Genomic DNA, 57,051 nt, shown 5'->3' with positions numbered 1-57,051 from the left:
GGTGCGCATGGGCCAGCTCGGCATGAGCAACCAACCGTCGCACCACATCCCGTACATGTACGACTCCACAGGCGCGCCGGCCAAGACGCAGGCGATCGTGCGGGAAATCCTGCAGCGCCTCTACGTCGGCAGTGAGATCGGCCAGGGCTACCCGGGCGACGAGGACAACGGCGAGATGTCGGCGTGGCACATCCTCAGCTCGTTGGGCATCTACCCACTGCAGGCCGGCTCGTCCAACTGGGCCATCGGTTCGCCGCAGTTCACCAGGATGACCGTCCACCGGCGTAGTGGTGACCTCGTCGTCAACGCGCCGAACAACAGCACCAAGAACGTCTACGTGCAGAGCGTGGAGGTCAACGGGAAGGCGCAGCGCGGGGTGTCCATCGACTCGACGGTCCTCGCCGGCGGCGGCACGATCGACTTTCAGATGGGCCCGGACCCGTCATCCTGGGGCACCGGCGAGAACGATGCGCCGCCGTCACTGACCAAGGGCAGCTCCGTGGCCAAGCCGTTGCAGGACGCCACCGGCCCCGGTCTCGGCGCCGCCACCGCGAGCGGCGGGCAGGACGCCGCCAAGCTGTTCGACGACTCGTCGACCACCCAGCTGACCTTCGCCGGCGGCACGCCGCAGATAACCTGGGTGTTCCGCGGCGGCAAGCAGACGCCGAGCTACTACACCCTCACCTCCGGGGCGAGCGCGGGCGACCCGACGGATTGGCGGTTGCAGGGCTCCAACGATGGGATCACCTGGACCACCGTCGATTCCCGCAGCGGCGAGGCGTTCCCCTGGCGCAACCAGACCCGGCCGTTCAGGATCAGCCATCCGGGGCAGTTCGCGCAGTTCCGCCTGGCCGTGACGAAGACGGTCGGTGCGGCGCAGACCAACCTCGCCGAGATCGAGTTGCTCGCCGGCGGCGACGTCCTGCTTGGCGGCGGCGCCGTCGCGGTCACCGCCGCGAGCGGCGTGCACGCCACGTCCGGCGCCGCGGTGTCGGTGCCGCTGGCCGCCGTCACCGGGGGTACCCCCTCCGGCTATCAGGCCACGATCGACTGGGGTGACGGCTCGCCGGCCACCGCAGGCACCCTGTCCCTGAGCTCGCGCGCCGTATACAGCGTCAGCGGCTCACACACCTACGCCAAGCCGGGCTACTACCAGGCCGGCGTCACGGTGACTGACGGCACCAGCCAGAGCGAGGCAACGGTCGGCGTCGACGTGGCCTACGCGCCGAGTTCGAGCCTCGCCGCGGCCTACGACACCGTCTGCATCGGCGACGAAGGCGTCCTCGCCGCGAACTGCGACGCCAAGTCGTGGGCGTACTCGCGTGCCGCCCTCGCGGCAGCCGGTGTGACCCAGGGCCAGCAGCACCAGGTACCCGGAACGGCACTGCACTTCACGCTGCCGGCGATCCCGGCGGGGCAGCCGGACGACGCGACCGGCAACGGTAGGACGGTCGTTCTCAACCTTCCGGCCGACGCCAAGAGCATCTCGTTCATCGGCGCCGGCACGCAGGGCGACCAGAGCACCACCGGCACGGCGACGTTCAGCGACGGCAGCACCGCCAGCATCCCGATCCAGATGAGTGACTGGACGCTGGGTGGCAACGCCAACGGCATTCCGTCCTACGGCAACATCGTCGTCGCCAAGGCCGCGTACCGGCTGAGCGGCACGAGCCGGGACGGCGCACAGCCGTTCCTGTTCGCCACCACGCCGTACCAGATCCCGGCGGGCAAGACGCTCGTCTCGGTGGCCCTGCCGACGCAGACGGGCGACCCCGGATCGGCGGGCAGGATCCATGTGTTCGCCATCGCCGACGACGGCACGCCGGCCGCCGCGGTGGCGACCACCGCCCCGAAGGACCAGACGGCCACCGCCGGGCAGGTCCTCTCGGCGAACCTCGGCTCGGTGACCGGCGGCGTTCCCGACACGACGGGCTACCACGCGCGCGTGCAATGGGGTGACGGCACGGTTCCGGACGACGTCACGGTCGGCCCGTCCGGTGTGATGACCGGAGAGCACACCTACGCGCAGGAGGGCACGTACACGGTGCACGTCACCGCATGGGACACCCTGTCGAGCAGCACTGAAACCTTCACCGTGACCGTGGCGCGTGGCGGACTCCAGCCGACGATCGCGGTGTCGGCGTCCGCCACCGTCGCCGCCGGTGACGCGATCAGCGTCAACGGCAGCGGGTTCGCCGCCGGCGAGCAGGTGACCGTGACTCTCGGCACCAGTCCCTCGCGGAGCATGACGGTCGCGGCGTCCGCCGCGGGAGCGGTACATGCGTCAATCGCGACGTCCCGTGACGCGGAGGCTGGCCGGTACTCCGTCACCGCCGCCGGCGCGTCCTCGCGGACACCGGCGACGGCGACCGTCCAGGTGACCGGGCAGCCGGAAGTGCCGACATACCAACCGCAGGTGGCGCTGTCGACGGCGTCGGGACCGCGCGGTACGTCGATCACGGTCGACGGTTCCGGATTCGCGCCGAATGAGGCGCTCACGATCAGCTTTGGTGACGGCCTCGCACTCAGCACCGTGCGCGCGAACGGTGACGGCGTCATCTCTGGCGTGACCGTCAGCGTTCCTGGGACTGCGAGGGCGGGCTCGACCAGCATCACGCTGACGGGCGCCAATTCGGTGACGCGGGTTGCCCTGCCCTTCACCGTCACCGGCCCGAACTGAGTCGGGGGTAGCAGACCCGCCGTGGGCGGGGCCGTGATCACGGCCCCGCCCACGGCGGGGTGGATCTGCGTGAGTAAGAGATCGCGCGGGTATGGCGTCGGGATTCATGGTCGGCGGGTCGGGTTGTAGCCGGGGTGCACCGAGTCCTTGCCGTCGGCGAACTCCGGCAGGTCCGGCCAGACCTTGCTCAACGCCTCGTAACTGGCCCGCCCGAGCAGCATCGTCGTGCTCGTGCTGCTCGCGACCGTTGAGCTCGTAGGCCTCCTCGACGAACTCGATGTCCTTGAGCGTGGAGCAGACCGGGGCAGAGCCGGCGCGGAGTGGGGTGGGACGCCAGCGGCGCTGGGCAAACGCCGGTGCGACGTGGCACGATCGCGCAGGTGACCAGCAGACCCGCCGCGGCGCAGCACCTGAGCGACCTCGCACGGCTGCGCCGCGTTCGCGACCGGATCGACCGGGAGTACGCCCAGCCGCTGGACGTCGAGGCGCTCGCCCGCGGCGCGCACATGTCGGCCGGGCACCTCAGCCGCCAGTTTCGGCGCGCGTACGGCGAGTCGCCGTACGCCTATCTGATGACGCGGCGCATCGAGCGCGCGATGGCGCTGCTGCGTCGTGGCGACCTCAGCGTCACGCAGGTCTGTTTCGCGGTCGGGTGCGCGTCGCTGGGCACCTTCAGCACTCGCTTCACCGAGTTGGTCGGTGTGCCGCCCAGCGTCTATCGGGACCAGGCGGCGCGCGCGACGGCGGGGATGCCGCCGTGCGTCGCGAAGCAGGTGACCAGACCGATCAGGAATCGAGAAGCGCCGGCCCCCGGGCCGCACCTAGCCTGACTGCCATGGACATCACCATTCACACGAGCTTCCTCCCGCACGACGACCCGGACGCCTCCCTGGCCTTCTACCGCGACACCCTCGGCTTCGAGGTCCGCAACGACGTCGGATACGGCAAGATGCGCTGGATCACGGTCGGCCCCGCCGACCAGCCCGGCACGTCCATCCTCCTGGCGCCGCCGGCCGCCGACCCCGGCGTCACCGACGACGAGCGCCGCACCATCGTCGAGATGATGGCCAAGGGCACCTACGGCTGGATCCTGCTGGCCACCCGGGACCTCGACGGCACCTTCGAGAAGCTGCAGGCCGGCGACGCCGAGGTCGTCCAGGAGCCGATCGAGCAGCCGTACGGGGTTCGCGACTGCGCCTTCCGCGATCCCGCGGGCAACCTGATCCGCATCCAGGAGCTGCGTTAGCCGTCCGGCGATCGCGGTCATGACCTGCACAGACGGCACCGTGAAGGAGCCCGCGCACGACGTCGGTGGCGGCCGCTTGGTGGCCACCGTCCTGGGAGCCGCCAGCGGGTGTGCGGGCGGCACCAGCGCACGACTACCGCGAGATCGCGCGAAGCGTGTCAACGACGAAGCGGTGGTCTTCCAGTTGCGGAAGCCCGGAAACGCCGAACCATCCCACCACGCCGGTGGCGCGAACGCGCAGTGGCACTGCGCCCCCGGCGGCCGCATACCTTGAGGCCGGCAGTCCGAACTTCTCCAGCAGCGTCACCTGCTTGTCCTGGCAGAGCCGTGCCATGTACAGAGACGAGTGCTCGAACCGCATCACGACCCGTCCCTTGCGACGCAGCCACTCGTCGTTGTCCCGAGTCGAACCCGGCAGGCCGCAGTGGAACAACTGGCGTCCGGCCCGCCACACACCCACCGCGATCGGTAGCCGCTGCTCCTTCGCGGCGGCAACGGCCAGCATCCCCAACTCGTACGCGTCCGACTCCGACAGGGCCGGAAGCTCCAGCTCGCCCTCCTCCCGCAGCAACTCATCCAGCGTCGGCCACGGGTCATGGTCGAGTGGCATACGCACCTCCTCCTCGTCGAGTGGGGGACTGCCCCGGGTTTGGTTGTCGCGGTGTTGAGTGGTTCAGGCCGCGTGTGCGTGCCTGTTGATTGTCTCAAACCCGATGGGGAGGCGTCGTTAGCGTCGCCGTAGCCGGGGCGGCCGGCGGCGGGGTGGGCGCGCTCATCACCAGGCGCAGGGGGCGTAGTCCTTCAGGAAGCAGCCGTACAGGTCTTCGCCCTGTTCGCCGCGGACGATCGGGTCGTACACCCGGGCTGCGCCGTCGACCAGGTCCAGCGGGGCGTGGAAGCCGGCGTCCGCCAGCCGCATCTTCGTCGGGTGGGGCCGCTCGTCGGTGATCCAGCCGGTGTCGACGCTGGTCATGAGGATGCCGTCGGCCAGCATCTCCTGGGCGCTGGTCCGGGTCAGCATGTTCAGCGCGGCCTTGGCCATGTTGGTGTGCGGATGCCCCGGCCCCTTGTAGCCGCGGGCGAACTGGCCCTCCATCGCCGACACGTTCACCACGTACTTGCGGCGGGCGGTCGCTGCGGCCATCGCCGGTCGCAGCCGGCTGACCAGCACGAACGGTGCGGTCACGTTGCACAGCTGCACTTCGAGCAGCTCGACCGGGTTCACCTCGTGCACCCGTTGCACCCAGCTGTTGACCGGGTCGAGGTCCGGCACCAGACCGCCGGCGTCGATGGCGGTGGCTGCCGCGATCCGTTCCGGCGACGCGGAGCCCCCGGTCAGCGCCAGCGCGGTGAGCGCGTGCGGGGGGATCGCGGCCGACTGCGGCGCGGCGGTCAGGCTGCCCGCCGGGTCACCCCGGCCGGCCGGTTTGGCGAACGTGATCATCTCCGGCAGCGGCCCGTCCGGCAGGGCCGCCGCCTCCGCGGCGACGAGCTGCGCGTACGCCCCGGGCGTGCGGCGGACGGTCTGCGCCGCGTTGTTGATCAGGATGTCGAGTGGTCCCTGGTCGCTGACCGAGTCAGCGAGGGCGATCACCTGGGCGGGGTCGCGCAGGTCGATCCCGACGATCCGCAGGCGGTGCAGCCAGTCCCCGCTGTCCGGCATCGCGGCGAATCGGCGGACCGCGTCGTGCGGAAACCGCGTGGTCACCGTGGTGTGCGCGCCGTCGCGCAGCAGTCGCAGCGCGATGTACATGCCGATCTTCGCCCGGCCGCCGGTGAGCAACGCGCGCCGGCCGGTCAGGTCGGTGCGGGCGTCCCGGCGCTCCCGGTTGAGCGCGGCGCAGGGCGGGCAGAGCTGATGGTAGAAGGCGTCCACCTCGCGGTAGCGGTTCTTGCAGACGTAGCAGCCGCGCGGATTGTGCAGGAAGCCGGCCGTCGTCGCACCCACGGTGGGGGAGGCGAGCGGGATGCCCTGGGTCTCGTCGTCGATCCGGCCCGGGGCGCCGGTGGCGGTGGCCGCCGTCACCGCGCGGTCGGCCGCCGCGATGGCATCCCGCCGTTCCTCGCGTCGCCGCTGCTTGATCACCTTGTAGAGCTTCGCGGTGGCCCGTTGCACCCGCACCACGTCGGGGTGATCGGGAGGCAGGTCCTCCAACGCCTCAAAGACGCTGAGACAGGTCTCCAGCCGGCCGGGGTCAATGCCGTATTGACCGGTTTCGGTAACGTTGTCCGTCGTCATGCCGTCGCTGTCTCATCCCGTTCCCTGCGCCGAATCTATCCGGCCCACCCCAAGTCCGACCCGGAACTGTACGCACCGCACCGCCTCCGACGCATCCCGCGGCGCCGCGGATCTCGCCCTGTCGGAGAGCGGTGCGGCTGAACCGGTAGGTTTGGTGCGGCTTGTCGCGTCGGTGCCTTGGGGTAAGGGTGTTCGCGGTCGGGTCAACAACGCCACACGCGCGGCCCAAGGTTCTGGTCGTCGTCGCGGGCTTTGGTCAGCGCCTGCCCCACGACCAGCCCCGTGTCGGACACGCCCGCCGCGCGGCTGGTCTGCCCGCTGGGCACCGCAAGCTCGACAACGGCACCGTCACGCAGTACGGCGCCGCTGGCGACGACCCACCCGGAGGCGTTGACCGCCTCTCCCGGTCCGTGCGTCCCCAGCTTGGTCACCTCGCCGGTCTGGAGGTTCCACAGCGCCCCGGCCCCGGACGGCCACATACCGCCCGTCGCCCAGTCGCCCTGTGCCGCGTAGGCGGCGGCCCTCTGGCCAGCCGGCAACTTCAGCTTCCGGCCGTTGCCCTGCTGGTCCCAGGCGTACGCCACGGTGGCAAGGCCGTCTTTGTACATCGCGCCGACGATCGTGCCGTCGTCGTTGATGTCCTGGGCGTTGGCCCCGGCGGGAAGCGGCAGCTTGACCGCGGTCGTCGACCCTGCCTTCCAGAGCAGGACAATGCTGTCCTTGCCGCCCGAGTTGCCGCGCGGCTCCACGTTGATGATGACGTCACTGGAGCCGTTGATCGCCGGGGTCGGGTAGGGGTGCCAGTTCCCCGGCGGGGTGAGCAGCCTCGTGTACGCGCCATTCTCGTAGCGGAAGACGTACTCCTGCTGCCCGTCCTGCACGAGGCCGACCACTACCCCGTTGGCGTTGACGGCGGTCACCTGGACCGACTGTCCGAGCATCGGCAATGCCTGCGGCTGCCCGTCGGCCCACAGGATCGGCCGGAAGTCCTGCCCGACGACGCCGTTCCCGACGACGTACTTGCCGGTCGGATCCACCGCGACGGCGGTGACATCCTTCAACCCGGACGGGACGGGCAGTTCCGTCATCCGGCAGAGGCTGGCCGGGCGAGTCGAGGCAGTCGCCTCCGCCGAGGCGGAGGCTGGGCCCGGACCTGCCGGCACCGTCGGCTGCGCTCCCGCCCTGGTCAGGATCGGCGGCACTGCGAGCAGCACGGCTGTGGCCAGCGCCACGCCCCCGGCCGCTTGTACCGAGCGGCGGCGAAAGGCGCGCCGGCGTCCGGCGCGGACCAGCGCGTCCATCTCGATGCGGCTGCGCGGCACGTCGACCGCTTCCAGCCGGTCCCGCAGTTCCTGTTCCTCGTTCATGAGTGGTCCCCCGCTCCTTGTGAGGTCGTGATCGGATGCCGTGCGTCGAGCGCCTGACGCAGGGTGGCAAGACCCCGCGAGCACTGGCTCTTGACGTTGCCCACCGAGCACCCGAGGGCCTCCGAGGTCGCCTCGACCGACAGGTCACCGAAGTAGCGCAGCACCACGACCGCCCGCTGGCCCTTGGGCAGCGACCGCAATGCCGTCAGCAGCGCGTCTCGCTCCTCGACACCGTGGTCGGCGGGTGCGGACAGTTCCGGTACGCGGTCGCCGAGCAGCACCTTCGACCACCCGCGCCGCCGTTCGTCGAGGTAGCGCCGCACCATGATCCGGTGCACGTACCCGTCGAGGTTGTCCGCCCCGGCGGCTCGCTTCCAGTTCACGTAGAGCGCCGTGAGTGTCGCCTGGACAATGTCGTCCGCCTGAAACGCGTCGGCGCAGAGCAAGTACGCCATGCGGTGCAGGCGGGGCAACCGCGCCGTCACGTACTCGACGTACTCCCGTTCGAGGTCGGGCGGCATCCTGCTCCCTTTTCAACCCGTGTCGAAGTTGTTCTCTGGTCGTCTACTTGTCGCAGCCGGGTTGGGAAAGGTTGCATGGCGATCTGGGGCTGGGCGGGCGTCGGGCCGACAACCGAGAACCTGGTTGGCCGCGCACCATGCGGTGACGGTGGGGTGTGCGTGGCGGGGAACGCTATCCAAGATCAGGTGCAGCCTCCGACATGGCCAGCTTGTGCCGGACCCCGTCGGGCAGCCGCCACGCCGGTCACCTGAGAGCCACCCTGACCGGCTGCCCGTCGGCTGACCGGATGGTGACGGTGACCTGGTTGCCGTCGACCGTCACGTGTCCGTCCTCGGCCGACACCTGGCGGTCGGTGGAGAACACGGCGACGTCCTCGGCCTGGGTGGGCCGCAGCAGCACCTCGTCCGCCGACCGGGACACCAGCTCGCAGCTCGTCTCCACCAGCGTGGCGGCCCCCACCCGCAGACCGGCGGGGAGCATCAGTCCGGCCCGCGCCGGAATCCGCAGCCGTCGTCCGGACAGGACGGGTCGGTCCCGGTGGCGCAGGGTGAACTCGACGGCCGACGGGGCGACGTTGAGCAGGTGCAGCAGGCGTTGACCGGCGCGGTCGACGGTGGAGGTGAGTACCAGGCCGGGCTCGTCGGCGTCGTGTCGCAGGCGAGGCCGTACGCCCAGCCGTTCCAGGGCCGCTCGCCAGAAGTCGAGGTGGCAGGGGTGGTCCGCCGCGATGATCAGGGCCCTACCGGCGCCGACGGCGACCTCCATCGCGCACGGTCGGCCGGAGCCGACCTCGACGAGTACCGGCTCACCGGCGCCGGCGAGCAGTTGGGCGTAGCCGACGCGCACCTCCGCCGGCCCGGTTGCCCAGCCGCGTCCGACCACGGACGGGAAGTAGTGCGGGCCGCCCTCCATCCACCCGTCGGCGGTCAGGCCGAGTGCGTCGGCGAGCAGGGTGCAGGGCGTGCCGTCGTGACCCCGCTCGGGCAGCGGTCCGTGCAGGAGCAGCCGCCCACCGGCCCGGAGGTGGTCCACGAGCCGCCGCTGCACGTCCGCGCCGAGCGTGGGCGCGGTGGCCAGGGCGATCACCCGCGGGCTGTCGACCGGTGGCGGCGCCTGCAGGTTGACCGCGGGGAAGGAGAACCCGCCCAGCAGCAGGGCCCGGGCCAGCACGTCCCGCGAGCCCATACCCCGGAACCGCTCCAGTTCGCCCACCTGATCGGTCCGGGCGGTCGAGCCGGAATGGCGGTACTCGGTGAGGTAGTGGTCGGGTACGAAGCCCAACGCCAGCCCGTCGTGCTCCTCGTCGCCGTCGGCCAGCAGGTCGGCCACCCCCCGGACGGTGTGCAGCGCGCGTCGCGCGGCGTCGTACGTGGGGTTGAGCCGTCCTTCCGGGTCGACCGGGGCGGCGAAGCCGTGCCGCTCACCGGTGAAGGCGAGCCGGTCGTTGCCGTCGCCGACCGGCTCGGCCAGCGGCGGATTGTGGCCGCCGGCGAACAGGTAGAGGTTGAGCAGCCGGTTGCCCTGGGCCACGCAGAGCCGGGTCTTCAGCTCGATCGCCTCGGGTGGGTGGCGGACGGACAGGTCCTCACCGTAGTCGCCGTTGCCGGCCTCGAACTCCAGGCAGGTCAGCGGCTGGTCGGGCCCGTGGGTCGCGGCCAGGAAGGCGTTGGAGGTGTACAGGTCGGCGACGTTGGTGACGGTCAGGTCGCCGAGGTAGTGGTCCGAGCCGGAGGTCAGCTGCGGCTGGCCGCGGTAGGCCTCGAAGAGCTGGCTGATTCCGATGGGGAAGGTTCGCCCCCGGCCGCCGGCGGTGCCGTGCACGTTCACCAGCAACGGCACCCCACGGACGCCGTGCCGTTCGGCGCTGTCGCGCAGCGCGGCCACGTAGCGGCGGTAGCGGTCCCGCATGTAGCGGCCCAGGTCGTCGTGGAGCGTGAGGGACTGTCGTTCCGCCGGGGTGCGCAGGGCGGTCGCCCAGGCCCGCGGGTCGGTCGGGTCGGCGCCGATCCGGGCGGCCGCGCCCTCCTTGCCGTACCGGTCGACCGCCCAGCGGGCCAGGTCGGCGCAGAGCCCGGCGGTGAGGTCGGGGGAGTTGGTCACCCAGGACAGCATCCCGATCTCGTTGTCCAGTTGCACCGCCACCACCGGCCCGCCGCGGCCGGCGAGCCGGTCGGCGATCACCGGCATCACCTGGGCGTACCAGGCGTCGGTGGCGGCGAGGAACTCCGGCGCGAGGTAGTCGATCGTGCGGGTGCTGGTCGGCGCGCCGTCCCAGGTGGTGGGGAGCAGGTGCGGGTGCTCCTCGTACACCCGGTACGGGATGCCCTCGTTCTTGACCTCGGCCATGATGAACGGCCCGGGCCGGACCACCGCCCGTAGCCCGCGCTGGTGGGCGAGGTCCAGGAAGCCGGCGAGGTCGCGTTGTTCGTGTGTTCGACCGGTCAGGTCGACGGAGCCGTCGGGCAGTTCGTGCCACAGCCACGGCACGTACGTCGCGACGGTGTCCCCGCCGCACTCGCGCAGCCGGTCGAGCCGGTCGGCCCAGTCGGTGCGGGCCAGCCGGAAGTAGTGCACCTCCCCGCTGAGCAGCAGGTGCGGCCGGCCGTCGATGACGATCCTGCGGTCCTCGAGTAGCACCGTGGACATGTGGGGCAGCGCTCCCTCATCGGAGATTGTGGACCCGACCCTTGTGAACTTCGACGCGTCTGCATATGGTCGCCTGAAACCGGTTTCTGTTAACCGCACGTTACGGATCGAGGGAGTCATGGGCAACAGCCGGCTCACCGTCCGCGAGATCGCCCGACTGGCCGGTGTCTCGGTCGCGACCGTCTCGCGGGTCTCCAACGGCACCGGTCAGGTGTCCGAGGAGATGCGCCGTCGGGTGCTCGAGGCGATCGAGAAGCACGGCTACCGCCCCGACCACCTCGGTCGCGCGCTCGCCGCCGGTCGGCACGGCGCGCTGGGCCTGGTCTTCCCGGGCCTGTCCGGTCCGTACTTCACCGAGTTGATCCAGGGCTTCGAGTCCGAGGCCGTTCCGTCGCGGGCCAGCGTGCACATCCTCTGCACACATCTGCGTTCGGACTCCGACGCGCAGGTGCTGGAGATGGCCCGGCGGGTGGACGGGCTGGCGGTCATCGGCGGCACCATCTCCGACCCGACCCTGCTCCGGCTGGCAGAGATGGTGCCCGTCGTGGTCGTCGCGGGCGAGGGTCCCGGCGCCGTGCCCTCGGTACGGGCCGAGAACGCCGCCACCATGGCCGAGCTGACCCGGCACCTGCTACTCGATCATCACCTGACCGACCTGGTGTTCGTGGGCAACCCCGAGGGGTCGCCCGACGTCAGCGAGCGCTGGGCCGGTTTCCTCGCCGCCCACCGGGCGGCGGGGCGCACCCCGCCGGCCTCGCCGGTCGCGGTGAGCATGCAGCAGGCCGACGGCGTCCTCGCCGCCGAACAGCTGCTGCGCCCCGACAGCCGACCCGGCGGCGTGGTCTGCGCCAACGACGAGACCGCCCTCGGTGTCCTCGTCGGAGCGCTCGGTCGGGGCCTGCGGGTGCCGCAGGACGTCGTCATCACCGGCTTCGACGACGCCCCGATCGCCGCCCTGGTCAACCCGGCGCTGACCACCATCCGCCAGCCGGTCCGCGAGCTGGCCGCCGAGGCGGCCCGGCTGATCCTCACCGCGGTGAACGAGCCCGAGCGCGCCCCCTGCGGCGACATCGTGCTGCCCACGGAACTCGTCCTGCGCCGCAGCTGCGGCTGTCCGGCTAACCCCACGACCGGAGGTACCGGCACATGAGGAGAGCCCCGGTTCGTCCGCCCCGGCGACATACCTGTTCGACAGTTGAGCCGCATCGGTCGATCCACTGTAAGCGCTTTCGGTAGGTGTAACCGCATTTCATCCCGCTTTGGGGGCCATGGTGAACCCGCAGGATCGACGGCAGGTGACGATCTACGAGGTCGCCCAGCGGGTGGGCGTCTCGATCGCCACGGTGTCCCGAGCCCTGCGGAGCAGCGGCGAGGTGGCCCGGGAGACCCGTCGGCGGGTCCTCGAGGCGGTGGAGGAGCTGCAGTTCCGACCCAGTCGCCTGGGGCAGTCGCTGGCCGAGGGCCGGCACGCGGCCAACGGCATCGTCTTTCCGGACCTGTCCGGTCCGTACTACGCCGAGGTGATCCTCGGGTACGAGGAAGTCGCCGCGGAACTCGGCAGCAGCGTCCTGATCCTGGCCACGCACGGGCGGACGGATCCGGGCCGAAAGGTGCTCGACCTGGCCCGTCGCGTCGACGGCATGGCGATCATGGGCCGGACCGTGTCCGACGGCGTGGTCGCCCAGGTCGCCGCGACCGGCATGCCCACCGTCCTGCTGGCCCGGCCCCCGGTCGGCGAGCTGGACACCGTCACGACGGACAGCGACGCCAGCGCACGCGAGCTGGTCGCCCATCTGCTCGCGCACGGCCACCGGCGGTTCGCCTACCTGGGCGACCCCGACGAGTCGTCCGACGTGACCGCCCGCTACGGCGCCTTTCGTGCGGCGCTCGTCGACCGCGGAGTTCGGCCTCCGCGTGCGCCGCTGCGCTGCGCCTTCGACGTACCGGCGGGGCAGGAAGCGGCGCGGCGAGCGCTCGCGGGATCGCCCCGTCCCCAGGCGTTGGTCTGCGCGAACGACGAGGTCGCGTTGGGGGCGCTGGCGGCGGCGAAGCAGCTGGGCCTGTCCGTCCCCGACGACGTCGCGATCGTCGGCTGGGACGACGTGATGGCCGCCCGGTACGCGGGGCTCACCACGGTGCGCCAGCCGATGCGCGAGTTGGGCGCGACGGCGGCCCGGTGGCTGCAGGACCGGGTGGCGAGCAGTCGTCTCCCGGTGCGGCGAGAGGTGCTGCGAACACAGCTCGTCATCCGCACGAGCTGCGGACAACATCCGAACGAAATGGAGGTTCCGTGATGAGAACAGGGACCCGTAGAGGCGTCGCCGTGGCCCTCGCGGCGGTACTCGCGCTGAGCGGCTGCGGCCGCGACAGCGGCGGAGGCAACCAGGGGGCCGCCAAGCCCGTCGGCGAGGGCAAGGCGAAGGGCGACATCACGGTCTGGGCGATGGGCACCGAGGGCGAGAAGCTCTCGGTGATCGCCGATGACTTCATGAAGGAGAATCCGGACGCGAAGGTCACGGTGACCGCCGTCCCCTGGGACGGGGCACACGACAAGCTCGCCACCGCCATCGCCGGTAAGCAGACGCCCGACGTCAGCCTCATCGGCACCACGTGGATGGGCGAGTTCGCCAAGACCGGCGGGCTCGACGTGACCCCGTCCGATCTGATCAAGAAGGACGACTTCTACGAGGGCGCGTGGAACACCACGGTCGTGGACGGCACCTCCTACGGAGTGCCGTGGTACGTGGAGACGCGGCTGCTCTATGTGAACAAGGCGGTCGCCACCAAGGCCGGGGTCACCACCCCACCGAAGGGCTGGGACGAGTTCAAGTCAGCGATCAAGGCGCTCAAGGACAAGGGCGGCGCCAAGTGGGGCGTCAACCTCCAGCCCGGCCAGACCGGCTCCTGGCAGACCGTCATGCCGTTCGTCTGGCAGAACGGCGGCGACGTGGCCAAGGACGGGAAGTTCACCCTCGACAGCCCGGAGGCGGTCGAGGCCCTCGCCTTCTACAAGTCCTTCTTCGACGAGGGACTCGCACCCAAGGACCTGCCGCAGGGCGCCCTTGAGCCGGCGTTCGTCAAGGGCCAGATCGGGGCGTTCGTCTCCGGTCCCTGGCACATCAGCGTGCTGAAGGACCAGGGCGGCGCCGGCAAGTACGACCTGTGGCCGATGCCCACCAAGCAGTCGGGCACGTCGTTCGTCGGCGGTGGAGACCTGGCGGTGTTCAAGGACGCGAAGAACCGCGACGGCGCCTGGAAGTTCGTCTCCTACCTCTCCCGCCCCGAGGTGCAGGCCAAGTGGTACAAGACGGTCAACGACCTGCCCGCGGTCAAGAAGGGCTGGGACGACCCGGCACTGAGCGGCGACCCCCAGCTGTCGGCGTTTGGCAAGCAACTCGAGGACGCCAAGTCGCCGCCCACCATCGCCACCTGGGAGCAGGTGGCCGCAGCGATCGACGGCGAGGTCGAGAAGATGTGCAAGACGGGACAGAAGGCGGAGGACGCCGCCAAGGCGATGCAGCAGCAGGCCACCTCGATCGGCACCGGGACCTGACATGACCGCGGTCGCGTCCGACGCGTCCAACCGACGGGGGCGCAGTGGCCTGCGCCTCCGTCGGGCCGCCGTCGGCTGGGGCTTCGCCCTTCCCTTCACCGCGCTGTTCGTGGTCTTCATGGCCGGGCCCGTGCTCGCCTCGCTGCTGATGAGCTTCACCGACATCCGCAGCGCCGACCTGCGCAACCCGCTCGGCGTCAACGTCGTCGGGATGCACAACTACAGCCGGCTGCTGCATGACGAGCTGTTCGTCAAGGCCGCGGTGAACACCGCCATCTTCGTGTTCGCCGGCGTGCCGCTGACGATGGTGGCCGGACTGGCGGCGGCGCTCGGGCTGAATTCGGGCCTGACCCGGTTCCGGTCCCTGTTCCGGGTCGGCTACTACCTGCCCGTCGTGACCAGCATCGTGGCGATCTCCGTGGTCTGGCGCTTCCTGCTCCAACCGGACTCGGGTCTGCTCAACAGCCTGCTGGGACTGGTCGGAGTGGACGGGCCGAACTGGCTCTTCGACACGCGGTTCGCCCTGCCGTCGCTGATCGTGATGGCTGCCTGGCGCAACCTCGGCTACCAAATGGTGATCTTCCTTGCCGGTCTGCAGGCCATCCCGCAGGAGCTGTACGAGGCCGCGCGCATCGACGGGGCGACCACCTGGCAACAGCTGCGGTACGTGACGCTGCCCGCGCTGCGCCCGACCCTGCTCTTCGTCGGGGTCATCGCCACCATCGGCTACCTGCAGTTCTTCGAGGAGCCGCTGGTGATGACCCAGGGCGGCCCGCTCAACTCGACGTTGTCGGTCTCGTTCCACATCTACAACCAGTTCGGCTTCGGCAACTACGGCTACGCCGCGGCGATGAGCTACGTCCTGTTTCTGGTGATCGTGCTGATGTCGATCCTGTGGTTCCGGCTGCTGCGCTCCGAAGAGGGTAGGTGATCCGATGTCGACACCGGTGACCGCAACCGGCCGGCGGGAACGTTCGCCCGAGGCCCCTGAGGCAGCCGGACGGCGTACGACGCGGCGCCCTCGGGACCGGGCCGCCACCATCGTCCTGCACGTTCTGCTGGTGATCGGGCTCCTCGCCATGGTCGGCCCGTTCGTCTGGATGCTGCTGTCGTCGTTGAAGCCGGAGAGCGAGATCCGGCTCGTCCCACCGACCTGGTGGCCGCACGACCCGACGCTCGGCAACTTCCGTGACCTGTTCGCCAGGCTGAACTTCCCGACGTACTTCCTGAACTCGGCGATCGTCGCCGGCCTGATCACCCTCGGCAATCTGATGTTCTGCTCGGCGGTCGGCTATGCCCTGGCCAAGCTGCGCTTTCCGGGCCGCCGCGCGCTGTTCGGTCTGGTCCTGGGGTCGGTGATGGTCCCCGGCATGGTGACCTTCGTCCCGTTGTTCGTGCTGGTCGCCAACATGGGCCTGACCAACACCTACGCCGGCCTGGTGCTGCCCTTCCTGGCCTGGGCGCTGGGTGCGTTTCTCATGCGCCAGTTCATGCTGTCCATCCCGGACGAGCTGATCGAGTCCGCAAGGGTGGACGGCGCCGGCGAGTTCCGTATCTTCCTCCGCGTCGTCCTGCCGCTGTGCCGCCCGGCGCTCGCCGCACTGGGCATCCTCAGCTTCCTCACCTTCTGGAACAGCTTCCTGTGGCCCCTCGTGGTGGCTACGACCGAGGACAAGTACACCCTTCCGGTCGCCCTCGCCCTGTTCAGCGTGGGCCAGAACCAGACCAAGTTCGGGCTGCTGCTCGCCGGTTCCGTGGTGGTGGTGCTGCCCGTGCTGATCATCTTCCTCCTGCTGCAGCGGCACTTCGTCCGCGGCATCGCCACCACCGGCCTGAAATAGCCGCCGACGGTGGCGTGACGACCCGGAACATCCACCTCCGGAGGTAGCCAATGATCCGTCCCTGCCGTGTCGCCCTGGCGGCGGCACTCTCACTCACCCTCGCCGCGTCCGGCGCGGCCAGCGCCGCCGCGGCGGCGCCGACCGGCTCCCTGGCGTCGGCCGTCAGCCCGTCCGCAGTCACCGCGTGGTTCACCGACACGTGGCGGTCGATGGCCGCGATGACCGACCCGCAGACCGGGCTGCCCGCCGACAACATCGGTGGCACCCTGGCGCCGGCAAGCCGTGCCCGTTACACCTCGCCCACCAACATCGGCGCGTACATCTGGTCGGCGGTCGCCGCCCGCAAGCTGCACGTCATCGGAGAGCAGGAGCAGGTGCAGCGCATCTCGCGCGCCCTCGACTCGCTCGCCAGGCTGGAGCGGCACCCCGACTCCGGCATGTTCTACAACTGGTACGACCCAGCCACCCTGCAACTGCTCCGGACCTGGCCGGAGAACGGCTCGACCGTCTATCCCTTCGTGTCCAGCGTCGACAACGCCTGGCTCGCCGCCGCCCTGATGATCGTGCACAACGGGGTGCCGCAACTGCGCCACAAGTCCGACCCACTGCTCGACGCCATGGACTTCGGCTTCTACTACGACTCGCAGGCGCGCGGGCCGGACGTGCCGGTCGGGCTGATGCGCGGCGGCTTCTGGGTCGAACCGCCCCCCGGCTGTTCGACCAAGGGCAACTACGAGCACCGCGGTCCGGACGTCTACTACACCTGCCACACCTACGGGGCGTTCAACAGTGAGACCCGGATGATCAGCTACGTGGCGATCGCGCTCGGCCAGGTGCCGCCCGCGCACTACTTCGCACCGTGGCGTACCTTCCCCGACACCTGCGACTGGTCCTGGCAGGAGATGCGCCCGGTCGGCGAGTGGCGGGAGTACCTGGACGTGCCGGTCTTCGAGGGCGCCTACCGCTACCGGGGCCTGCAGTTCGTGCCCACCTGGGGCGGTGACATGTTCGAGGCTCTCATGCCGGACATGTTCGTGCCCGAGGAGCAGTGGGGCCCGGACAGCTGGGCCCGGAACCACCCGGTCTACGTGCGCGGCCAGATCGAGCACGGGATGAACGACGCGAGGTACGGCCACTGGGGCTTCTCGCCGGCCTCGGATCCCCAGGGCGGCTACCGCGAGTACGGAGTGGACGCCATGGGGCTCGACACCAACGGCTACGCGAGCGATGAAGAGCGCACCAGCGTCGACTACGGCTTCGCGGGCTGTCCCGGGCGGCCCGCTCAGCCGCCGCCCGCCGCGTACGGCGACGGTGTGGTGACCCCGCACGCGGTGTTCCTCGCCATGCGCTACGCGCCGGCCGACGCGCAGGCCGAGCTGACGCGGCTGCGCAACCAGTTCGACAGCTACGGGCCCGGCGGCTTCTACGACTCGGTGGCCGTACGCAGCGGCACGGTGGCGAAGCGGTACCTGGCGCTCGACCAGGGCATGATCATGGCCGCGCTCGGCAACCTGTACGGCGGCGACATCCTGCGGAAGGAGTTCACCCGCGGCGGTGCCGAGCGGTACCTGCACCCGGTGATGCGGATCGAGGAGTTCTCCGTACCAGCCGAGCAGTAGCGGGGTTCGCGGCCGGAGCCTCGCCGGCTCCGGCCGCGCTCCAGCTCACGGCGACGTGGGCCCGGCGGCGTGGCCCGAGGGGTGGCGCTTTCCCGGTCAGGCGCCGGGGAGCTCGACCAGGACCACGCCGGGTTGCGGTAGCGCCAGGTCGATCACGCAGGCGCCGCCGTCGCTGGCCGGCTGAACCTTTTCCGCCGGCAGGGTGTCGACGGCACGCAGCGCCTCCCACTGCTCGTCGGTGGGCCAGTCGCCGACCCCGAGCCGCTGCGCCAGGGTGGTGACGTCGCCGTGCTCACGGTCGAGCCGGGTGACCGTCGCCGGCCAGCCGGCGGCCCCGTCGACGGTCAACCGGACCCGCCGGGCCAGCGACGCGTCGCCGTCGCGCTTGGACTGGTCGAGGGTGCTGTTCCACACCAGGATCGCCAGGCCGCCGTCGTCGCGCCGGCTGGCCCAGGTCTGCACCAGGCCCGCCGCGCCGTCCCCGTCGGCGGTGACCGGCAGTTCGGTGTCGCCGAGCTGGGCGAGCATCCACAGCGCGTGGTAGCGCGGCTTGGCGATTCCCCCGACGGTGATCAGCCCGAAGCCGCCGTGCAGCAGGCGGGGCGGCCGGCCGAGTTCCTCGAAGTGGTCGCTGGCCACCCAGTAGGACAGCGCGTCGACCCGACCGGCCGCCGACCGCATCCCGGTGAGCAGGAACGCCGCGGCGGAGGCGCCGTCGTTGACCGGGTGGAAGTGGGTGGGGGTCACCCCCCATTCGGTCCACAGGATCCGCGCGTCCGGCACGCCCAGCCGGGCCAGAGTGGGCCGCAGGTCCAGCGGGGGACTGCCGTAGGTGTGCGTGGAGACGAAGTCCACCGGAGCGCCGGAGGCGGCGGTGTGTTCCAGCAGCGCGTCCACCCAGCCGGCCGCCGCCGAGGACGGCCCGCCGACCGGGATGCGCGGGTCGACGTCCTTGACGGCGCGGGCCGTGACGTCGTACAGCCGCATCCATTCTTCCCGGGTGCCCGACCAGAACACCTCCAGGTTCGCCTCGTTCCACACCTCGAAGTCCCAGCCGAGCACCTGCTCGCCGTAGCGGTCGAGCAGGTGGGCGACCAGGGCGCGGACCAGGTCGGCCCAGCGGTCCCAGTCCCGGGGCGGGGAGATGACACCCCGGTAGCCGAACACCGTGCGCTCGGGGTCGCTGGCCAGCTGACCGGGCATGAATCCGATCTCGACCACCGGTCGCAGCCCCACGGACAGGAGCAGGTCGTAGACCTCGTCGACGCGGCTGAAGTCGTACACCGGCTGACCGTCCACCTCGCGGTAGACACCGAGGTCGTCGTGCAGGATCGCGTGCGCGCGAACGGCGTCGACACCGATCTCGTCATGCACCCGGCGCAGCGCGGCCAGCAGCTCGATGCCGATCTCCCGGCCGCCCGAGGTGTCCCGGCACAGTAGCTGGGACAGCCGCTCACTGCCGATCATCGGCCGCCACGGCCGGTGCAGGGCCGACCCGTCGGCCGCGGCGTCCAGCCGCAGCGACACCGTGGGTGGGTCGTCGCCGGCCGGCTGCGCCGTGGCCGGCACCGGCTCGCTCAGCGGCCCGGTGAGGGTCACCTCCGGCACGGAGGCGACCGCGTAGGCGTATCGCCGGCCAGGCTCGCCGGTGGTGTCGACGTACCAGGTGTCGGGCATGGCGAGGACGTCGCCACCGAGGTGGTCGACCGGGGTGAACCCGCCGTCGGGTGTCCCGTCGCCCGATGGGGCACGGTGCACCAGGTAGCCCACGGCGCCGTCCACCGGCTGCCAGGAGACGCGGACGTGGCCGACGCCGTCGCGGGCGGTCAGCCCGGCCGGCGGCGGCAGCTCCGATGCTGGTCGTACGCCGCTGTCGTCGCTGCGCCGGGCGATCCGGGCCTCCCAATCGGATCGAGCGCCGGACGGCTGCTGGTCGTTGACGTTCGTCACCGGGCACCTCCAGGCCTCACGGTTGGTCCGGTCCGAGCACTGTAACCGGTTACCGCGCCGACTTCGAGCGGTGCTGGTAGTCGATGTCCTCGGGCCGATCACGGCCGCGCGCCGGAGACAACCGCTCGGCAGCCGGTACGCCTGTCTGCCACCGTCCAGGATGGGCAGACCGACGGGTACGCCGCCGGGCCCGGCGAATGCTCCTCGCGGGCGGGTGCACCGAGTCGGCGGAGCCCACCCAGGCCAGGCCGACGGTCCGGGCGCGCGCCGCCGCGCCGTCTCCGACGCTCGACACGGCTCGTGCCGAGTTGGTCGAGGCGTTGCAGCGGTCGCAGGGCGTCGCCCACCGGTATGCGGTGCGCGGCAACCTGCCCGAGGGGCAGAACGTCAAGGGCAGCGGCGCCTTCGACCCGCAGGCGCGCCGTTTCCAGGCGACGATCGCGGTCACCGGCGGGAAGTACCTGACGTCAAGTCGTTCCTCCCCGTGGGCGCGCCGAGCGTCGTCTCGCTCGGCATGCCCCTGTCGCCGTTCTCGATCACGACCGACGACCAGGGCTGGGTCATCTCGATCAGGGTGGAGATCACCCCCGGTACGGGCCCGAAGCTGACGATGACCACCACGATGAGCGGTCACGGGAAGCCGCTGAAGATCAAGGCACCGGCGCGGGCCGGGGAGGCCGCGGACTTCTACTACGACTGACAGCCATGCGCCTACTCCTCCCGTTCGCGGTCCGTCGCACTTCCCCTCAGCCGCGCACCCCTGCGCCGCCACGGCGCCGCCAGGATCAGAACGGCCAGTACGACGGCAGCGCCCAGGCCGAGCCCGGTGGGCAACGGGAACGATGACGATTCCTCCGCCCGACCCTGGCGCTCGCCCTTGACCGGGACCACGGGACGGTCGTCCTTCTTTTCTTCGGGTGTGACCAGGCGGCCGACGGACGCGTCGGGAGGAAGAGCGAAGCCCCAGTTGAGCAGCGCTGCCGCCTCTCCGAAACTCCCCAGCGGCGCGGTCTCCGCGCCGAGCAGGGTCACCGCGAGCCGTCGGCCGTTGCGTTCGGCCACGCCGACGTACGTCTGCCGAGCCAGGTCGGTGAAGCCCGTCTTCCCACCGAGCGTTCCGGGGTATATGCCCAGCAGCGTGTTGTCGTGGGTGATCTCGAACCCCGGCGTTCCCGGCCGTGCCGGTATCTGCGCCACCCTGGTCGCGATGTAACGCCGAAAGTCTTCCCGGGCGAAGGTGGCCCGCGCGATCAGCGCGAGGTCGTATGCGCTGGTGTATTGACCGGGGCCGTCCAGGCCCGAGGGGGTTGCCGCGTGCGTCTGGTTCGCGCGCAGCCGGCGCGCTTCGTCGTTCATCGCCTGCACTCCGCCCTGCCTACCGGCGTTGCCACCGCCGACGCGAGCCAGCACGTTCGCCGCGTCGTTCCCCGATCTGAGGAGGAGCCCCAGCCACAGGCTCTCGATCGAGTACCGGCCACCCTCGGCCACCCCCATCAGCGAACTGGCCGGATCGAGGTCGTGCAGATCCGCCCTGGTCACCTCGACGACCTGGGCCGGATCGAGGCGGGGCATCAGGGTCGCCGCCAGCAGCAACTTCTGCACACTGGCTGGCGTTCGGTGCTCGTGGGGGCCGCACCCGCCGAGAACCTCACCGCTGTTGAGGTCCGCCACGAGCCAGGAGGTGGCGGTCACTGCCGGTGCCATCGGCGCAGCCGCAGGAATGGCCAATCCTGCCGTCGCCAGCGCCTGCCCCCCGACTGCCCCCTCGGCGGGGTCAACCGGTGGCGCAGACGGTGCGGCGGGCGGGGGCACCGGCGGCTTCACGGCCGGGCATGGCACGTGCGGCGCGGCTGCGGCCCGCGTTGGTGGCGCGACCGCGACAGCGGGCGGAACCAGGATGGCGCTGAGAGCGACGGCGGTAACCCGAAAGATGGTCACGTTAACGTACGGTAATCGTCAGCAAGGCTGATGCGGGCCGATTGGCAAAGCACGCCGCAGGACGGCGAGGAAACCCGGCTTTCAACCCCTCCGGCTTCGCTGGCCGACACCCAACTGCTCCCCCCATCATCTCGTACGGGGGCTGCACAGAACTGCCTGAACCGCACGCAACGGTACGAAACGGTACGTAACGGGAGTCAACGGGGCGGCCGACGCCACCACAGCGTCAGCGGCAGGCCTTATCTGACCGTTAAGTAACGGTCTAGCTGGTTCACCCGGAGGGCAGCATTGGGCAGACTGGGGCGATGCCCGCCGCCGCTGCGCCCGCTTCCCCCGTCCACCGCCGTACCCAGGCGCTCGTCGCGGTGGTCGCCGCGCTCGCCGTGGCGGTCGCGGTCGGCGCCTGGTCGCAGCGAGATCGGATTGTTGGCGACGGCGGTGCACCGGAGCCGGGCCACGCGGCCGCCTTCGACGGGGCGGGCGGCACCCCCATCTGCGCCGGCCTGCCGGCCCGGGCGCCCCGCGAGCTGCGCGGCATGTGGATCACGACGGTGAACAACATCGACTGGCCGAGTCGGCGCGGGCTGCCGGCCGAGACGGTGCGGGCGGAGTTCCGGGGCTGGCTGGACCTGGCGGTGCGGCGCAACCACAACGCGGTCTTCGTGCACGTGCGGCCGAGCGGGGACGCGCTCTGGCCGTCCAGGTACGCGCCGTGGTCGGAGTGGCTGACCGGGCGACGCGACGGCCGCGAACCGGGCTGGGACCCGATGGAGTTCATGGTCGCCGAGGCGCACGCCCGCAATCTGGAGTTCCACGCCTGGTTCAACCCGTACCGCGGCGGCCAGCCGGCCACGGTGGGCGGGCCCGGCCCCAGGCTGGACCAGCTCGCGCCGACACACCCGCTGCGGCGGCACCGCGACTGGGTGGTGACCTATCCGAGCGCCGACCGGCCCGGCAGCCGCCTCTACTTCAACCCGGGCGTCCCCGAGGCGCGCACGTTCGTCGAGGACTCGATGCTGGAGGCGGTCCAGCGGTACGACGTCGACGGGGTGCACTTCGACGACTTCTTCTACCCGTACCCGGAGGCCGGGCAGGACTTCCCGGACAGCGCGGCGTTCGCCCGGTACGGCCGGGGGTTCGCGGACAAGCACGCCTGGCGCCGGGACAACGTGAACACGCTGGTCCGCGAGATGAGCGAGCGGATCAAGGCGATCAAGCCGTGGGTGAAGTTCGGCATCAGCCCGTTCGGCATCTGGCGCAACAAGCGCACCGACCCGGCCGGCTCAGCGACCGCGGGTCTGCAGAGCTACGACGACATCTACGCCGACACCCGACTCTGGGTACGGGAGCAGTGGCTGGACTACGTCGTGCCGCAGCTCTACTGGCACATCGGGTTCGGCAAGGCCGACTACGCCAAGCTGCTGCCGTGGTGGGTGGCTACGGTGCGGGGCACCCGGGTGCAGCTCTACATCGGCCAGGCCGACTACCGGGTGGGCGAGCGCGGTGCCTGGCGCGATCCGGCCGAGCTGGACCGCCAGCTCGCCGTCAACCGGCAGCACGGGGTGAGCGGAAGCGTGCACTTCAGCGCCAGGCAGGTGCGCGCCGACAAGCTCGGGGCAGTCAGCCGGTACAGCGGGGCGCACTACGCCGGCCCGGCGCTGGTGCCCACGATGGCGCAGCTACCGGCGGCGCCGCCGGCCGCACCCGCGGTCACCGGCGCGCGGCGTGCGGACGCCGGCGGGGTGGTGCTGACCTGGCGCGGGGAAGGCGCCGCGAGCTTCGCCGTCTACCGCGTGGACGGCGACGCGGCCCGGCTCGTCGGCACCACCCGGGGTACCGGTTGGGTCGACCCCACCGCCCCGGCCGGCCGCCCGCTCTCCTACTGCGTGTCCGGACTGGATCGCAGCGGGAACGAGGGCCGGCTCAGCGCGCCGATGTCCGTCGCCGCGCAGTGAGTGACCCTTCCACTTTGGCGTGTCCACGCCCCGGACCTGACGGCGCAGCAGTGTGGAGCTCGGTGTGGCGGCACCCGAGCCGGCGGCGCACGGGGGAGGCGACCCACCTTCGTGCAGGAGGCCCGGGGCCCGGGTTCTACTGTTCGTGCTGGGGAAGGTGGACCTTGGCGTCCTCATAGCTGGCGTTGCCGACCGACTCGGCGGGGGAGTAGACGAGGTTCAGCACCCCGGTCTTGAAGGTCTGCGACGAGATCAGGGTGAGCGGGATCGGGGGCTCGCCCTCGTCGAACAGCCGCATGCCCTTACGGACGGCGATCGGATGCACCAGCAGGTGCAGCTCGTCCAGCAGCCCCGCGGCCAGCAGCTGCCGAACGACGGAGACCGAGCCGCTCATGCCGATGGTGCCGTCAGCGGGTTCGTTCTTCAACGCGGTGACAGCCTCGATGAGGTCGCCCCGCAGCTGTTCGGAGTTTCGCCAGGCGAACTCGAGCTGCCGGTTCGACACCACGATCTTGCGGGCGTCGCCGAGCTTCTTGGCGAAGGGGGCGTCCTCCCCGCCGGCCGCTTCCCGCTCGGGCCACGCCCCGGCGAAGCTGTCGTAGGTCCTGCGACCGAACAGCATCGTGTCGGCCCTGCCGAGGGTGGCGTCCACGGCAGCGCCCATCTCCTCGTTGTAGTACGGGAAGTGCCACTGATCGGGCGCCTCGACGACGCCGTCGAGGGCGATGAACAGTCCCGCGGTGATCTTCCTCATGATGCTTCTCCAACTCAGTCGCTGAACGTTTCCGTCATCCACCAAGTCGACGCAGGCCCGATCAACTCATCGGTCGCATCTGGATCGGCTGCGGCCAAGCCTAAAGGACGCCTCCCCGGTGCGCGCCGCCCGTTTGAGAACGCCGGCCTCGAAGATGAGGGTGCTCCGGCCGCAACTCAAGCAGCCGGCCGGACAGCTGGCGGTTGCTTCGACGACCGGTACGACTGCCCGGCCGAGCGGCGCAGCTTGTCGCCGGTTGGCCGCCGAGCTTCGACCGCGGCCGCGACGCCCCGGGCGCGGAGGTGTGGGGTGCGGGTCAGCGCAGACGGGAGAGGAAGGTCCGGACTTGCTCGCGGGCGCGGTTCGTGATTTCGGGGCCGTGGGTGAAGGCGGCCACGTCGTAGTCCACTTCGCCCAGTACATGAGCCGTGCGCTGGTCATCCGGAAATCCGTGCAGAAGGACCTCACCGGCCAGCGGACCCCGGCCACGTTGAAGAGCGCATCGCCGGTGACCAGCACCCGGGTCGGTTCGTGCAGTAGCGACACGTGCCCCGGGGAGTGCCCTGGGGTGTGCAGCACCCGCAGGCCACCGCCGACGGCCAGGACGTCGCCATCGGCCAGTGGGCGGGCGACCTCGACGGCCGGGAACCGGCCCCCGGCCAGCCGGGCGAGGAACCGTCCCGCTGTGATCGTCGGGTCGTGGGGCGGCACCCGCCCGGATTCGGCGTACGGCACATCGGCGGTGTGCGCGGCGACCAACTCGGTGGCGATCGCGTCCAACGAGTCGTTCTCCGGCTGGACGAAAACCTTCACCGACCCTCGCCTCTGCGCGGCGATCGTCGACCGGCTCACCTTCGGCGGCAACATCATCGAGACCGGCACTGACTCCTACCGCCTCGCCCACGCTCACCAGAAGAACCTGGCCATGGCCGCGGACTGACCCACGCCATGAGCGACCCGACCATCCCCACACCTGCCGAACGGGCCGCGCTCAACGCCGCCCTGCTCGCCACCGGCGCCGAGACCGGTTTCTGGGACGACACCGGCCGCCCCGCACCCTGGCCCGACGACATCGACGAATGGACACCCGCAACAGAGAATCCGCCACCCGCGCACCCCAGCGTGAGCGGTGCTGTTGCCTTCTGAGGATCGCCGATCTGAGGAAGGGGCGCCCGCGCGTCATCCAAGGGCACGTATCAGTGCTGGGGCGGCCGCCGCGTCGGCTGCGAAAATCGCTGCCCGGTCGTCGGAGCACAGTGATAGAAAGCCGGGGTGCACAAAATTCTCACGTTCCCTGATCATCTGCGGCTGATCAACGAACGGTCGGCCGCCTTCCGCGCTGCGGTCGCCGCGGCACCCAGCCTCGACGCGCAGGTGCCGACCCATCCCGAGCGGACGCTGTTCGATCTCGTGCAACACGTGGGGATGGGCCGCCGCAAATCAGCCGCCATCATCGCCGCAGGGCCCGCAGACGCGCCCCCGGAGAAGTCGGCTTGGGAGGACGGCATGGGTGCGCCTCGGGAACGCGAGGCTCTCCTGGCCTGGTGGACCGAGTCCGTCGAGCAACTGACGAGCGCGCTGCGTGAGGCCGGCCCGGACCGCGGTTGTTGGACGTGGTGGGATGACTCGCCGTCACCGCAAACCTCTGGTGCCTGGGCGCGGCGACAGGTCCCCGAGATCGCGGTGCACACCTACGACGCCCAGCTCACCGTGGGTGCCCCGCAGCCCCTACCGGACGAGGTCGCCCTCGACGGCTTCGACGACTGCCAGTTCACCCTCTGCGCGACGACGGTCGCCTGGCCACACGAACCCGCCATCGTCGATTACCACGCCACCGAGGGCCACTCCTGGCGCCTTCGGCTTTCCCACGACGGCGCACAGGTCGCCCACCTCACGCCCGCTGCCGGCGAGGACCCCGACACGGCCGACGCCTCCGCCCAGGGCGCGGCCAGTGACCTGGTCCTGTTCTTCTACGGCCGCATACCGCTGGATTCGCTGAAGTTCGAAGGCGACCGTCGTATCTTCGATCAGCTCGTAGCCTGGGACCCGTCCGTGTGACAACCGACGACATGCGATCTCGTGCACCCGGAGGCCGAGGCCGCAGCGAAGTCGCAGGTATCCGGCTCGGGTGGCTACGCTCGTGAACAACGTTGATGTGCTCGTCCTGCACGGATCGCCGGGCTCGGGAAAGTCCACCCTGTCGGGTGCCATAGCGGACCTGCTGCGTGAGTCCGGTTTGGCGAACGCGGTGATCGACCTCGATGACCTCACCATGGTCTACCCGCACCCCGAGCGGTCTTTCGCGCTCAACAATCTCAGGGCTATCTGGCCCAATTACGCGACTATTGCGGGTTTGCGGCTCGTCATTCCCAGTGTTATCGCGGACGAGGACGAACGGGTGCATCTTCGCGCTGCCGTGCCGGGCTCACGGTTCGTCGTCTGCGAGCTGACCGCCCCTGAGACGGTCTTGAAGGAACGGGTCGCTGCACGGGAACCGAACGAGTACTGGCGCAGCCGGCTGCGCAACTTCGTCGATCTCTACCAGCAGCGCAGCGATCTTGCGAGGATCCGAGACTTTCAAGTGTCGACCCACGCAAGGTCTGTTGCGGAGGCAGCTCGCGAAGTCATCGAACAGGTCGGGTGGCAGCTTCGGCCTGAAGTCGAGCGCCTACAAACCTAACGCACAGTCACTGATCTGAGTTCCTGCAGCAGGCCGGGGTGGGGCCAAATCGGGCCGTCACACCATCGCACGCCTCCACCACGATGGGGCCACCACAGACCGTCCGAGCGGGGCCACCGCAAGCCGTCAGAATCAGAGGGTGATGGTCACGGTGCCACAGCCGTCGCCGGCTTCCAGGCTGAAGCCGCGCTCGTACTCGTAGTCCGACCAGTCGATGTAGCGGTGGTCGTTCTCGCCGGGCCAGTAGGCGTTGGGCGCCTCCGTGAAGTCGTCGGCGGTGATGGTGGCGGAGAGCGCGTCGTGCAGCTCCCGCATCTGGTTGGGGTTGAGGTCGAAGTTCACCGCGTCGGCGCCGTCACCGATCTCCAGGTTCCGGCCGCCGTCGGAGGTTCGCACCGACCAGTCCAGGTAGCTGGCGTCGTCGCCGTCACCGAGGTACAGCGCCCCACGGGCGGCCTCCCGGGCGCCTGCGGCGAAGGTCCGCAGCTTGGTGGCCAGTTCCCGGGCCTGCTCCGGGGTGTGCTGGGCGGTGTAGGCCTGCCAGTAATCGCTGGCTGGGTCTTCCTCACCCTCGACGCCGGTGACGGCAACCCGGGTCGCGCCGTCTTGGTCGACCAGGTCCATCCCGGGGCGCACCACGACACTCAGGGTGAACGGCCGGGCCTGCGTCTCCACTCGCCCCGAGCTGCTGTCGCAGCTGACCGCCGTGGGCAAGCCACCGGCCAGTGCGCTGGTGCTGGGCATCGAGGAGGTCTACCCGCACTGCCCCAAGGCGCTGCTGCGCGGCGGGGCCTGGAAGCCGGAGCAGTGGCTGCCGGCGGACGCCCAGCCGACCTCGGCCGAGGTGACGCTGGCCCAGCTGCGGATGCCGGCGCTGACGATCGCCGACATCGAACAGGTGGAGGCGGACTCGCTGAAATACCGCTACGAGTGACGGGCCGCGGACCCACCGCCGTGCGCTGAGGCCGAGGTCGGCGCAGGGCGGTGGGTCCGTCGTCGCGTCCTATTCCTCCGGCTCCCAGGCGATCAGCTGGTCGAGGACGCGCCGGTCGCCGTCGAGCCGCAGCGAGTCCATCGGAATGCGGCCGTAGCAGAACATGACCAGCTCATTGGCCGTGCCCCGGGCGGAGACATAGGCCGCCTCCGGGCCCTCGCCGGCGACCGGCGTGGGGAGGCGGGCGGTCCGGGCGCCGTCGGCGGAGAACCAGAGCCGCCAGGAACGGCCCTCGGTGGCGTGGTAGTCGATGACCGCGGGCTTGTGCGGCCACGCGGCCGTCGTCGCGACGCAGGTGGTCAGGAACTCGTCGACACCGTCGAGGGCGACCTCGTCCGGCAGCGGCTGCGGGGCGCCCACGGCGACCTGGGCGTCGTAGGTGTGCACGGCGACCTGCTGGAGCTGGTGCCGGGCGACGGCACCAGTCGTCTGCGGCGACTGCGACGGACCCCACCACGTCCAGCAACCACGATCCGGGCCGGCCTCCCGCAGCGCGTCCAGCAGCTCCCCCGTCGACGCGGCGAACCAGGCCAGCAGGGCCTCGCGCTCCCGGGGCGCCACCGGGGCGGACATCGCCGGAGGAGCGTCGGCGGGCCCCGCGGCCACGATGGCGGCCCACTTGCGGCGCCCCTCGCCCAGGTGCTGCACCAGGTCGAACAACGTCCACTCGGGGCAGGTCGGCACCCGCACGTCGAGGCTGGGTGCCGCGGCGACTGCCGCCCGGAAAGCGGTCGATCGTTCGTCCATCAGCCGCAACAGGTCAGCGAACTCCAGAGTCTTTTCCACCGCGGCTTTGTACCACCCCGCTCCGACAACCGACAGCGGGTTTCCCCACCCCCGGCGGCGGGGCCACGCGGAAAATCCGTTGCCCGGCGGCCCGCGGGTTGACCATGCTGACGCCCATGGATCAGTGACCAGTGGCGCACGTGCGCGATGAAGGCGGGTTCGAGTCACCTCCCCGTCTCGGTCCGCCGTGCCACTCGAAGCCCGCACCGGGTGACCGGTGCGGGCTTCCTTCACGCGACGTGATCTGCGACGTCGCGCCAGCCGGCGTGCTCCGCGCCGAGACGCCGGCTGCCCGCCACTGGATCCGGGAGGCACCCACCGGCGCGCCATCGCGCTGCCGGGCGCCTCCTGCCTCGACCTTGGAATCGCCGAAGCCATGAATAGTGCCCGCCATGTCCGCGTGCCGGCCGACGGTCGCGGACCCGGCATCGACCGCAAAGCGCTGTGGGTGGTCAGCGAGCTCGGACTGCCGACCATCGTCAAAGCCTGCGTGTCGTGCAGGTCCACCCGTCACCGTCCCACCGGGAAGATCCGGGTCAACGCGAACCACAAGCTGCTCGACGTGTGGCTGCTGATCTGCTGCGACCTGTGCGGCCGCACGTCGAAGATCCCCGTCCACGAGCGCGTCAACGTGCGGGCGCTGGACCACGAGCGGCTACTGAGGTTCGAGAACAACGATCCGGCCATGGTGCGACAGCTGACCATGGACGCGACGCTCGCCCACAAGGCCGCCTACCAGCTCGACTGGACCGGCACCTGGCAGTTGGACACCGACATACCGTTCTACGACCTCCAGCGCGAGGATGCCGCGCCGCTCGAGGTCATCATCAGGTTCGAGCTCCCGGCACCCGTCCGGGTCGAGAAGCTGCTCACCGCCGGGTTCGGCCTGAGCCGTCCCGCCGTGCGAGGCATGGTCGACTCCGGGCGCATCCGCCTGCCCCTGCCCATCGACGCCAAGGCCCGCGAGGACTTCACCTTCCTTGTCGTCACCGCCCCACCGCTGTCACCCGAGCGGGCATGAGGTGCCACCTGATCAATGCCCATGATCGAGGCTCTCCCCGTACCGCGTCACTGACGTTCGGTGGCAACTCCACTGACGTTCTGTCCAGCCCTCCACCGGGGTCCTGCTCGGCGACCAGGTCGAGCACGCAAGCAATCACACGCAGGCCCACGGCAAAGGCCATGGCGACCAGCGGCTGCCGGCCCCCTCCACCAGCGGGGGCCGGCAGCCATGCGGCGGCTGTTCCGACCGGCTATTGCACCGGACGCAGCGGCGTGACCGAGCCGCGCTGCCAACCTGTGTCGGGCGCCATGTGCCACTCGATGTGACGCTTCGGGTTGGTCACCCAGGAGCCGCACGCCGGGCACTCGAAGCCGTTCGGGGCGCCGGGCGGGCCGGCCTGCGGGCCGGTGTTGTCGGACTTCTGCTCGGTCTTGCGGCTGGCGGCCTCCCACAACGGCACCCAGACGGACGTAAAGGTACGAGTGTCCACGTCCATGTGCTCGGCGAGCCGATCGAGCAGCTCACGACTGGGCGCCAGGTGGCCGTTGAGCACCCGAGAAAGCATCGACTCGGAGTAGCCGACGTCGCGCGCCAGCTTGGCCAGCTTCGGCTTACCGGCGGTGACGCGAGCCGCGGTGAGCACCTCGCTCAACTGCTGGCGGGCGGTTTCCGGGTCCAGTACGTCCTCGGCGGCCGCAGCCGCCATGAGCTGAACCTTTTCCACGCCGCCATTGAAGACGTAGACGGTGGAGTCACGGCCTGGTCGTCGACGCCGAGCTGTTCCGGCTGGAGGCGGTCGTACGCTGGCTGGACGCGGCCGACAGCCGGCTGCGTCGCCGGCCCGCGCCGCCCCCGCCGTCCGGCAGCGCCGCCCGACCGCCCGACGCGGCCGACCGCCGTGCCCCGGGCCGCCCGACGGGGGCTCGGCGATGAGCGAAGTGCTCCGCATGACCCAGGTGTCCAAGGTGTACGGCTCGGGGCCCACCGCCGTGCACGCACTGCACCCGGTCGACCTCGGTGTCGACGCCGGTGAGCTGGTGGCCGTCATGGGTCCGAGCGGCTCCGGCAAGAGCACCCTGCTGACCGTCGCAGGCAGCCTGGAGGAGCCCAGCGGGGGCGAGGTGGTGGTCTGCGGTGCGCGGCTGTCGACGCTCTCCAGCGACGCCAGGGCCCGTCTGCGCCGCCGATCGATCGGCTTCGTCTTCCAGGACCTCAACCTGCTGGCCGGTCTCTCCGCCGTGGAGAACGTCGCCCTGCCGTTGGAGCTCGACGGAGTGGCGGCGCGGGCGGCCCGGGTGACCGCTCTGCGCGCGCTCGACGAGCTGGGACTGGGCGATCGGGCCGACCACTATCCCGACGACCTCTCCGGTGGGGAGCGTCAGCGGGTCGCGATCGCCCGTGCCGTGGTCGGTGACCGGCGGCTGCTGCTCGCCGACGAGCCGACCGGTGCCCTCGACGCGGCCAACGGCGAAGCGGTGATGCGCCTGCTGCGAACGGCCTGTCGGGGTGGGATCGCCGGAGTGATCGTCACCCACGACGCCCAACTGGCATCCTGGGCCGACCGGGTGGTCTTCATCCGCGACGGGCGCGTCGTCGACGAGACCGCGCCGACGACCGGTCCGGACACCCTGCTCACGCCGGACGGTGCGGCGTGACGTCGAGCCCGCTGCCGACCGCTGCGCCCCACCCGCCGGCCGCGCGGCCCGCCGGCGGCGGCCTGCCGGCCCGGCGCGCCGTGGTCCGCTGGGCCGTCCGGCTGTTGCGCCGCGAGCTGCGTCAGCAGCTGCTGGTCATCGGCCTGCTCACCGTCGCGGTGGCCGCCGCCACCTTCGGCGTCTCGGCGACCTGGAACCTGCCGGCTTCCAGCGACGCCACCTTCGGCCGGGCCGACCAGCTGATCCGCCTGCCCGGCGACGACCCGGGCGCCTCGACGCCCGGATCGCCGCCGCGCGGGCCTGGTTCGGCACGGTGGACGTGATCGGACACCGCTCCGTCCAGGTCCCCGGCCGGTTCGACCCGGTCGACATCCGGGCCCAGGATCCCGCTGGCCCCTACGGCGCACCGATGCTCGCGCTGCGTCACGGGCGGTACCCGCTGACCGCCGACGAGATGGCGGTGACCGACGAGACAGCCCGCGTGCTGCGGGCCGGAATCGGTACCCGGGTACGGGTGGACGACCGTGACCGCCTCGTCGTCGGCCTGGTGGAGAACTCGGCGAACCTGCACGACGAGTTCGTCCTGACCGCCGTCGCACCCGCCGACCCGCCGCAGTCGGTGACCGTCCTCGTCGCCGGCGACCAGGCCACGCTGGAGGCCTTCCGGGACTCGGTGGACGGTCCGCTGGTACGCCAGTCCCGGCCGGCCTCGACCCGTACGGCGACCACCCTGGCGGCGCTGGCGCTGGTCACGGTCGGTCTGCTGCTGGTCTCGCTGGTCGCCGCCGCCGGCTTCGTCGTGGTGGCACACCGCCGGATGCGCCAGCTCGGCATGCTCGCCGCGATGGGTGCCACCCGCCGGCACCTGCGGTTGGTGATGCTGGCGCACGGTGCGGCCGTCGGGACGGTCGCCGCGGTCTGCGGCACGGCGGTGGGCATCGCCGCCTGGTTGGCGGCCGCCAGCGCGGTGGAGACCTCCGCCGGGCACCGCATCGACCGGCTCGACCTGCCCTGGGCGACAGTCGGCGCCGGCATGCTGCTGGCCGTGGCGGCCGCCACCGCCGCCGCGTGGTGGCCGGCACGCACCATCGCGCGTACCCCGATCATGAGCGCGCTGTCGGCGCGGCCGCCGGCGCCCAGGCCGGCCCGCCAGTCGGCCGTGGCCGCCGCCGCGCTGCTCGCCACCGGCCTCACCGCTCTGGTCACCTCCGGCGGCGACCGCCCCGTGCTCATCGCCGTCGGCACCGTCTGCACGGCGCTCGGCGTCCTCCTCGTCGGCCCGCTCGGCATCCGGGCGCTGGCGGCGGCCCGTGGCGGCATGCCGGTGGCCGTCCGGTTGGCCCTGGGCGACCTGGCCCGCTACCGGGCCCGCGCCGGTGCGGCGCTCGCCGCGATCAGCCTCGCGCTGGGGATCTCGGCGGCGATCATCGTCGGCTCGGCCGCCGCCGAGTACAGCGCCCGGAAGGCGGCCGGCCTCGGCAACCTCACCGGCGGTCAGCTCCTGATCCGGATCGGTCGACCGGAACCGGTGATCCCGGAACGCACCCCGGCGCAGCTCGCCACGGCACAGGCAGCTACCGACGCGATCGGGGCGGCCCTCGGGGCGTCCACCGCGATCCCGCTGGACATGGCGGTGGTCACCGCGTACGCCGATCCGGGCCGGGAGGGCGGACCGACCGGCCATCCGGCCGTCGAGATCGGCGTCCCCGCCGTCGCCGGCCGGTCGACGACATCCCACCCGCTCTATGTGGTCAGCCCCGGACTGCTGGGACTCTACAATGTGGACGGCTCCGTGATCGGCGCCGACACCGACGTGCAGACCGTTCGCAGCGGCCCGCTGGAGCTGGTGAACATTCCCGCCCGCGGCGTCCGGCCCACCACCCAGCCGCTGCCGGACCTCGGCTACTCTTCGCTGCCCCACTCGCTGATCACCGCCGGGGCGCTGAGCCGCCACGGCTGGCAGCCGGCGCGGGTCGGCTGGTTCATGGAGGCCGACCACACGCTCACCGAGCAGGAGCTCGCGACGGTCCAGGAAATGGCGGCCGGCGCCGGCCTGACCATCGAGTCGCGTCGGGAGCAGGCGTCGCTGGGCAACCTCCGGACGGGGGCGACGGTGGCCGGCGCGTTGCTGGCCCTCGCTGTGCTGGCCATGACCGTCGGGCTCATCCGGGCTGAGGCCGTTGGCGACATCCGCACGCTGACCGCGACGGGCGCGCCGAGGCGGGTGCGCCGCACGCTGACCGCCACCACGGCAGGTGCGCTCGCCCTGCTCGGCGCGTTCCTGGGTGTGGTCGGCGCCTACCTGGCGCTGGTCAGCGTCCTGCACCGTCACCTCGACGCGCTCCGCACCGTGCCCGTCGCCCACCTGGCTGCGACGACCGTCGGGCTGCCGTTGCTCGCCACGATTGGCGGTTGGCTGCTCGCCGGCCGTCAGCCTCGGTCCTTCGCCCGGCGGAGCCTGGACTAGATCGCCTGCCCGGCCGGTGGCGGGCGGTGCGGGGGGCGGGACTGGGCGTGGTGCAGCGCACGGTCGCACCCGCGAGCACAGCTATACCCAAGAGGGTATTTCGGGTGTGATCCGCGGGTCAGGGCCGGAAGTCCCGTTCCCCGGCCTGGGGGAGGGTGGCCCGACCACCGGCACCCCGCCGGCCGACGAGCGGTCAGCGGCGGGCGTTGCGGCCCTTGAGTCGTCGGCCCAGCTCCCGGGCGATCTCCCGGTTGGCGTCCCGCTCGGCGAGGGCCTGCCGTTTGTCGTACGACTTCTTACCGCGGGCCAGGCCCAGCTCGACCTTGGCCCAGCCGTTGGCGAAGTACATCGACAGCGGCACCAGGGTCAGCCCGCCACCGCCCTCGCGCAGCTTCTCCAGGATCCGGGCGATCTCCACCCGGTGCAGCAGCAGCTTGCGGGTGCGCCGGGGCTGGTGGTTGGTCCAGGTGCCGAAGCCGTACTCGGCGATGTGCAGGCCGTAGAGCATGATCTCGCCGTCGCGCTCCTGGGCGAACGCGTCGACCAGCGACACCCGCCCCTCGCGCAGCGACTTGACCTCGGTGCCGGCCAGCACGATCCCCGCCTCGTAGGTCTTGAGGATGGTGTAGTCGTGCCGCGCCTTCTTGTTGGAGGCGACGAGCTTGCGCCCGGTGTCCCTGGACACGCCCACCTCCGCACTCGTCGACCCGGAGCAGGATACCCGTCACGGGGCCTGCGCTGCCGCGACCCAGGCGGTGGTGATGAGCAGCAGCGCCGCGAGGTAGGTCGCCATCACCAGCAGCCCCTGGCCGGGCAGCGCGACGCCGGCCGCGCCCAGGCCGATCAGCAGGTCCGAGCCGAGGAAGAGCGCCCCGCCGACCGCCGCCCGGCGGGACACCCCGGCAGCGGCGGCGGCCATCAGGGACAGCGCCAGGCTGTAGCCGAGCACCGGCAGCCGCAACGGTCCCAGCCCCTCCCACAGCAGCGCGTTGGCCACCGCCCAGAGCGCGAGGTACGCCACCACGGCCGGGACCGGCGGCCGGCGGTGCCGGACGAACGCGGTCAGGAAGGCGAGCTGGGTGACCAGGAAGCAGCCCATCCCGACCAGGAACGCCGGCCGCCCCGGCAGCAGCAGCGCCACGTCCCCGGCGGTGGCGAAGACCAGCCCGACCGCCACCGGGTCGACCCGCCGCCGCGCGGTGTACAGGTAGCCCAGCAGGAGCGGCGCCAGCAGCGGCTTGGCCAGCCACTGCACCACGGTCAGGTCGAACGCGACGCCGACCAGTTCGACGGCGGCGACGACCCCGAACGCCCGGAGCCAGCGCCGGCTCACCGGGCTGGCTGCCAGCCGGGCCGGCCGAGCACGTAGCCGAGCCGGTGCCGCCAGGACGTGGCCTGCCGGGCGTCGGCCCAGATCGAGGCGTACTCGTGGGTGGCGACCCGCAACGGGTTGTTGGTGGTGATGTTCTTGGTGAGCCCGTACCGGACGGTGGCGCGCTCCGGCTCGAAGCTGCCGAAGAGCCGGTCCCAGACGATCAGGATGCCGCCGTAGTTGCGGTCCAGGTACTCGGCGTTGGCGCCGTGGTGGACCCGGTGGTGTGACGGGGTGTTGAAGACCCACTCGATCGGCCGGGGCAGCACGCTGACCCGCTCGGTGTGCAGGAAGAACTGGTAGAGCAGGCTGATCGACTGCTGGAGGAAGATCATCCACGGCGGGATGCCGAGCAGGGCCAGGGGCAGCCAGAATGGCAGCGAGGTCATCGGCGTCCAGCTCTGCCGCAGCGCGGTGGAGAGGTTGAAGAAGACGCTGGAGTGGTGCACCACGTGGCTCGCCCAGAGCAGGCGCACCTCGTGGTGCAGCCGGTGGAACCAGTAGTAGGCCAGGTCGTCCGCGAAGAAGAGCAGCACCCAGGCCCACCAGTTGCCGGGGGAGAGATGGACGGGGGCGAGCGTCCAGAGCCCGGCGTAGAGCCCGACGGTGGCCAGCTTCCACGGGAAGCCGATCACCTGGCTGCCCAGGCCCATGGAGAGGCTGGTGGTGGTGTCGCGCAGCTCGTAGCCGCGTTCGTCGTCGTCGGGCGCGAACCGGTAGGAGAGGGCCTCGACGATGATGAGCAGCAGGAACGCCGGGACGGCGTAGAGCACGGCTGGGATCATGCTCGGGCTTCCCTTCCGGACGGGGTGGCGGGGGTGGTGACCGGGGCGGTCAGCAGGGCCCGGGCGTGCCCGGCGGCGGCCGCGCCCTGGCCGGCGGCGATGGCCGCGGCGAGCCGGCGGTGGCCGGCGACGTCGAGCAGTTCGGCGGCCCGGCCGTCCGGCGGCACCTCGCCCACGGCGAGCGTGCCGGCCACCAGGCTGTTGAAGGCCAGCAGGTAGGCGGTGTTGCCGGAGCCGCTGACGATCAGCCGCCACATGGCGATGTTCGCCTCGGCCATCCGCGGCAGGTCGGGCGCGAGCGCCGCGTACTCCTCAACGGCCCGGACCACCGCGGCCGTGGCCGCCGGGTCGCCGCGCTCGGCGCAGAGCCGGGCCGCGTCGGTCCCGACGCAGGCCCGCATCTCCAGCATGTCGCGGACCAGCGTCTCCACCGGGAGTACGTCGCCCGACTGGGTCAGCGACAGCGCCAGGTCGAGCCCGGCGTGCACCCGCCAGTCCAGCACCCGGGTCGCGCCGCCCTGGCTGACCCTGACCAGCCCGAGCTGTTGGAGCCGGCGCAGCGCCTCCCGGACGGCGTGCCGGTTGACCTCGAACGCGGCGGCCAGTTCCCGCTCGCCGGGCAGCGTCTCCTCCGGCCGGTAGCGACCGCTGACGATGGCGTCGCGGAGCTGGCCGAAGACGTGGTCGGAGACGGAGGCGCGGGGGACGGGGGCGAAGGCCATGGGCAGCAGTGTGGCCCGGGACACATCAACCCGTCAACTGGTTGGACCAGATCCGCCGGTCGCCACCCTCCGCCGCCCCCGCCGGCACGGCTCGTATCCTTTCGCCGGAAGCCCCCACGAGCGAAGGGAGTCGGTGTGAGTGACCGGGTCGAGACGTTGGAGTTCCAGGCCGAGGCCCGTCAGCTGCTCCAGCTGATGGTCCACTCGATCTACTCGAACAAGGACGTCTTCCTGCGCGAACTCATCTCGAACGCGTCGGACGCGCTGGACAAGCTCCGGCTGGAGTCGCTGGTCGACAAGGATCTCGAGGTCGACACCGCCGACCTGCACATCGAGATCGAGGTCGACAAGGACGCCCGTACGCTCACCGTGCGGGACAATGGCATCGGCATGTCCCGCGACGAGGTGGTCCGGCTGATCGGCACGATCGCCAAGTCCGGCACCGCCGAGCTGCTGCGCAAGCTGCGCGAGTCGAAGGACGCCGGCGCCACGCAGGAGCTGATCGGCCAGTTCGGCGTGGGCTTCTATGCCACCTTCATGGTCGCCGACAAGGTCACCCTGCTGACCCGGCGGGCCGGGCAGAGCGGCGGCACCCGGTGGGAGTCCACCGGCGAGGGCACCTACTCGGTCGAGGCGGTCGACGAGGCCCCGCAGGGCACCTCGGTCACCCTGCACCTCAAGCCGGTCGACACCGAGGACAACCTGCACGACTACACCGCCGAGTGGACGGTCCGGGAGATCGTCAAGCGGTACTCGGACTTCATCGCCTGGCCGATCCGGATGACCGTCGAGCGCCCCGGCGAGGACGGCGCGACCACCCGCGAGACGCAGACCCTCAATTCGATGAAGGCGCTCTGGGCCCGCTCCCGGGACGAGGTCGACGAGGCCGAGTACAAGGAGTTCTACAAGCACGTCAGCCACGACTGGGCCGACCCGCTGGAGACCATCCACATGCGCGGCGAGGGCACCTTCGAGTACGAGGCGCTGCTCTTCCTGCCCTCGCACGCCCCGCTGGACCTCTTCTCCCCGCAGGGCCGCCGGGGCGTGCAGCTCTACGTCAAGCGCGTCTTCATCATGGACGACTGCGACGCGCTCATGCCCAACTACCTGCGCTTCGTCAAGGGCGTCGTGGACGCCCACGACCTGTCGCTGAACATCTCCCGGGAGATCCTCCAGCAGGACCGGCAGATCCGCGCGGTGCGCCGGCGCCTGGTCAGGAAGGTCCTCGCCACGCTCAAGGAGATGCCGGCCGAGTCCTACCGCACCTTCTGGGCCGAGTTCGGCGCGGTGGTCAAGGAAGGGCTGCTGGAGGACGCCGACAACACCGAGGCGCTGCTGGACCTGGTGCGGGTCGCCTCCACCCACGATCCGGCCGAGCTGACCACCCTGCGCGACTACGTGGCGCGGATGAAGGACGGCCAGTCGGAGATCTACCTCGCCACCGGCGAGTCCCGCGGCACCATCGAGAACTCGCCGCACCTGGAGGCGTTCCGCGCCAAGGGCTACGAGGTGCTGATCCTCACCGACCCCGTCGACGAGGTCTGGGTCGAGCGGGTCGGCCAGTACGACGGCAAGGCCCTGCGCTCGGTCGCCAAGGGCCAGGTCGACCTGGAGACCGACGAGGAGAAGGCGAAGGCCGAGGCCGAGCGGCAGGACTTCGCCGAGCTGCTGAGCTGGCTGACCGGGGCGCTCGCCGACAGCGTCAAGGAGGTCCGGCTCTCCTCCCGGCTGACCACCTCACCGGCCTGCGTGGTCGGCGACGCGCACGACATGACCCCGACGCTGGAGAAGATGTACCGGGCGATGGGGCAGGAGGTGCCACGGGTCAAGCGGATCCTCGAACTCAACCCGGGCCACCCGCTCGTCGCCGGGCTGCGCAAGGCCCACGAGCAGGGCGCCGAGACCGAGGCCCTGACCGGGACCGCCGAGCTGCTGTACGGCATGGCGCTGCTCGCCGAGGGCGGGGAGCTGGCCGACCCGGCCCGGTTCACCCGGATCCTCGCCGACCGGCTCGCCCGCACCCTGTAGGGCCGGCGACTCGCCCTGCGGGTGCCGATCCCGCCGGCCGTGGGCGCGCACGCCACGGCCGGCGGGTCGGCTACCCGCGCGCCAGTCGATCGAGGTGCTCCGCCTCCTCGGCCGACGGCTCACCCGGTCCGGTGCGGAGCACTCGCCACCGGGTCGTCCTCCCGTCCGGGCCGACCAGTTCACCGCGCGCCAACGCCCGGTCGATGTCGTGCCGCACGCTCTGTTCCCGCTGCGGTTCGGTGGCGAAGAGGATGCGCAGGCGTACCTCGGCGCCGACCCGCTCCGCCCGGGTGTGGTGTGCCGCGACCGGGCAGGGCGGTTCGTGTTCCCAGTGGCCGCACAGGACGGTGGTGATGGCCGCCCCGGGGGCGCGTTCATCGCCGTCCGGTGCCATGTCCAGGACTGCCTGGTGGGCGAACCCCTGCCGCATGACGCCATTGTGGCCCCTGCCCGCCGCCCCGCGGTCGGATCCGAGCCGGGACGGGGTCGGTGACCCGACGGGCCGCCCCGGTCCGGGTCCAGGCTCCGGCCGGGGCGGTCCTCCGCTTGATCAGGGCAGGTCGGCGTAGAGCGCGGCGACCCCGCCGGACAGGCCGGCGAGGACGCGCCGGGAGGTCTCGTCGGCGACGATCTCGTACCGGTCGGCCTCGATGCCGTCGACGGCGATCCGGGCGATGTCCGCCGGATCGGACTTCGGCGCGGACACCCCGGCGGTCATGTCGGTGTCCATGTATCCCACGTGCAGGCCGGCGACGCGGACACCCCGGTCGGCGAGCTGCGTCCGCAGGGCGTTGGTCATCGCCCATTCGGCGGACTTCGCGGCGCTGTACGCCCCGGTCTGCGGGAAACTGATCCAGGAGAGCGCGGACAGGATGTTCAGGATCGTTCCGCCGCCGTTGGCCGCGATCGTCGGCGCGAAGGCGCGCACGACTGACAGCGTGCCGAAGTAGTGGGTCTCCATCTCCAGCCGGACCGTGTCCAGGTCGGCGTCGAGCAGGTCGGCTCCGGTGCTCACGCCGGCGTTGTTGATCAGCAGGGTCACGTCGCCGGCAATCTCGGCGGCCGCGGCCACGGAGCCCGGGTCGGTGATGTCCAGCCTGACCGGCGTGACGCCCGGCAGGTCGACGCTGTCGGGGTTGCGGGCACCGGCGTAGACGGTGGCGCCCCGCGCCACCAGCTCGGCGGCCAGGTGGCGGCCGAATCCGCGGTTGGCCCCGGTGACCAGCGCCGTGCGTCCAGCGATCTTCATGTCCTGCTCCTGAGTTGCTCGAAGGGTGTGTCGACTTCTCGCCCGGTCACGCGCGCAGCAGCCCCGGCCCCGGGCGTACGTCGATCTCGCCGGGCGGCACGTCGTGCCCGGCGTCGCAGCGCAGCCGCGCGTGGACGGGGGCGCCGCAGTCGTGGTGCTCGACCCGGACGGACGGGCCCGCCTCGTCGGCGGCCCAGGCGTCCCCCCACTGCCGCAGGGCGGTGAGCACCGGCAGCAGTTCCTGTCCCTTGCGGGTCAGGACGTACTCGTCCCTTGTGCGTTGCCCCGGCTGCCGGTAGGGCCGCCGTTCGAGCAGGCCGTCGGCGACGAGCTGCTTCAGCCGCGCGGCGGCGACCGGCTCGCTGACGCCCACCCGCCGGGCGAAGTCGTCGAAGCGGCGGGTGCCGAACGACGCCTCGCGCAGCAGCAGCAGGGTGGACCGGTTCCCGACCACCTCGACCGCGCGGGCGATCGAGCAGTTGGTGGTCAGCCAGGCGTCGCGCTGCGCGAGGAAATCCGTCATGCCGACCACCCTAGCCATCTGGCTAAGGAGAAACAAAGTCAGCTATCTCACGGCGGACCTGAGGGCGACCGGGAATGGATTCAGACCTGCCCGGCGTAGAAGCCGTACCGGGCGAGGGCGCCTCCGGGCGGCTCGACTCGTCCCACAGGCGGCGGTCGCTGAGCCCCCGGTTCGGGGGTGGCGGTGACGGCGAGGGTGGTGGCACCGCCGGCCTCGACCGCCTCCCGCTGCTCCTCGACGGCCCGCGCCCGGCTGCCGGGCTAGGCGCGTTCGGCGGCGACCAGCTCGCGGACCGCGGGCGCGACCTCCTGCGCGAAGAGCTGGATCGCGGTGGGGTCGTCGGCGCCGAGGATGAACCCGGAGGTGCCGTGGTCGAGGGCGAGCCCGGCCAGTTCCTCCACCCACTGCTCGGATGGACCGGCGAGGAAGTCCGAGCGGGACCGGGTGAACCGGCCCGAGAGGTTGAGCAGCCGCCGTACCGACCGGGGTTCCCGCCCGGCCGCCTCGGCGCCCTCGTCCACCAGCGCGTTGAGCTCGGCCAGCTCCGCCGGCCCCTTGGGCAGGTACGTCAGCGACGGCAGCCAGCCGTCCGCCGCCCGCCCGACCAGCCGCAGCATCCGCGGCTTGTACGCGCCGACCCAGATCCCCACGTCGTGGGCCGGCGCCGGTCCCCGCTTCGCGCCGACCACCCGGTAGTGCTCGCCCTCGACCCGGACGATGCCGCGCCGGTCGGTGGCCCAGACCTCCCGGATGACCTGGATCGCCTCGTCCAGCGCGTCCACGGCCTGACCGGGGGTGAGCCGGCGTCCGCCGACGGCCTCGATCGCCTCCCAGAACGCGCCGGCCCCGAGGCCCAGCTCGACCCGGCCGCCGCTGAGCAGGTCCAGGCTGGCCACGCTGCGGGCCAGCACCACCGGTTGGCGCAGCGGAAGGTTCAGCACGTTGCCGGCCAGCCGGATCCGGCTGGTCGCCGCCGCCACGAACGACATCAGCGTCCAGGTGTCCAGGAAGTTCGGCTGGTACGGATGGTCCTGGAAGGTGGCGAGGTCCAGGCCGACCTGCTCGCAGAGCTTGGCGAGGGCGACCACCTGCTCGGGTCGGCCCGCGGTCGGGGTGAGGAAGCTGCCGAAGATCAGCTCGTGCCCGTAGTCGGTCATGTCCGGTCCGCCACCTCGCCCCGATCCGCGCCGCCGGTGGGTCGTTGGCCGCGTCGTGCCGGCGGACCCCGCCACCGTAGCCCGGGCCGGAAGCCGGTGCTCACGGAACCCGAGGAATCGACAGGTTTGTTCACAGCTCGGGTCGCTCAGCGGTGTTCGTCGATGTCCGGGTGGCATATGGTGCCGGACAACGGCATGACCGTTCCTCCGGGAGGAGTGACCCGTGACCCGCCACCACCGTGTCCGCCGTCCGCTCAGCCTCGCCCTGCTCCTCGTCGCGGTGACCGCCCTGGCCGTGCCCGCCCCGGCCACCGCCGCCAGCTACCCCTACCAGGACCCGAGCCTGCCCGTCGCCGCCCGCGTCGCCGACCTGCTCGCCCGGATGACCCTGGACGAGAAGATCGGCCAGATGACCCAGGCCGAGCGCGGCTCGGTGACCGCCGCCGACCTGACCACCTACCGGCTCGGCTCGCTGCTCTCCGGTGGCGGCTCCGCGCCCTCGCCCAACACCGCGACCGGTTGGGCCGACATGTACGACGGCTTCCAGCGGGCCGCCCTCGCCACGCCGCTGGCCATCCCGATGATCTATGGCGTGGACGCCGTGCACGGGCACAACAACGTGGTCGGCGCGACGATCTTCCCGCACAACATCGGGCTCGGGGCGACCCGCGACCCGGCCCTGGTGCAGCAGATCGGCCAGGCGGTGGCCGAGGAGGTCTCCGGCACCGGCGTCGACTGGGACTTCGCGCCCTGCCTCTGCGTGGCCCGCAACGACCGGTGGGGCCGCACCTACGAGTCGTTCGGCGAGACGCCGGACCTGCCCTCGGAGATGTCCACCCTGGTCACCGGTCTGCAGGGCACGACCCTGGGCGGCGCCACCTCGGTGCTCGCCACCGCCAAGCACTACGTCGGCGACGGCGGCACCACCGGCGGCGACGACCAGGGCGACACCCAGCTGACCGAGGCCGAGCTGCGGGCGATCCACCTGCCCCCGTTCCAGGCCGCGGTGCAGCGCGGCGTCGGCTCAGTGATGATCTCCTACAGCAGCTGGAACGGCGTCAAGATGCACGGCAACCAGTACCTGATCACCACCGTCCTCAAGGGCGAACTCGGCTTCAGCGGCTTCGTCGTCTCCGACTGGAACGGTATCGACCAGATCGACGGCAGCTCCGGCTTCACCGCCGCCGAGGTCACCGCCGCGATCAACGCCGGCATCGACATGGTCATGGTGCCCACCGCCTGGAAGAACTTCATCAGCACCCTGCGCGCCGAGGTGCAGAACGGGCACGTGCCGCTGAGCCGGATCGACGACGCGAACCGGCGCATCCTGACCAGGAAGTTCGAGCTGGGCCTCTTCGAGCGCCCGTACACCGACCGGACCTGGACCCCGACGGTGGGCAACGCCGCCCACCGGGCGCTGGCCCGGCAGGCCGTGCGCCAGTCCCAGGTGCTGCTGAAGAACGCCGGCGGCGTGCTGCCGCTGGCGCGGGACAACAACAAGATCTTCGTGGCCGGCCGGAACGCCGACAACATCGGCAACCAGAGCGGCGGCTGGACCATCTCCTGGCAGGGCTCGTCCGGCGCCATCACCCCGGGCACGACGATCCTGCAGGGCATCCGGGCCGCGGTCGGTCCGACCACGACGATCACCTACAACCAGCGCGGCACCGGCATCGACGGCAGCTACCGGGCCGCGATCGCCGTCGTCGGCGAGACACCGTACGCGGAGGGCCAGGGCGACCGGACCGGCAGCATGAGCCTGGACCGGGAGGACCTGCGCACCATCGCCACCCTGCGTAACGCCGGCGTGCCGGTGATCGTGGTGCTGGTGTCCGGCCGGCCGCTGGACATCGCCGCTGGGCTGCCCGGCTGGAACGCGCTGCTGGCGTCCTGGCTGCCCGGCACCGAGGGCGCCGGCGTGGCCGACGTCCTCTTCGGTGCCGCGCCGGTCGGAAAACTGCCGATGACCTGGATGAACTCGGTCAGTCAGCAGCCCATCAACGCCGGCGACGGGCAGGTTCCGCTCTTCCCGCAGGGCTACGGCCTGACGTACTGAACGCGTTCGCGGAGGCCGCCGGGCGTCTACCCGGCGGCCTCCCTATTGCACGTTCGGGAGTGTCGCAACTCGAAGTTCCGCGCCTTCGCCCGGCCGGGTGAAGAACTTCACAAGAAGTGGGCGATCGTCCGAAATCGTTCCTAACGTCGTATGCGTTCGCGATCGCGGACACCACGGACCGGCAACGCCTAATCCCGCCGCCGGCCCGTCGGTACCTGGACCTCAGGCGGGAGCGGGGGACCCACACGTTCCTCGGTGCTCGACACCTCGGGGTGAAGCCGCCTGACGGCGGCCGGGCTCCTCGGCCCGAACCCGACAGCTCACCTCGTCGGCGTGGAGGAAACCACACCATGGCAACTGAATACACCGCACGCCACCGACGGACCAGCGCGCGCCGCCTCGCCGTCGGGGCGCTCGTCGTCGGTGCCGCGACCGGCGCCGCCGCGATCCTCGGCCCGGCCGCCCCGGCCAGCGCGGCCAGCGTCAACTGGGACGCCATCGCCCAGTGCGAGTCCGGCGGCAACTGGCACATCAACACCGGCAACGGCTACTACGGCGGCCTCCAGTTCTCCAAGAGCACCTGGAACGGCTACGGCGGCCAGAAGTACGCCAGCCGCGCCGACCTGGCCAGCCGCGGCGAGCAGATCGCCATCGCCGAGAAGGTCCTCGACGGGCAGGGCATCGGCGCCTGGCCGGTCTGCGGCAAGAAGGGCGGCTCGACCCGGCAGTACTCCACCAAGGACTCCGGCTCGACGTCCCGGTCGGACTCGGGATCGAAGTCGAAGGCGGAGAAGCGCTCCTCGCGGAGCGAGCAGCCGGCGACCCGCAGCCACCGGCGTACCGCGCCGGCCTCGGGTGACTCGACCACCACGTACGTGGTCAAGCCGGGCGACACGCTGTCGATGATCGCCGACGTACGGGACCTCGCCGGCGGTTGGCACGCGCTGTACGAGCGCAACAAGCGCGTGGTCGGCGCCGATCCGGGTCTCATCTTCCCGGGCCAGCAGCTCCGGCTGCGCTGACGTACCGCCGGAATCCGGCCCCGTGGGCCGGTGCCGGCGCAGCCGACGAACGCCCGGCCGGTGCTCCGGCCGGGCGTTCGCCGTCGTGGTGGACGTGGTGCCGGTGTCCCGGGCGGGCCGGATGGCGGATTGCTATCGTCACGGTGCTCGTGAAGGACGTGAAGAAAGCGCGGGTATGACCAACGAACCGTTCTCCGCGGCCGCGAGCCTCGATGAGCTGCTGACCCGGACGGAGCAGGCGCTGTCGGCGATGCGCTCCCGGCCCGCCGAGCACACCGACGGCGATGCGGAGGAGCTGCTCCGCGCCACCGGCACCGCGGCCGACGGGCTGGTGCGGGCCGTGGTCGTCCAGGGTGGGCGGTTGGAGTCCGTCGCCGTCGACCCGCGACTGTCGGCCGAGGGGATCGAGGCGGTCTGCGCACACGTCGTGGTGGCCGTCAACGCCGCCCTCGCCGACCTCGACACCCAGGTCAGCTCCTCGGCGCGGGCCGACGTGGACGCCCTGGCCGCCCGGCTCGGTGGGTTGCGGGAGCAGTCGAGGCGGCAGATGGAGATGTTCAGCCAGGCGATGGAGCACGCCGCCGCCCGGCTGGGCGGCGGCCGGACGGGCTGACCCGCGCCGGTCGGCGAAATGTCGGTGCCCCGGATCACAATCCCGGGATGGAGAAACCGCGGATCGTGACGGCCGAGGAGTGGCAGCGGGAACGCGACGAGCTGCTCAAGGCCGAGAAGGAAGCCACCCGGGCGCTGGACGCCCTCGCCGCGCGGCGTCGTCGTCTCCCGATGGTCAAGTTCGACAACGCGTACGTGTTCGACTCGCCCACCGGCCCGAAGACCCTGCTCGACCTCTTCGAGGCTCGGGACCAGCTCGTCGTCTACCAGTTCATGGACAGCGGCCCGGACCACTTCTGTCCGGGCTGCACGGCGTTCACCGACAACATCCCGTCCGGCGGCCCGGCGGCCCTGGCCCGGTACGGGGTGAGCTGGGCCACGGTGTCCAACATGCCGCTCGCGCAGATCGAGCCGTACCAGGAGCGCAAGGGGTGGACGGTGCCGTTCGTCTCCTCGCACGGCACGTCGTTCTCGGACGACTGCGGAGCGGGTGGGGGATTCATGCTCAGCGTGTTCCTGCGTGCCGGCGGGGACGTCTACCGCACCTACCACACCCAGGCGCGGGGGGTGGACCGGCTGCTGTTCATCAACAGCGTCCTCGACCTCACCCCGTACGGCCGGCAGGAGGACTGGGAGGACTCGCCGCCCGGCTGGCCCCAGCACCCCACCTACGGCTGACGCGGCGCAGCGGCCGGTCGTCGGGAGGACGACGACCGGCCGCTGCGTCTTCGATCAGCTCAGGGTGAGCGCGGTGTCGTCGACGACGAAGGAGGTCTGCAGGGAGCTGTCCTCCACGCCGCTGAACGAGATGGTCACGGTGGTGCCGGCCAGCGACGAGACGTCGAAGGAACGCAGGACGTAGCCGGTGGCGGCGTTCACGTTGGAGTACGTCGCCAGGGTGGTGCTGCCGGCCTTGACGGTCAGCCTGTCGTAGACCGTGCTGCCCGACTCCGCCGTGTCGATGTGCAGGTAGAAGGAGAGCGTGGCCCGGCATCCGGCCGGGATGCTCACCGACTGCGACAGGGTGTCGGTGTGGGTCGAGCCGTACCCGTCGAGCCACGCCTTGTACGAACCGCCGTGCGCGGGCTGGCTGGTCGAGTTGGTGATGACGCCCGAGGTGGCGCTCCAGCTCACCGCGCCGGACTCGAAGCCGGGGTTGGCCAGCTTCTGGCCGGAGCAGCTGCCGGTGGGCGGCGGGGTGGTGGTGCCGCTGCAGGTCGGGTCGCCGGACTGGGCCGGCACGCTCACCGCGTCCCAGGCGGACTTGACCGTGTTGAACTCGGTGCAGCTGGTCGGGTAGAGGTTCTTCGCCGCCTGCAGCGTCCAGGTGCGGTACTTCAGGTACGACGAGGACGAGGTCTTCAGCAGCATCGCGTTGTACATGATCTTCATGGCCTTCTGGATGCCGAGGCCGGTCACGGTGCTGCCGTTGCAGGTCGAGCTGGTCGGCTGGCCGTTGGTCGGGTTGCTGCCCACGGCCAGCAGGTAGAACCAGTGGTTGCCGGGGCCGGCTGCGGCGTGCACCTCGGTGCTGGGGATGCTGCTGGAGTAGCAGTTGGGGTCGCCCAGCGCCGACGGGTTGTACATGTTGCGGATCGGGCCGCTGCCGACCAGGTTGATCTTCTCGCCGACCAGGAAGTCGGGGGCGTCGTAGGTGGACGGCTCGTTGGCGAACCACTCGGTGGCCGCGCCGAAGGTGTCCGCGACGAACTCCTGCGTCCCGCTGCCGGAGATGCCGCCCGGCGTGTTGTCGTCGATGCCGTGGCCGATCTCGTGGGCCACCACGTCGAGCGAGCTGATCCACTGGCCCGAGGTGTTCTTGCCGATCTGCACCTGGGTGCCGTCGTAGTACGCGTTCTGGTCGTTCAGGCCGACCCGGATCGGCCAGGCGCCACCGCTGCCGTTCGCGCCGTTGCGGCCGAGCCACTGCGACAGCATCTTGTGCTCGGTCTGCGCGGCGAAGAGCGCGTCGACGCAGCCGGTCTCCTTGTTGGTGGCGGTGCCGTTGCCCCAGACGTCGTCGGAGCCGGAGAACGTCGTGTTGGTCGCGGCGTCCTGGCAGCTCTGGTTGGTGACGTTCGGGTCCTTCATGGAGTACGTGCTGCCGGAGAGGGTGGTGTTCAACGTGACCGGCCCGTTCCAGGCGCCGGTGCCGCTGCCGTGCACGATGCGCTCCTGCTTGCGCAGCACCTTGCCGGTGAGGGCGTCGACGTCCACGGTGAGCCGGCTCGGACCCTCGGCGTCGGTGCCCCGCAGAGTGGTCTCCCAGGCCAGTGCCGGCTTGCTGCCGAGGGTGTAGACGACGAGCGTGGTGCCCTCGACGGTGGTCACCGTCTTCAGCTGGGCGCGGGCGGTCCGCTCCGCGGTCGCGGACCGGAGCTTCGGCGTCGTGGCGAGGCTGCCGATGCTCTGCTGCTGGGCGACGGAGGCGTACTTGAGGTTTCCGGCGGAGTCGGTCGCCAGGACGAAGTCGCCGCCGGTGACCGGCAGGCCCTTGTAGGTGCGCTCGTAGGGCACGTACTGGGTGCCCTCGGAGGTGATGACGGGCTTCTGGACGAATGCCTCGTCGGAGCTGGCGTGCAGGTACTGCGGGCGGCTGGCGACCAGCGCGCTGGCCGAGCTGGCGGCGAGCGTGCGGGCCTGGGACGCGTCGGGGGCGGGGCTGGGCGGTGCGGCCTGTACGGCCGCGGCGGTGCCGGCGGCGATCAGACCGGCCGCGGCCGCGCCGGAGAGCGCGACGAGGCGGGGTGAGAGCTTCAAGGGGGTGTGCTCCTGTTCCTAGGCGGCGCGCGGGGCCCGGTAGGGACGCGCGCCGCGGTCCAGCTGCGGGGCGGGCGATGGAGGGTCTCCCGGGGGGCTGCCGGCGTTGCCCCGGATCGACGGACCGACCATCCCGAGCCGCCGGGGGCCCGGTGACTCGTGGCAGCACGATCACACGGGCAGCGGTGCAGATCAATGGGTGACCGGGGCAACCGCCTCCTTCCAGTCGCCTCGGCGACATCGGCAATTCAGAAAGCCATGATCTTCAATAGCGCCTGATCAGCCCTTATGTTCTCGGCGGCGAAGGAGGCCGCGCCCAACTTGCGGCTAATGCCGCTATCCACTGATGGCGCGTCTTGGTGTCGCGCGGAGGTGCCGATCGCCCCCGGCCCGTGCGGGCCGTCGGTCCGCGCTGAACGGACCATGATCATCCGCCGTACCGCCGGCCCTCCCGTCGTTCGGGTGATGTCACGACGGGGTTTCGCGCGGATGACAACGAGGTGCGCGAACGTCGGCCGGGAGCTCGCCACGCCGGCCTGGCCGGGCGGCGCCCCCGCCGTCGGGTCAGGACGCTTCGGCGAGGGCGCGGCCCAGCGCGGTGATCAGCGCCGACGGATCGACGGTGGCTGGGCGGTCGCTGACCTGACCGTCGCCGAGCTCGACCACCCGCCATCGTCCGTCGGCGTGCCGGGCCAGGTCCACCGTCACGAACGGCAGGCCGAGTGGGGCGACCAACGGGGCGAGGAAGCCGGAGTCGACCTCGTCCGTCGGGGCGGCGTCCGGGGTGTCCGGGTGCGGGCCGACGAGCGCGCAGCGGCCGTCGATCCACCAGGTGCGCACCTCGGCGCCGGTGAATCGCTCGAACCGGCGCAGCACGAAGCCGCCCGTGAAGTCGTCCTCGCGCAGCTCCAGGAGGCGGGTGGCGACGCGCCACGCGGCGTCGCCGTCGGCGAGGTCCGGGATGAACACCGCCTCGTGCCAGTGGTGCTTGGCCGATTTCGACCAGTCGCGCAGCACCGCCGACCCGCCGCCGAGCGCTCGCCGGGCGGCGTCGAACGCGGCTCGCCCCGCCCCGGTGGTCCAGACCGACTCGGGCGTGACGGTCCGTAACGCCTCGTACCATCCGGGCAGCTCGTGGGCCCGGCGATACCGCTCCGGCGTCGTCCGAAGCCGCACGTCCCGGGCGGCCAGGGCGTTCGCGAGGTCGGCGTACCGGTCGGCGCGCAGCATCCAGCCCCGGTAGACCGCGACCCCGGAGGGCCGTACGGCCGCCACCGCCCGGACCGGGTCATGACCGGAAGCGAGCAGGTCGTGGTCCACCAGGGCGATCGGGATTCCGGCGGCCCGGGCGGCCCCGGCCTCCGCGGCGAAGTGGTCGTCCGGGCGGCGCGGACGTAGCGGGTCGGCGGGGAACAGCAGCATCACTCGGCTCATGTTGCCGGATCGGCGCGACGGGTTTTGTCCTTTGTGGCGGCACCGGTGTGGCGGTCGGTGTCCGCCGCCCATGAGGGCTCCGACCCGGTGCCTCGCGGACGGTGGCGGGGGAGGGCGGAATCCCGCCCCTGGCACCACTTTCGTTGCCATAGCGCAAAGTAGATGCGGCATGGACGAAAGCTATGGACACCCTGTGCGGAAGTTAGTAGGGTCAGCACCGTCAATATGTTTCGCCGAGATGAACTACCGGCACGGTAGTTTTCGCCAGTGGCCCTTCAGGCGGCGCAACCCGCCCGGAGGCCATGACCGGCCAGGAATGGCCGTCCCCGGGTCAACGCCGCACCACGGCGACCCGGCGCGGGCACGCGCCGAGGCTCGACCGATGTCCGCCCGTACCCGACGAGACCCCTCAGCTCCGACGCGGAACCGCGTCCGATGCCGCGTGCGATCCGGCCCGCCGCCGACACCGGACCACCACCACTCCACACCGGACGACCGTGGCGAGCGGCCACGGCCGGGGATCCCGCGCGGCCAGGGAGGGGCCGCCGGGCAGCTTCGACCACTCCTGACATCGACGGGCCGACGCACGCTCCGCCCGGTGTTCCCCCGGACCGTGAGAGAGGCATCCATGAATCCACATCCACCGCGCGGCCGGCTCACCCTGAGCCGGCTCAGGAGGCCGCTGGCGACCATCGCCACGATGGTCCTCCTGCTGACCGCCGCCGTGGCTGCGTCCCCGGCGAACGCACGTCCGACCGATCCGGAACAGCCGGCGACGGCCGGGGCCACCGCGGCGTCGCAGCAACTGCAGGCCCAGGTCCTCACCTGGACCGCCGGTGACAACTTCCTGTCGTACCGGTCCGCGCCGACGACCGCCACGGCCGGACCGGCCACCCTCGTCTTCGAGAACAGCGCGGCCACCGGCAACACCACCGGCATGCAGCACACCCTCACCTTCGAGACCGGGAACCCCGCGTACAACAGCGATGTCGACGTGAACATCCTGGCCGACCCGTCGGACAGCAACGGGGGCCGGTGGACGGTCGACGTGGTCCTCACGGCCGGCACCTACCGGTACTTCTGCTCGATCCCCGGACACGGCGGCATGACCGGGCTCCTGGTCGTCACCGACGGAGGGTCGGACACCACAGCCCCGACGGTGACGGCCGCGGTCTCCGGGGAGAAGGACGCGACCGGCGCGTACGTGGGCAGCGCCACCGTGACCCTGTCGGCGACGGACACCGGTTCCGGGGTGTCCCGCGTCGAGTACGCCCTGGACGGCGGCGCGTACGGCACCTACTCGGCGCCGGTGACGGTGAACCAGCCCGGTCAGCACACGGTGTCGTACCGGGCGACGGACAAGGCGGGCAACACCTCGTCGGTGCAGTCGGTGTCGTTCACGGTGGTGCAGACGCCGCCGGCGGACACCACGCCGCCGACGGTGACGGCCGCGGTGACCGGGCAGAAGGACGCCGACGGCGCGTACGTGGGCAGCGCGACGGTGACCCTGTCGGCGACGGACACCGGCTCGGGCGTCGACCGGATCGAATACTCCCTCGATGGCGGCGCCTACGCGGCCTACTCGGCGCCGGTGACGGTCAACCAGCCGGGCCAGCACACGGTCAACTACCGGGCGACCGACAAGGCGGGCAACACGTCGTCGGCCCAGGCGGTCTCCTTCACGGTGGTGCAGACACCGCCCGCCGACACCACGCCCCCGACCGTGACCGCCGCGGTCTCCGGGGACCGGGATGCGACCGGCGCGTACGTGGGCAGCGCGACGGTGACCCTGTCGGCGACGGACAGCGGCTCGGGTGTGGACCGGATCGAGTACTCCCTCGACGGGCAGCCCTACGCCGGCTACTCGGCGCCCGTGGCGGTGAACCAGCCGGGTCAGCACACGGTCAGCTACCGGGCGACGGACAAGGCGGGTAACACCTCGTCGGCGCAGACGGTCTCCTTCACGGTGGTGCAGACGCCGCCGGCCGACACCACGCCGCCGACGGTGACGGCGGCGGTGACCGGGCAGAAGGACGCCAACGGCGCCTACATCGGCAGCGCGACGGTGACCCTGTCCGCGACCGACACCGGCTCGGGCGTGGACCGGATCGAGTACTCGCTCGACGGCGGCGCCTACGCCGCCTACTCCGCGCCGGTGACGGCGAACCAGCCGGGCCAGCACACGGTGTCGTACCGGGCGACCGACAAGGCGGGTAACACCTCGTCGGCCCAGTCCGTGTCGTTCACCGTGGTGCAGACGCCGCCTGCCGACACCACCCCGCCCACCGCCACCGCGACGGTGACCGGGCAGAAGGACGCCGACGGCGCGTACGTCGGCAGCGCGACGGTGACCCTGTCCGCGACGGACAGCGGCTCGGGCGTCGACCGGATCGAGTACTCCCTCGACGGGCAGCCCTACGGGGGCTACTCCGCGCCGGTGACGGTGAACCAGCCGGGTCAGCACACGGTCAGCTACCGGGCGACGGACAAGGCGGGTAACACCTCGTCGGCGCAGACGGTGTCGTTCACGGTGGTGCAGACGCCGCCGGCCGACACCACCCCGCCGACCGCGACCGCCGCCGTCTCCGGCCAGCTCGACGACGACGGCGCCTACCTGGGCAGCGCCACGGTGATGCTGTCGGCCGCCGACGCGGGCTCGGGCGTCGACCGGATCGAGTACTCCCTCGACGGCCAGCCCTACAGCCGGTACACGGCGCCGGTCACCGTGAACCAGCCCGGACAACACACCCTCAGCTACCGGGCCACCGACAAGGCCGGCAACACCTCGGGAACCGCGTCGGTCACGTTCACCGTGGTGGCGAGCGGCCCCGGGCCTGACTGCCCGGTCAAGGACACCCGCCCGACCGTGTGGCTCGGCACCGTGGACAGCGGCGTGCCAAACCGGATGGTCGAGGGCGACTGCACGATCAACAACGTCATCGAGGACGAGCGGAGCTGGCCGAACCACGGCGAGTTCGTCTCCTACGTGACGGCGGCCGCCGAGCACCTGCACCACCTGGGCGTCATCACCCACCTGGAGCACGGACGCCTGGTCAGCGCGGCGGCCCGCTCCGGCGTCGGCAAGCCGGACGAGAAGAACGGCTACCAGCCGCTGCTGGACAACACGGCCGCGTCCTTCGGCCGCTGGCAGCACGTCGGCGCGGGCGGCTTCACCCGCAACGCAGACGGGTCGATAAGCAGCCGGCCCGAGCCGGGGCTCGGCATGCTGTGGTTCCCGGTCAGCGCGTACGGCGATTTCTCGCTGAAGCTGCGGTGGCGCGACGACGCCCCCGGCGACGGTCGGGCCAACAGCGGGGTCTTCGTCCGGTTCCCGGACGTCCGCGCGCACCCCGACGAGCCGCGCCCGGAGTGGGTGGCCATCAAGTACGGCCACGAACTCCAGATCCTCGACCGGCCCGACGGCGACCAGTACAAGAGCGGATCGGTGTACGGCTTCGACCGGGTCGACCTGGCCGGCGCCCACGTCACCCCGAAGGGCACCTGGAACGACTACGAGATCCGGGTGGTCGGCCAGCACTACTCCGTCTTCCGCAACGGAGAGCTGATCAACGACTACGTGAACACCCCGGACGCGGTCTTCAGCCCGCCCCGGGCCGACGACCCCGGCGGGGCCGGACGGCAGAGCGCACGCGGATACATCGGCCTGCAGAACCACGGCACCGCCGACGTCATCAGCTTCCGCGACGTGCGGATCGCGCCGCTCTCCCCGTGCTGCCCGAACGGGTCGGCCTCCTCCGCCGCCAACTCGGCCACCTGCTGCTGATCGAGCGAAGGGAAACAACCATGGCAACGAACAGGATCGACCGCCGGGCGCTGCTGCGCGGGCTCGCCGGCTCCACCGTGGCGGTCACCGCCGCCGGCCTCACCGGAGCCCTGCCCGCCACGGCGGGGGACGACTCGAACGGTCACCTGATCCCGCGCGGCCACATGGGCATCCAGCTCTACAGCGTCCGGGACAAGATCGCGCAGGTCGGGTTCGCGGTGGTCTTCGAGGAGCTCTCCCGGATCGGGTACCGGGAGGTCGAGTTCGCCGGCTACACCCAGGGTTCCGTCGGCGCCATCACCCCGGACCAGATCCGGCAGCTGCTGGACGACAACGGGCTGAAGGCGGCGGGCAGCCACCGCGGGCTGAACGACTTCCGGACCAACCTGGAGTGGGAGCTCGAGGTCGCGGAGACCCTGGGCATGCCGGCCATCGGCACCGCCCAGGCGCCCACCGGCGACCGCACGATCGCCGGGTACCAGGCGGCCGCCGCGGAGTTCAACGCGTGGGGCGCCGCCGCCGCGGCCCGGAGCATCAAGCTCTACCAGCACAACCACACGATCGAGTTCAGCTTCGCGGTCGACCGCCCCGACGTGCGGCTGTACGACCTGTTCCTGGAGCTCACCGACCCGCGGTACGTGTACCTGGAGATGGACATCCTCTGGGCGTACGGCGGGGCGCGGAAGTACCCCGGCTTCCGCCCGGTCGACTACGTCAACGCCCAGCCGCACCGGTACCCGCTGTTCCATGTCAAGGACGGCGTCCCGCTGCCCGACCCCCAGCAGGGCAACTCCTACCTGGACGTCGAGTTCGGCGCCGGGGTCATCCCGTTCGCCGACTTCTTCGGCGAGCTGAAGGGCGGGGGCTGCTTCGAGTACCTGTGGGAGCAGGACTCCGGGCCGAACGCCCAGCCCAACCCGCCCGGGTCGCTCGGCGCCGCAGAGCGGAGCTACCAGCGCATGGTGGAGCTGCGGGGTGCCCGGTGAGCGCCTGGCGACTGGCGGAGACCGATCCGCTCCCGGAACCCGACGCGGCCCGGCCCGACCGTCCCCGCTCCGGGGCGCGGCGCCTGCTGGTCGTCGCGGCGGTGGTGCTGCTGACCCTGGTCGGGGCCGGCGGCCTCGCGGCCGCCGGCACGGGGATGTTCTCCGCCGAACGGCCCGAGGGCTGCGTCAAGCCGGACCGCAGCCTCCAGCTCTACGCGGTGGAGCTGCCGAAGGACGGCACGCAGATCCGGCTCGGCTACGGCCTCACCCCGGAGACGGCCTCCTACCCGGGGCCGACCATGGAGATGATGGAGGGGGAGTGCCTCGCCATCACCCTGCACAACCAGGTCTCCGCCGAGACGCTGGCGGCGCTGCGCACCAACCCGGCCCACCCGCTCGGCGTCTCGCTGCACGTGCACGGGGTGAAGTACACCCAGCAGTCCGACGGCACGGTGCAGAGCGAGTCGTTCGTCCCGCCGGGCGGGTCGCGCACGTACACCTGGTACGCCGCGCCGCGCAACAACAGGACCGGGGCGCAGGGCACGGCCGGTTACTGGTGGTACCACGACCACGTGGTGGGCGGGCCGCACGGTACGCAGGGCCTCTCGTCCGGCCTCTTCGGCGGGCTGGTCGTCCGCCGGCCGGGCGACCCGAAGCCGGACCGGACCTACGTGACCGCCTTCGGTGACCGGCAGAGCATCAACCTGCGCCGGGGCGAGGCCACCGACACCTGCGACGCGGCGAACCCGCAGCCCGGCCCGACCTGCCTGGTCGCCCGGAAGGGGGAGCGGGTCGAGTTCGTCGTCGTCGGCATCGGCAACGACATGCACACCTTCCACCTGCACGGGCACTCCTGGGCGGACACCCGGACGGGGATGGTGAGCAACGGCCAACCGTTCGCCGACTCCGTACCGATCATCGACAACAAGACGCTCGGCCCCGGCGACTCCTTCGGGGTCCAGGTGGTGGCCGGTGACTCGGTCGGACCGGGGCACTGGATGCTGCACTGCCACATGCAGTTCCACTCCGACGCCGGCATGTCGACGATGCTGCACGTCCTCGACGAGAACGGGCAGATGCCGCCGGGGATGGACCACCAGCACCCGGCCGTCGCCGACGCCGGCCAGCCGACCGGCGACAGCCAACCCGCCACCGACGGCGGAGCGCACCAGCACGGCTGACCACCCGTGCCCGCCGCGGTCACCGTGACCCGGGCGGCGTGGCTGCCGGCCCCCAGCGTCGAGGACCAGCAGCCACGCCCCCGACCCGACCGGCACCTCGGTCGCCACCACCCACCCCGTCATCCGGCCACCCAGCCTCACCCCGGATGACCGATCCGGAAAACCCATGTCCCTCAACACCAGAGGAGTCGAGATGGCTCAAGGACGCCATTTCCGGTTCTCCCGATGGGTCGGACGCCTTCGTTCCGACTCGACGGGATCCACCACACCGACACCGGTCGCCGGGACCGTCCCGCGGCGCGCGAAGGCGCCCCGCCGCGCCGGCGCCCTGGCCTCGAGCGCCGCGCTGGCGCTCGGCATGCTGACCCTGCCCGCCCAGGCCGTGAATCCGGCGCCCGCCGCGGCCGCGGCCGCCGCGGCCGTGAAGGTGCTGGTCTTCCACGGCCCGGTGGACAAGCAGGACGACCCGGTCGCCCGGGCGACCACGACGATCAGGGAACTCGGCGCCGAGCACGGCTTCACCGTCGACGACTCCGCCGACCCGGCGGTGTTCACCTTCGGCAACCTGGCCCGGTACCGCGCGGTGGTGTTCCTCTCCGCCAACGGGGTGACGCTCAACGACGCCCAGGAAGCGGCCTTCCAGGCGTACGTCAAGGGCGGCGGCGGTTTCGTCGGCGTCCACGACGCCGCGCGGGCCCAGCCGGAGTCCTCCTGGTTCACCGGTCTGATCGGCACCCGTCCGGCCGCCGGCCTGCCGAACGCCGAGAAGCCGGTCTCGGCCACGGCGAGCGCCGAGAACCCGCCGAACGAGACCGCCGCGAAGGCGATCGACGGGTCGACGGGCACCAAATGGCTGACGTTCTCCCCGACCGGGTGGCTCGCGGCCAAGCTGGCCAAGCCGGTCGTGGTGTCCCGCTACGCGCTCACCTCGGCCAACGACTTCCCCGGCCGGGACCCGAAGAACTGGACCCTGCAGGGCTCCCAGGACGGCACCACCTGGACCGACCTGGACACCCGGACCGGGGAGACCTTCCCGCAGCGGTTCCAGACCCGGCAGTTCAGCTTCGCCAACAGCACGGCGTACCAGCACTACCGGCTGAACATCACCGCGAACAGCGGGGAGCCGCTGATCCAGCTGGCCGAGCTGTGGCTGATCGGACCCGACGCCGGCCCTGCCCCGGACAGCACGGTGCAGCGGGCCGTCGTCGACGTCACCGACCGGCAGCACCCGGCCAACAAGGGGTTGCCGCTGACCTGGACCCGCTCCGACCAGTGGATCAACTGGGACCCGAGCCCGACCGGCAAGGTCCACACCATCGCCCAGGTCGAGGAGGGCACCTACAACGCGGGGCTGAGCGGCAACGGGGCGTTCCACCCGATCTCCTGGTGCCAGGACTACGACGGCGGCCGGTCGTTCTACACCGGCATGGGGCGCACCGAGGAGAGCTGGAGCGGCGACAAGCAGTTCCAGGGCCACCTGGCCGG

At 71.4% G+C, this 57,051-nt stretch carries 49 protein-coding genes, 2 pseudogenes and 1 riboswitch (2 of these 52 running past the window's edge); of the genes and pseudogenes, 29 read left to right on the top strand and 22 right to left on the bottom strand.

Translation table 11 applies throughout. The features are described 5' to 3' along the window. From ACTWO6_RS19960 to ACTWO6_RS19950, 3 genes are all read left to right on the top strand, one after another. Positions 1–2,680: the end of a GH92 family glycosyl hydrolase gene (locus ACTWO6_RS19960; RefSeq protein WP_446215348.1), read on the top strand. 2,945 nt of this gene lie to the left of the window's left edge; 2,680 of the gene's 5,625 nt are visible here — the last part of the coding sequence; the start codon falls outside the window, past its left edge; the stop codon is at positions 2,678–2,680. A gap of 380 nt (positions 2,681–3,060) precedes the next feature. Further along, a complete protein-coding gene (locus tag ACTWO6_RS19955; RefSeq protein WP_446215347.1) occupies positions 3,061–3,510 on the top strand; it encodes a helix-turn-helix transcriptional regulator in 450 nt (149 codons plus the stop codon). A gap of 5 nt (positions 3,511–3,515) precedes the next feature. Then, positions 3,516–3,926 carry a VOC family protein gene (locus ACTWO6_RS19950; RefSeq protein WP_446215346.1) on the top strand — a complete coding sequence of 137 codons (411 nt, stop codon included), beginning with the start codon at positions 3,516–3,518 and terminating at the stop codon, positions 3,924–3,926. 133 nt (positions 3,927–4,059) lie between these two features. On the opposite strand, the gene ACTWO6_RS19945 is transcribed toward ACTWO6_RS19950, so the two are convergent. The 5 genes from ACTWO6_RS19945 to ACTWO6_RS19925 form a co-directional block, all read right to left on the bottom strand. After that, positions 4,060–4,536, bottom strand: a complete 477-nt coding sequence (locus ACTWO6_RS19945; RefSeq protein ID WP_446215345.1) for a heme-degrading domain-containing protein — start codon at positions 4,534–4,536, stop codon at positions 4,060–4,062. A gap of 165 nt (positions 4,537–4,701) precedes the next feature. Beyond that, positions 4,702–6,165, bottom strand: a complete 1,464-nt coding sequence (locus ACTWO6_RS19940) for an SDR family NAD(P)-dependent oxidoreductase (protein WP_446215344.1) — start codon at positions 6,163–6,165, stop codon at positions 4,702–4,704. Positions 6,166–6,368: 203 nt separating this feature from the next. After that, positions 6,369–7,532 (bottom strand): hypothetical protein, encoded by a 1,164-nt coding sequence (locus tag ACTWO6_RS19935; RefSeq protein ID WP_446215343.1) that lies wholly within the window; start codon positions 7,530–7,532, stop codon positions 6,369–6,371. Then, on the bottom strand, positions 7,529–8,053 hold the full coding sequence (locus ACTWO6_RS19930; RefSeq protein ID WP_446215342.1) for a SigE family RNA polymerase sigma factor: 525 nt from the start codon (positions 8,051–8,053) through the stop codon (positions 7,529–7,531). Before ACTWO6_RS19930 ends, ACTWO6_RS19935 begins: the two co-directional genes overlap by 4 nt. Before the next feature lie 244 nt (positions 8,054–8,297). Next, the gene (locus tag ACTWO6_RS19925; RefSeq protein ID WP_446215341.1) at positions 8,298–10,700 is read right to left on the bottom strand and encodes a beta-galactosidase; all 2,403 of its coding nucleotides are present in this window, start codon (positions 10,698–10,700) and stop codon (positions 8,298–8,300) included. A 118-nt stretch (positions 10,701–10,818) separates the two neighbouring features. Between ACTWO6_RS19925 and ACTWO6_RS19920 the strand changes: the two genes are divergently transcribed. The 6 genes from ACTWO6_RS19920 to ACTWO6_RS19895 all read left to right on the top strand — a co-directional run bounded on the left by ACTWO6_RS19920 (position 10,819) and on the right by ACTWO6_RS19895 (position 17,713). Then, on the top strand, positions 10,819–11,850 hold the full coding sequence (locus tag ACTWO6_RS19920) for a LacI family DNA-binding transcriptional regulator (RefSeq protein ID WP_446215340.1): 1,032 nt from the start codon (positions 10,819–10,821) through the stop codon (positions 11,848–11,850). 145 nt (positions 11,851–11,995) lie between these two features. Continuing rightward, on the top strand, positions 11,996–12,994 hold the full coding sequence (locus ACTWO6_RS19915) for a LacI family DNA-binding transcriptional regulator (RefSeq protein WP_446215339.1): 999 nt from the start codon (positions 11,996–11,998) through the stop codon (positions 12,992–12,994). Beyond that, entirely contained in the window at positions 12,994–14,253 is a 1,260-nt protein-coding gene (locus ACTWO6_RS19910) for a sugar ABC transporter substrate-binding protein (RefSeq protein WP_446215338.1), read from the top strand. The genes ACTWO6_RS19915 and ACTWO6_RS19910 overlap by 1 nt, the downstream gene beginning before the upstream one ends. 1 nt (position 14,254) lies before the next feature. Next, positions 14,255–15,184 (top strand): carbohydrate ABC transporter permease, encoded by a 930-nt coding sequence (locus tag ACTWO6_RS19905; protein ID WP_446215337.1) that lies wholly within the window; start codon positions 14,255–14,257, stop codon positions 15,182–15,184. 4 nt (positions 15,185–15,188) lie between these two features. Continuing rightward, positions 15,189–16,094 (top strand): carbohydrate ABC transporter permease, encoded by a 906-nt coding sequence (locus ACTWO6_RS19900; protein ID WP_446215336.1) that lies wholly within the window; start codon positions 15,189–15,191, stop codon positions 16,092–16,094. A gap of 50 nt (positions 16,095–16,144) precedes the next feature. Beyond that, positions 16,145–17,713 (top strand): glucoamylase family protein, encoded by a 1,569-nt coding sequence (locus tag ACTWO6_RS19895; protein WP_446215335.1) that lies wholly within the window; start codon positions 16,145–16,147, stop codon positions 17,711–17,713. Positions 17,714–17,809: 96 nt separating this feature from the next. Here ACTWO6_RS19895 and ACTWO6_RS19890 read toward each other — a convergent pair whose 3' ends face one another. Further along, positions 17,810–19,663: a GH39 family glycosyl hydrolase gene (locus ACTWO6_RS19890; protein ID WP_446215334.1), complete on the bottom strand. Its 1,854-nt coding sequence runs from the start codon at positions 19,661–19,663 to the stop codon at positions 17,810–17,812. A gap of 484 nt (positions 19,664–20,147) precedes the next feature. Here ACTWO6_RS19890 and ACTWO6_RS19885 point away from each other — a divergent pair, with 484 nt between their 5' ends. Next, entirely contained in the window at positions 20,148–20,363 is a 216-nt protein-coding gene (locus ACTWO6_RS19885; RefSeq protein WP_446215333.1) for a hypothetical protein, read from the top strand. An 11-nt stretch (positions 20,364–20,374) separates the two neighbouring features. Here the strand turns inward: ACTWO6_RS19885 and ACTWO6_RS19880 are convergent, their stop codons facing one another. Beyond that, entirely contained in the window at positions 20,375–21,601 is a 1,227-nt protein-coding gene (locus ACTWO6_RS19880) for a D-alanyl-D-alanine carboxypeptidase family protein (RefSeq protein WP_446215332.1), read from the bottom strand. A gap of 305 nt (positions 21,602–21,906) precedes the next feature. Between ACTWO6_RS19880 and ACTWO6_RS19875 the strand changes: the two genes are divergently transcribed. Then, a complete protein-coding gene (locus ACTWO6_RS19875) occupies positions 21,907–23,556 on the top strand; it encodes a glycoside hydrolase family 10 protein (protein WP_446215331.1) in 1,650 nt (549 codons plus the stop codon). A 136-nt stretch (positions 23,557–23,692) separates the two neighbouring features. On the opposite strand, the gene ACTWO6_RS19870 is transcribed toward ACTWO6_RS19875, so the two are convergent. Both ACTWO6_RS19870 and ACTWO6_RS19865 read right to left on the bottom strand, forming a co-directional pair. Then, a complete protein-coding gene (locus tag ACTWO6_RS19870) occupies positions 23,693–24,310 on the bottom strand; it encodes a dihydrofolate reductase family protein (protein WP_446215330.1) in 618 nt (205 codons plus the stop codon). A 519-nt stretch (positions 24,311–24,829) separates the two neighbouring features. Further along, positions 24,830–25,021: pseudogene (locus tag ACTWO6_RS19865) on the bottom strand (hypothetical protein); the annotation flags it as partial. 46 nt (positions 25,022–25,067) lie between these two features. Between ACTWO6_RS19865 and ACTWO6_RS19860 the strand changes: the two are divergent. The 4 genes and pseudogenes from ACTWO6_RS19860 to ACTWO6_RS19845 form a co-directional block, all read left to right on the top strand. Beyond that, positions 25,068–25,250: pseudogene (locus ACTWO6_RS19860) on the top strand (ATP-binding protein); the annotation flags it as partial. An 8-nt stretch (positions 25,251–25,258) separates the two neighbouring features. After that, positions 25,259–25,456, top strand: a complete 198-nt coding sequence (locus ACTWO6_RS19855; protein WP_425752703.1) for a hypothetical protein — start codon at positions 25,259–25,261, stop codon at positions 25,454–25,456. Between the two features lie 126 nt (positions 25,457–25,582). Then, positions 25,583–26,368: a maleylpyruvate isomerase N-terminal domain-containing protein gene (locus ACTWO6_RS19850; protein WP_425752702.1), complete on the top strand. Its 786-nt coding sequence runs from the start codon at positions 25,583–25,585 to the stop codon at positions 26,366–26,368. Positions 26,369–26,438: 70 nt separating this feature from the next. Then, positions 26,439–26,990, top strand: coding sequence for an AAA family ATPase (locus tag ACTWO6_RS19845; protein ID WP_446215329.1), 552 nt, complete (start codon positions 26,439–26,441; stop codon positions 26,988–26,990). 132 nt (positions 26,991–27,122) lie between these two features. Here ACTWO6_RS19845 and ACTWO6_RS19840 read toward each other — a convergent pair whose 3' ends face one another. Continuing rightward, entirely contained in the window at positions 27,123–27,629 is a 507-nt protein-coding gene (locus ACTWO6_RS19840; RefSeq protein WP_446215328.1) for a hypothetical protein, read from the bottom strand. A 10-nt stretch (positions 27,630–27,639) separates the two neighbouring features. Here ACTWO6_RS19840 and ACTWO6_RS19835 point away from each other — a divergent pair, with 10 nt between their 5' ends. Beyond that, a complete protein-coding gene (locus tag ACTWO6_RS19835) occupies positions 27,640–27,924 on the top strand; it encodes a hypothetical protein (protein WP_319462039.1) in 285 nt (94 codons plus the stop codon). Positions 27,925–27,993: 69 nt separating this feature from the next. Here ACTWO6_RS19835 and ACTWO6_RS19830 read toward each other — a convergent pair whose 3' ends face one another. Continuing rightward, entirely contained in the window at positions 27,994–28,770 is a 777-nt protein-coding gene (locus ACTWO6_RS19830; RefSeq protein ID WP_425752700.1) for a maleylpyruvate isomerase family mycothiol-dependent enzyme, read from the bottom strand. A 217-nt stretch (positions 28,771–28,987) separates the two neighbouring features. Here ACTWO6_RS19830 and ACTWO6_RS19825 point away from each other — a divergent pair, with 217 nt between their 5' ends. Beyond that, positions 28,988–29,791 (top strand): DUF1062 domain-containing protein, encoded by an 804-nt coding sequence (locus tag ACTWO6_RS19825; RefSeq protein WP_446215327.1) that lies wholly within the window; start codon positions 28,988–28,990, stop codon positions 29,789–29,791. Between the two features lie 232 nt (positions 29,792–30,023). On the opposite strand, the gene ACTWO6_RS19820 is transcribed toward ACTWO6_RS19825, so the two are convergent. Further along, positions 30,024–30,479: a helix-turn-helix domain-containing protein gene (locus ACTWO6_RS19820; RefSeq protein ID WP_446215326.1), complete on the bottom strand. Its 456-nt coding sequence runs from the start codon at positions 30,477–30,479 to the stop codon at positions 30,024–30,026. Between the two features lie 241 nt (positions 30,480–30,720). Between ACTWO6_RS19820 and ACTWO6_RS19815 the strand changes: the two genes are divergently transcribed. From ACTWO6_RS19815 to ACTWO6_RS19805, 3 genes are read left to right on the top strand one after another with little or no spacing between them, the layout of a single operon-like run. Then, a complete protein-coding gene (locus tag ACTWO6_RS19815; protein ID WP_446215325.1) occupies positions 30,721–31,428 on the top strand; it encodes an ABC transporter ATP-binding protein in 708 nt (235 codons plus the stop codon). After that, positions 31,425–31,751, top strand: a complete 327-nt coding sequence (locus tag ACTWO6_RS19810) for a hypothetical protein (RefSeq protein ID WP_446215324.1) — start codon at positions 31,425–31,427, stop codon at positions 31,749–31,751. Before ACTWO6_RS19815 ends, ACTWO6_RS19810 begins: the two co-directional genes overlap by 4 nt. Further along, a complete protein-coding gene (locus tag ACTWO6_RS19805; RefSeq protein ID WP_446215323.1) occupies positions 31,742–33,895 on the top strand; it encodes an FtsX-like permease family protein in 2,154 nt (717 codons plus the stop codon). The genes ACTWO6_RS19810 and ACTWO6_RS19805 overlap by 10 nt, the downstream gene beginning before the upstream one ends. Positions 33,896–34,088: 193 nt before the next feature. On the opposite strand, the gene smpB is transcribed toward ACTWO6_RS19805, so the two are convergent. Genes smpB through ACTWO6_RS19785 form a run of 4 tightly spaced genes read right to left on the bottom strand, consistent with a single transcriptional unit; the run spans position 34,089 to position 36,774 of the window. Then, positions 34,089–34,580 carry an SsrA-binding protein SmpB gene (gene smpB / locus ACTWO6_RS19800; protein ID WP_446215322.1) on the bottom strand — a complete coding sequence of 164 codons (492 nt, stop codon included), beginning with the start codon at positions 34,578–34,580 and terminating at the stop codon, positions 34,089–34,091. Between the two features lie 39 nt (positions 34,581–34,619). After that, complete coding sequence (locus tag ACTWO6_RS19795) at positions 34,620–35,228, bottom strand: lysoplasmalogenase family protein (protein WP_446215321.1); 609 nt, start codon at positions 35,226–35,228, stop codon at positions 34,620–34,622. After that, a complete protein-coding gene (locus ACTWO6_RS19790; RefSeq protein ID WP_446215320.1) occupies positions 35,225–36,052 on the bottom strand; it encodes a sterol desaturase family protein in 828 nt (275 codons plus the stop codon). Before ACTWO6_RS19790 ends, ACTWO6_RS19795 begins: the two co-directional genes overlap by 4 nt. Further along, the gene (locus ACTWO6_RS19785; protein WP_446215319.1) at positions 36,049–36,774 is read right to left on the bottom strand and encodes a FadR/GntR family transcriptional regulator; all 726 of its coding nucleotides are present in this window, start codon (positions 36,772–36,774) and stop codon (positions 36,049–36,051) included. Before ACTWO6_RS19785 ends, ACTWO6_RS19790 begins: the two co-directional genes overlap by 4 nt. A 195-nt stretch (positions 36,775–36,969) precedes the next feature. On the opposite strand from ACTWO6_RS19785, the gene htpG reads away from it, so the two are divergent. Then, positions 36,970–38,802, top strand: a complete 1,833-nt coding sequence (htpG, locus tag ACTWO6_RS19780) for a molecular chaperone HtpG (RefSeq protein ID WP_446220705.1) — start codon at positions 36,970–36,972, stop codon at positions 38,800–38,802. 70 nt (positions 38,803–38,872) lie between these two features. Here htpG and ACTWO6_RS19775 read toward each other — a convergent pair whose 3' ends face one another. The 4 genes from ACTWO6_RS19775 to ACTWO6_RS19760 all read right to left on the bottom strand — a co-directional run bounded on the left by ACTWO6_RS19775 (position 38,873) and on the right by ACTWO6_RS19760 (position 41,731). After that, entirely contained in the window at positions 38,873–39,232 is a 360-nt protein-coding gene (locus ACTWO6_RS19775; RefSeq protein ID WP_446215318.1) for a hypothetical protein, read from the bottom strand. Between the two features lie 120 nt (positions 39,233–39,352). After that, positions 39,353–40,051 carry an SDR family oxidoreductase gene (locus ACTWO6_RS19770; RefSeq protein WP_446215317.1) on the bottom strand — a complete coding sequence of 233 codons (699 nt, stop codon included), beginning with the start codon at positions 40,049–40,051 and terminating at the stop codon, positions 39,353–39,355. Between the two features lie 46 nt (positions 40,052–40,097). Further along, complete coding sequence (locus ACTWO6_RS19765; protein ID WP_446215316.1) at positions 40,098–40,574, bottom strand: winged helix-turn-helix transcriptional regulator; 477 nt, start codon at positions 40,572–40,574, stop codon at positions 40,098–40,100. 260 nt (positions 40,575–40,834) lie between these two features. Beyond that, positions 40,835–41,731: an LLM class flavin-dependent oxidoreductase gene (locus ACTWO6_RS19760; RefSeq protein WP_446215315.1), complete on the bottom strand. Its 897-nt coding sequence runs from the start codon at positions 41,729–41,731 to the stop codon at positions 40,835–40,837. Between the two features lie 223 nt (positions 41,732–41,954). Here ACTWO6_RS19760 and ACTWO6_RS19755 point away from each other — a divergent pair, with 223 nt between their 5' ends. From ACTWO6_RS19755 to ACTWO6_RS19740, 4 genes are all read left to right on the top strand, one after another. Continuing rightward, the gene (locus tag ACTWO6_RS19755; RefSeq protein WP_446215314.1) at positions 41,955–43,787 is read left to right on the top strand and encodes a glycoside hydrolase family 3 protein; all 1,833 of its coding nucleotides are present in this window, start codon (positions 41,955–41,957) and stop codon (positions 43,785–43,787) included. Between the two features lie 175 nt (positions 43,788–43,962). Next, positions 43,963–44,136, top strand: a riboswitch (cyclic di-AMP (ydaO/yuaA leader). A gap of 1 nt (position 44,137) precedes the next feature. Beyond that, entirely contained in the window at positions 44,138–44,809 is a 672-nt protein-coding gene (locus tag ACTWO6_RS19750; RefSeq protein WP_446215313.1) for a transglycosylase family protein, read from the top strand. 175 nt (positions 44,810–44,984) lie between these two features. After that, entirely contained in the window at positions 44,985–45,422 is a 438-nt protein-coding gene (locus ACTWO6_RS19745; protein WP_446215312.1) for a YbaB/EbfC family nucleoid-associated protein, read from the top strand. 47 nt (positions 45,423–45,469) lie between these two features. Next, positions 45,470–46,099 (top strand): DUF899 domain-containing protein, encoded by a 630-nt coding sequence (locus tag ACTWO6_RS19740; protein ID WP_446215311.1) that lies wholly within the window; start codon positions 45,470–45,472, stop codon positions 46,097–46,099. A gap of 54 nt (positions 46,100–46,153) precedes the next feature. Here ACTWO6_RS19740 and ACTWO6_RS19735 read toward each other — a convergent pair whose 3' ends face one another. Further along, positions 46,154–48,181: a M4 family metallopeptidase gene (locus tag ACTWO6_RS19735; RefSeq protein WP_446215310.1), complete on the bottom strand. Its 2,028-nt coding sequence runs from the start codon at positions 48,179–48,181 to the stop codon at positions 46,154–46,156. A 564-nt stretch (positions 48,182–48,745) separates the two neighbouring features. Further along, on the bottom strand, positions 48,746–49,603 hold the full coding sequence (locus ACTWO6_RS19730) for an ATP-grasp domain-containing protein (protein ID WP_446220704.1): 858 nt from the start codon (positions 49,601–49,603) through the stop codon (positions 48,746–48,748). A 640-nt stretch (positions 49,604–50,243) separates the two neighbouring features. On the opposite strand from ACTWO6_RS19730, the gene ACTWO6_RS19725 reads away from it, so the two are divergent. The 4 genes from ACTWO6_RS19725 to ACTWO6_RS19710 form a co-directional block, all read left to right on the top strand. After that, on the top strand, positions 50,244–53,399 hold the full coding sequence (locus ACTWO6_RS19725) for an OmpL47-type beta-barrel domain-containing protein (RefSeq protein WP_446215309.1): 3,156 nt from the start codon (positions 50,244–50,246) through the stop codon (positions 53,397–53,399). Positions 53,400–53,419: 20 nt separating this feature from the next. Continuing rightward, positions 53,420–54,385, top strand: a complete 966-nt coding sequence (locus ACTWO6_RS19720) for a sugar phosphate isomerase/epimerase family protein (RefSeq protein ID WP_446215308.1) — start codon at positions 53,420–53,422, stop codon at positions 54,383–54,385. Continuing rightward, positions 54,382–55,566: a multicopper oxidase domain-containing protein gene (locus tag ACTWO6_RS19715; RefSeq protein WP_446215307.1), complete on the top strand. Its 1,185-nt coding sequence runs from the start codon at positions 54,382–54,384 to the stop codon at positions 55,564–55,566. Before ACTWO6_RS19720 ends, ACTWO6_RS19715 begins: the two co-directional genes overlap by 4 nt. Before the next feature lie 193 nt (positions 55,567–55,759). Next, a protein-coding gene (locus ACTWO6_RS19710) for a ThuA domain-containing protein (RefSeq protein ID WP_446215306.1) crosses the window boundary here: on the top strand, positions 55,760–57,051 show its beginning. Its footprint extends 2,767 nt past the window's final position; only the first 1,292 of its 4,059 coding nucleotides appear in the window; it begins with the start codon at positions 55,760–55,762; its stop codon lies off the right edge, out of view.

The sequence above is a fragment of the Micromonospora sp. IBHARD004 genome (genome assembly GCF_052814115.1).
Note: the sequence above shows the minus strand (reverse complement) of the source record. Positions and strands in the feature narration are given on the sequence as shown.

What these genes read in the sequence shown, in the direction of transcription:
- ACTWO6_RS19905 (WP_446215337.1), top strand. Translation starts at nt 14,255, where the DNA reads ATGACCGCGGTCGCGTCCGACGCGTCCAACCGACGGGGGCGCAGTGGC.
- ACTWO6_RS19940 (WP_446215344.1), bottom strand. Translation starts at nt 6,165, where the DNA reads ATGACGACGGACAACGTTACCGAAACCGGTCAATACGGCATTGACCCC.
- ACTWO6_RS19820 (WP_446215326.1), bottom strand. Translation starts at nt 30,479, where the DNA reads ATGGCGGCTGCGGCCGCCGAGGACGTACTGGACCCGGAAACCGCCCGC.
- ACTWO6_RS19720 (WP_446215308.1), top strand. Translation starts at nt 53,420, where the DNA reads ATGGCAACGAACAGGATCGACCGCCGGGCGCTGCTGCGCGGGCTCGCC.
- ACTWO6_RS19920 (WP_446215340.1), top strand. Translation starts at nt 10,819, where the DNA reads ATGGGCAACAGCCGGCTCACCGTCCGCGAGATCGCCCGACTGGCCGGT.
- ACTWO6_RS19765 (WP_446215316.1), bottom strand. Translation starts at nt 40,574, where the DNA reads ATGACGGATTTCCTCGCGCAGCGCGACGCCTGGCTGACCACCAACTGC.
- ACTWO6_RS19740 (WP_446215311.1), top strand. Translation starts at nt 45,470, where the DNA reads ATGGAGAAACCGCGGATCGTGACGGCCGAGGAGTGGCAGCGGGAACGC.
- ACTWO6_RS19910 (WP_446215338.1), top strand. Translation starts at nt 12,994, where the DNA reads ATGAGAACAGGGACCCGTAGAGGCGTCGCCGTGGCCCTCGCGGCGGTA.
- ACTWO6_RS19855 (WP_425752703.1), top strand. Translation starts at nt 25,259, where the DNA reads ATGAGCGACCCGACCATCCCCACACCTGCCGAACGGGCCGCGCTCAAC.
- ACTWO6_RS19745 (WP_446215312.1), top strand. Translation starts at nt 44,985, where the DNA reads ATGACCAACGAACCGTTCTCCGCGGCCGCGAGCCTCGATGAGCTGCTG.
- ACTWO6_RS19895 (WP_446215335.1), top strand. Translation starts at nt 16,145, where the DNA reads ATGATCCGTCCCTGCCGTGTCGCCCTGGCGGCGGCACTCTCACTCACC.
- ACTWO6_RS19900 (WP_446215336.1), top strand. Translation starts at nt 15,189, where the DNA reads ATGTCGACACCGGTGACCGCAACCGGCCGGCGGGAACGTTCGCCCGAG.
- ACTWO6_RS19875 (WP_446215331.1), top strand. Translation starts at nt 21,907, where the DNA reads ATGCCCGCCGCCGCTGCGCCCGCTTCCCCCGTCCACCGCCGTACCCAG.
- ACTWO6_RS19815 (WP_446215325.1), top strand. Translation starts at nt 30,721, where the DNA reads ATGACCCAGGTGTCCAAGGTGTACGGCTCGGGGCCCACCGCCGTGCAC.
- ACTWO6_RS19925 (WP_446215341.1), bottom strand. Translation starts at nt 10,700, where the DNA reads ATGTCCACGGTGCTACTCGAGGACCGCAGGATCGTCATCGACGGCCGG.
- ACTWO6_RS19725 (WP_446215309.1), top strand. Translation starts at nt 50,244, where the DNA reads ATGAATCCACATCCACCGCGCGGCCGGCTCACCCTGAGCCGGCTCAGG.
- ACTWO6_RS19870 (WP_446215330.1), bottom strand. Translation starts at nt 24,310, where the DNA reads ATGAGGAAGATCACCGCGGGACTGTTCATCGCCCTCGACGGCGTCGTC.
- ACTWO6_RS19760 (WP_446215315.1), bottom strand. Translation starts at nt 41,731, where the DNA reads ATGACCGACTACGGGCACGAGCTGATCTTCGGCAGCTTCCTCACCCCG.
- ACTWO6_RS19775 (WP_446215318.1), bottom strand. Translation starts at nt 39,232, where the DNA reads ATGCGGCAGGGGTTCGCCCACCAGGCAGTCCTGGACATGGCACCGGAC.
- ACTWO6_RS19945 (WP_446215345.1), bottom strand. Translation starts at nt 4,536, where the DNA reads ATGCCACTCGACCATGACCCGTGGCCGACGCTGGATGAGTTGCTGCGG.
- ACTWO6_RS19770 (WP_446215317.1), bottom strand. Translation starts at nt 40,051, where the DNA reads ATGAAGATCGCTGGACGCACGGCGCTGGTCACCGGGGCCAACCGCGGA.
- ACTWO6_RS19730 (WP_446220704.1), bottom strand. Translation starts at nt 49,603, where the DNA reads ATGCTGCTGTTCCCCGCCGACCCGCTACGTCCGCGCCGCCCGGACGAC.
- ACTWO6_RS19935 (WP_446215343.1), bottom strand. Translation starts at nt 7,532, where the DNA reads ATGAACGAGGAACAGGAACTGCGGGACCGGCTGGAAGCGGTCGACGTG.
- ACTWO6_RS19950 (WP_446215346.1), top strand. Translation starts at nt 3,516, where the DNA reads ATGGACATCACCATTCACACGAGCTTCCTCCCGCACGACGACCCGGAC.
- ACTWO6_RS19785 (WP_446215319.1), bottom strand. Translation starts at nt 36,774, where the DNA reads ATGGCCTTCGCCCCCGTCCCCCGCGCCTCCGTCTCCGACCACGTCTTC.
- htpG (WP_446220705.1), top strand. Translation starts at nt 36,970, where the DNA reads ATGGTCCACTCGATCTACTCGAACAAGGACGTCTTCCTGCGCGAACTC.
- ACTWO6_RS19790 (WP_446215320.1), bottom strand. Translation starts at nt 36,052, where the DNA reads ATGATCCCAGCCGTGCTCTACGCCGTCCCGGCGTTCCTGCTGCTCATC.
- ACTWO6_RS19750 (WP_446215313.1), top strand. Translation starts at nt 44,138, where the DNA reads ATGGCAACTGAATACACCGCACGCCACCGACGGACCAGCGCGCGCCGC.
- ACTWO6_RS19930 (WP_446215342.1), bottom strand. Translation starts at nt 8,053, where the DNA reads ATGCCGCCCGACCTCGAACGGGAGTACGTCGAGTACGTGACGGCGCGG.